This is a genomic window from Clostridium beijerinckii (genome assembly GCF_036699995.1).
In the GTDB taxonomy this organism is placed as follows: Bacteria; Bacillota; Clostridia; order Clostridiales; family Clostridiaceae; genus Clostridium; species Clostridium helianthi.
In genome coordinates this window covers 3,754,043-3,811,713 of the sequence record NZ_CP144906.1, presented here as the reverse complement: position 1 = coordinate 3,811,713, position 57,671 = coordinate 3,754,043, and the positions used below count along the sequence as shown (strand labels likewise).

Below are 57,671 nucleotides of genomic sequence, written 5' to 3'. Positions count from 1 at the left end.
AAAAAAATGCTGGAACAAGGAGTTACTCCAATAGAAGTAGCATTCAAAACAGGATTCACAGACCAAAGTCATTTTACAAACTTTTTTAAAAAGTTGATTGGATTAACGCCAAAGCAGTATATGAATATTTTTATTAATAGATGTAGGAGTAAAGAAAATGAGTAATAACAAAGTTAGGGCAGGTCATTTATCAGCAGTTATGACAATATTAATTTGGGGGACAACCTTTATTTCAACTAAAGTATTATTAAAAGATTTTACACCAATTGAAATTTTAATCTTTAGATTTATAATTGGATATCTTACATTGCTTTGCATATGCCCATATCATATAAAAAAGGCTAAATTGAAACAAGAACTTTATTTCGCAGCAGCTGGGTTAGCAGGAGTAACCTTGTATTTCCTTTGTGAAAATATCGCATTGAACTATACCCTTGCAACTAATGTAGGTGTAATTATTTCAATTGCTCCATTTTTTACAGCTGTTTTTGCTAATCTGTTTTTAGATAATGAAAAGTTAACATCATACTTTTTCATTGGACTTACAATAGCAATAATAGGGATACTTCTTATCGAGTTTAACGGAAAATTTGTTTTAAAATTAAATCCATTTGGTGATATATTAGCAATACTTGCTGCTATTTTATGGGCGGTTTATTCTGTTGTCATGAAGAAAATTAGTCAATTTCAATATAATACCATTATCTGTACTCGCAAAGTATTTTTCTATGGATTAATTTTTATGATACCTGCCATATTTATTTGTGATTTTAAGCTTCAATTATATAGATTTACTAACGTATCAAATCTAATGAATATCCTATATTTAGGTTTTGGAGCATCTGCATTATGCTTTGTAACTTGGAATTGGTCAGTTAAGATTTTGGGAGTAGTGAAAACAAGCATATATATTTATATGGTACCTGTAATAACCGCTGCTTCATCTGCTGTTATTTTACATGAGAAAATAACCTTTATTTCAATTATAGGAATTATCTTAACATTATTAGGGCTATTTATTTCTGATGGAAAACAGATTATAAGATTTAGGAGAGAAGTAGAAGATGTAGGAGCAAAATACAAAGAAAATGCACTATAACAATGTTTCTACTTTCAGTGAAGTATTGCATAAGTCTAAGTTAAGAGTTGAGTATCTATATTAAATCATATTAAATTATATTTACATGCTTGTATAATAGTGGTACAATTTAATTCCTTAATATATAGTAATATATTGGAATTTTAAAGAAAGGTTTGGTAATAAAATATGATAGATGCAAAAGTATTGATAGAAAAAGCATTTGAGGCACAAAAGTTTTGTTATACTCCATACTCTAATTTTAATGTAGGTGCGGCTTTACTTTGTGATGATGGAACAATATATCAGGGCTGTAATATAGAAAATGCAGCATTTACACCAACAAACTGTGCAGAAAGAACAGCTTTCTTTAAAGCAATTTCTGAAGGGAAAAAAGAATTTATTGCAATAGCAGTAGTAGGAAATAAAAAAGGGGTAAAACCTGGTGAAGGAGATTTTTGTGCACCTTGTGCAGTATGTAGGCAAGTTATGGCAGAGTTCTGTGATCTAAAGACTTTTAAAATAATTATTGCTAAAAGCACAGAAGAATATTTAGAACATACATTAGAAGAAATTCTACCTTTAGCATTTACTGGTAAAAATTTGAAATAGAATTATTAATATTATATAAGTCCTAAATAATATAGTTCATCCTTTATTTTTAATGAAATATGTATTAGAACTGCAAAATAATTATTTATATATAAAGCTGTACCCAACAGAGAATATAAGTTTTCTGTTGGGTTTATTTTATTGTTCAATATATGCTATTGTCAGGCTATTCTTTGATTATTACAAATTCATTTACTTATTTGTAATAAGTAAATAGATTTATACAACAATTTCAATTTATCATTATTATAGCAAAAGTGGAACAACAATAAATAAGTAATAGATTTATAATATAATTACCACGTGGAATTAAGGGGGGAGAGCATTGAAATATAATGAGGTTATTCTTTTATGTCTTCAATATATTGAAGATAATATTACAGAAAAGCTAACAGTAGAATGCATTTCTAAAAAAATGGGATATTCAACATATCATTTCTCAAGGATATTTAGGGAACAAATGAGTGTATCTCTTATGGAGTATGTAAAGGATAGAAAACTTTTTAGGGCTACTGAAGATATTATGCTAGGAAAAAGAATACTAGATGTTGCAATTGAGTATGGATATGAAACTCATAGTGGATTTACGAAAGCTTTTAGAAGAAAATATGGCTTTTCACCTACATTTATTCATGCTATTTATATTCAAAGATTATTTGAAGGCGGTGATTTTTATATGAAGCAAAATAAAGTATATGAAAGCGCGAATATATATTTAAAAGGGACTGAAAATTATAAAGAACCAAAAGAATTATATAGTTTTTTAATTGAAACTATTAGAAGTAATAAAATATTTGATGATTTCAAAATGTTAGAAAAGGCATATAATTTAGCTTTATCAGCTCATAAAGGTCAAAAGAGAAAATCAGGTGAAGATTATGTCACACATGCTATCAATGTTGCGATCATATTAGCTGAAATGGAGGCTGATGAAGAAACAATTATAGCAGGTTTATTGCATGACATAATTGAAGAAAAAACTGGAGTGACATTAAAAGAAGTAGAAGAAAGTTTCTCAGTAAAAATTGCAAAGATGATAGATGATGTAACTAATTTTAATGACAGATATTCAAAGATAATAAATAAAGAATCCTTTGATGAGCATGCTATTATGATAAAATTAGCAGATCGTCTTCATAATATGAGGACAATAGAATTTATGGATTCACAAAGATGGAATGAAAAGGCTAAAGAAACTATAGAGATATTTTTCCCAATTGCAGCTAAATTTAATAATTCAAAATTGAAAACTGAATTGGATAATTTAGCATTAAAATATGTCTAAAATATAGATCATAAGAAATAGGACAAATTCCAAAATAGTAGAGCCAATTAGTGGAGCTACTATTTTAGAATTTATATAACATGGTATATTTAATAAATGGTTATATCGAACCATTATAAATTAAGCTTTAAATTGTATATTAAATTTATGATTTTGTAATTATTTTTATTATTATGTAAAAAGTGGTATAATACGAAGATGGTCATGCTTATTATGATAAACGGGGGCATATTATGAATATACCAATAATAAAAATAAAAAATTTAGTGAAAAAATATGATGATAGATTAATTTTTGATGATATAAGTTTAGATATAATGAAAGGCGAAAGTATTGCTTTAACGGGGCATAATGGTATGGGGAAAAGCACGTTAATAAAGATTTTGTGCGGTCTTACAAGTATAACTTCTGGTGAGGTTATTCGAGACAAAAATCTTAAATTTAATTATATTCCGGAGAATTTTTCGCAGCTTAATATAAAAGCAGGTGAATATATTAAGCTAATAGGGGAAATAGAAGGAATATCAAAAGATGATTTTTTGAAGAAAACTAATTACTTATATAAGGAGTTTAACTTAGAAAATATGATAAACACTTCTATGAAAAACTTATCTAAAGGAACCCTGCAGAAGATTTCGGTAGTTCAGGCACTTTTGTCAAAACCAGATATTTTGTTATTAGATGAACCACTATCTGGACAGGACAGTGATTCACAAAAAACGTTTATTAGAATGGTAAGAGAGCTTATAAAAGATGGCGTTACAGTAATAATGTCATGTCACGAAGTATTTTTAATAGATCAATTATCTAGTAGAATATTACAGGTTAAAGATTCTAAAATATTCGAAATCAAAAGGACAGATATTAGCTCTGATAAATATGCTTCAATGACTTTTTACAGAAAAGAAGCAGATAAATCCTTTGTAACTCAAAATATTGAGGGTATCTACGATTATCATGAAAATGAAGATTATATAGAATTTAAAACAAAAGTAAGTGAAAGCAATAGGGTTTTAACAGAAATGATCAATAGTGGCTATACTTTAAAGTATTTTGAAAGGTAAAGGGAACGTAACTTATGTTAATATCAGTATTAAAATATAATTTTAAAATGTACATGAAGTCTCATAAATATATAATGCCTTTTTTTATTTTTATAATATATATGGCAATTTCTTATTCCGTAGCATTCCTTGATATTGTAGGCAGCATGGTATCTTCAGCAGCCTTTCTCTTTGCTTTAATGACATGGATTGGTTTTACTTATTGCAGCAATATAGAATTAATTGCGGAAGAAGTTTTAATATTAAAGTTAAAGAGTCATACACGCTACTGGATATCTAAAATTATTTTTATGGGTGTAGTAGGATTATTTTTTTCTACACTGTCTATTGGAATTCCTACTATTTGTAGTGTTTTTAAATATCCTGTTACATTCAGCGATATATTTGTTTCATTTATTATCCACATGTTTTTATCAATAATAGGAGCATTAATTGGAATGCTATTGCAACCAAGAATAATATCAAATAGAAAAATGGCCATACTAGGTGCAATCTTTATTGTATTAATGAGTATAATTAAAGGACCAGTAATTAATGAGGTTCCATATTCAAAATATGTGATGTGGATTTTTCCTCCTATAAATGAAGTTTCAACAGCATATTTAGATCTTATGCATTTTAATATAGCTAATTTAATTATGCCATTAATTATTATGATAATTTATATTTTTATAGAGAGTTTTATATTAATAAAGAGAATGAAAAAAGTATTATTTTAAGATGAGGTGAAAAATATGCTAATAAATACAGAGAGATTAATTATTCGTGATTTTCAACATAAAGATAAAGAAAATTTAATGAAAATCATATGGCAAAAAGATGTAATAAGGTTTATGAAAGACTGGTCTGAAAATAGCACTGTTAAAGGAAGGCTTTCAGGCTACATTGATTGGCTTAAGACACAAAAGGATTCAAAGGATATTTATGAAAATAAAAGATATGCTGTGACATTAAAGGAAACAGATGAGTTAATTGGCATGGTTGGAATGGGATTAGAAGATACACTAAATGAAGTTGAAATGGCATATTTTATAGATGAAGATCATGCTGGAAATGGATATGCAACAGAAGCACTAAGAGCATTGTATGAATGGTGCATAAGCGTATCAGACATTCCATATATGATTCTTACTATCGATTGTGAAAATATTGCGTCATGTAAAGTGGCCGAAAAAGCGCAATTTAAATTGTTTGAGAAAAGAACTCCAATTGGTCACAAACAACCTAATATGGAGAGTGATAGTTACTTCTATTATCGCAAATATCGTTAAATTTCAATCTAAAAGTTATTTACAGATTTATCATTATATACAAAGATTTAAATATAGGAGGGAGAGAATAAATGAAGAAAATTGATTTATATGAAATATCAGTAATTATATTTTTTATACTTCTACCTGTAATTGCGTCTACAGTTAATATTCTAATTAATAAATCTGAAATTGGTCCTTTTAGCTTGATTTTTAAATGGTTTGTTTTCTCTGGAGTTGGATTAAGATTACTTACAGCAGGATTAAAGCAATCAATAAATCCTTCATTTACAGCAAAAGAAATATTTAAAGTAAATGAAGAGAACAGTTTTCGCATTGTTAGGGAAGTTGGGTTTGCGAATATAAGTTTAGGCATGATTGGAATATTATCACTTCCGTTTCCAGAATTTCAATTAACAGCAGCTGTAGCAGGTGGAATATATTTTGGACTAGCAGGTTGCTTACATCTTTTTAGTAAGATGAGAAGAAAAGATGAGATGTTTGCAATGGTTTCTGATTATTTTATATTTTTTATTTTGATGATTCTTATTGTAATTAATTATTTTAAATTTGTATAGAAAGATAGTTAGAATGGTTATGAAACAAATATACAATTCTATAATATTATTGAAAATTTAAAATTAATATATAGAGAAGTTGTATTATTATTGAATAAATATGATTTCTACATAAAGATATGTGTTTATATGTAAAAATATCATTAAAGGGGTAAAATTAAAATGGCAGGAAAAGTAGAGGGATCCTTAGATAATCTAGAAATTAAAAATGTTAATAGAGAGAAAGATTATAAACTAAATTTAAGAAAAGAAACTCAAAATTTCATAATTTGTTATACTCAATTTGATAAAGAATGTATAGATAAAGTCTCTAATGTCCTTGAAGATAACTATAATAGGATTACTAATAACTTAAATATGCAACTTAACGAAAAATTAACTATAGAAATACACCCAGACCATAATGAACTTCATATTGCATTAGGATTTCCAAATGCGCCTGACTGGGTGAGAGGCGGAATTGGGGTGGGGAAAATTGTAATAGCATCACCTTTAAATCCACCACCAGGTTCTGATTTTTATAACGTATTAAATACAGCAGTTCACGAATTTGTACACATGATAGTAAATAAGATAAATGATAATACACCTAGATGGCTAAATGAAGGAATAGCATGTTATGAAGCAAAAGACAATAATGAAAACTGGATAATAAAAACTGTCAAAAATGGATTAGAAAATAATATTATTCCTACATTTAAAGAACTAGATACAGGAGCGGATTTTGAAACTTTTTTTGCACGTAATGGATATCAATACTCATATACCATAGTAGAATCAATAATTAAACTATTTGGGTATGAAAAGTTGCGAAACTTAATAAAGACACCCAATAGTATTGTGGAGATTTTTGGAATGACAGAAGAGGAGCTTCAAGATAAATGGATTGATTATATAAAAGTGAATTACCTGCAAAGGTAGTATAAATAAGAATTTATTTTTAGGAGATACAATGAAAATAAGAGAAGAATATACGTGTCCTTTAGAACTAGTACACGATATGATTAAAGGAAAATGGAAATCTATTATATTATGGCGATTGCGATTAGGTCCTACATCATTAGCTAAGTTAGAAAGAGATATTGATGGGATTAATCAAAAAATGCTATTAGAGCAATTAAAAGAATTAATTGATTATGGATTTGTGGAAAAGAGATCATTTGATGGCTACCCTCTTCGTGTGGAATACTCTTTAACAATAGATATGGGAATAAAGATTATAGATGCCCTAAAAATCATGCAATCCATTGGGATTGATTACTTAAAGGAACATGGTATGGAAAAGACATTGATTGAAAAAAAGGTTATTCCAGAGTAATACCCACAAAAAAGTTAGTAATTTACGTTATAAAAGCTCTTTGCTATAATTTGCCTATAAATAATAGCTTTGGAGGTAATATATATGATAGCAACAAGTGCAGGTATTATAAATGGGATTATTCAAGATAAATATGGCAGTCGTGGAGAACATTTTAATGAGAATGGAGTTCCAACTTTTTCTCTTCCATTAAAAATTGAAAATGCTCCAGTAAATACTGCGTCATTTGCAATAATATTAGAAGATAAAGATGCCTATCCAGTAACAGGAGGTTTTGCTTGGATACATTGGCTTGCAGCCAATATTACAAGGAGTGAATTGAAAGATAATGAGAGCCAGACAACAGAGGATTTTATACAAGGCACAAATAGCTGGACTAGCTTGCAGGGTAATCAGCAATCAAAAGAACTTTCTTGTTATTATGGTGGTATGACACCACCAGACAAAGCACATGTTTATGAGCTTCATGTTTTTGCTTTAGATAAACTGCTAAATCTAAAAAAAGGATTTTTATTAAATGAATTATATCATGAAATGGATGGACATATTTGGGAGCAATATACTCTAAAGGGAATTTATAAGAATTAGTAAGTATGGAAATATAAGTCATATTTATTTGCTGAAGTGAATATGCAATTTAGACAAAATATTGGAGGATAAATTAGAAATGAGAATATTAGAGAGTAATAGATTGGTTTTAAGACCGTGGAAAATTTCTGATTTAGATAACTTACATGAATTTATGTCAAATGAAAAAGTTGCGAATTTAGCAGGCTTTAGTGTGAAGAATAACAAAGAAGAGAGCTTAAAGATATTGAAGCAATTTATCATAGATTCTTCTGATTCATTATGGGCAGTTGAATTAAAAAATACTAATAAAGTAATTGGATGGATTGAATTACACAAATATTCAGAAGGAATAGATATAAATTCAAAAGAAATAGGATGTGTTTTATCACAAAAATATTGGGGACAGGGTTTAATGCCAGAAGCGTTTAAACAAGTTCTTGATTATGCTTTTAATGAAGAAGAGCTTGATTCTATTGTATGTTCTCACTTTGTAAACAATAATCAGTCTAAAAGAGTAATTGAGAAATCTGGATTTAAGTATGATAAAGCGAATGATGATAAGGTTTATTACTGTTTGAATAAAAGCGATTTTTAAGTACACTCTATATTTCCAAAGTCATTAAGTATTAAGAATATATAATATATTGCCACAATATGATAAAATATTAGAGAATTTTGTTACTTGAGGTGATTTGATGGTAAAATGGAAAGCGGATTATGAAATTGGGGTAAAACGAATTGATGAGCAGCATGAAAAATTATTTGAAATAGCAGATCGTGCTTATAAACTATTAACAAATGATTTTATACTTGATAAGTATGATAGAATTACTGAAATACTTGGGGAATTAAAAGAGTATACTATATTTCATTTTAAATCTGAAGAGGAATATATGTTGAGTATAGGATATAAAAAATTCTTATCACATAAAGTAATACATGAAGATTTTATAAAATCCATTGATAATATTGATTTATACGAAATAGATCTAAATCAAGATGAGTCAGTAAAGAAGATATTAGAATTTGTTGTAGATTGGATAGACAAGCATATTTTAAATGAAGATAAATTTATAGTAGAGAATTAATAAGAATATTTTAGCTGTTAAGCTAGTGTTCAGAAAAACATATTATAATAAATCTTGTGAAAAATTTTTCATTAGTATACCTTAATTAATTGTGCAACCACTAGTTGGCTGTATTTTTTTGTCGTAATTTTTGTTACGAAAAAGTAAAAGTAATTATATAAATTTACGAATATAGCCATATAGATAATTTGAAATAAAATTTATCAGGTGGTTTATATGGAAATAAAATTAAATGAGATTGAAATGTTAACAATATTACAGGCATTAGAAGTTCTACATGATCAAGCTACAGAATATAAAGACCTTATATATGAGGATAATAAAGATTTTCTAGTGGATATAAATAAAACTAGAATGATACATAATAAATTATTAGTTCAAGCTAAAAATGAAGGGATAATTAAGAAAAAAGTCAGCTTGATTTAAAAGAAGAGATGAAGGCAGGTTAAATAGAGGTGTTTAATCTGCCTTTCATTATATTAATTAAAATAAAAGTATTTTAGGCTAAATAATTTCTATTTATAGTGAGATATATCTCCGTATAATAGTATTTTGAAGACTCCATTTTCTAAGTGTATTTTTGAAAGGCTAGCCGATTCTATATCTGGATTTCTACAAATATCACATATATTTTGATTTATGAAATGTGACATGATAACTTTTAAGGTAATTCTATGTGTAACAATAACAATACTTTTGCCTTGATTTAAATTAATAATTTCTTCAATTGATGGGATGACCCTAGCTTTTAATTCTTCATAAGATTCTCCTTCATCAGTTGGAACATATACAGAAGGGTTATTCCAAAAATTTTCCCAAGTTTCAGGATATTTATTAATAATATCTGTTTGATTCATGCCCTCCCATTTTCCCATATGGATTTCTTTTAATTCTTTCTTTATGTTTATAGGAATGTTTCGATTATGCTGAATGATTTTAGCTGTATCATAAGCACGTTTGCTTTCACTAGAGTATATTAAATCAATTTTTTCATTAATAAGTCTATCACGCAATTTTTGAGCTTGAGATATGCCAAATTCAGTTAAAGGGGAATCTTTATGGCCTTGCATTCGTTTTTCTAGATTCCATTTTGTTTGTCCATGTCTAATTAAATATAAAATAGTTTGTCCCATAGTTCGCTCCTAAATATTTTAGTATAAAAAATGCCGGCAATAATTTATAAAGAGAGTATATCAAAACAAAATCTATATGTATAATATATGTTATTATTATATTCATAAATAAGATGTATGAATGGAGAAAGTATGAATTTACATGGATTAAGATTGTTTTATATGGTAGCTAAAGCTGGAAGTGTAACAGTTGCATCAGAGCAATTAAAAATTAGTCAGCCAGCAATCACATCACAAATTAAAAAGTTTGAAAGAGAAAATGATATTACATTATTCTTACCACGGGGCAGAGGCATTTGTTTAAGTGAAATAGGTGAACAATTGGTAAAAGAAGCAGATGCAGTTTTTAAAATAGAGAATAGAATGGAATCATTAATAGATAATTATAAAAAAGGTAAAAATGGTACATTAAAAATAGCAGGAAATTATCTTTCAACAAATTTTCTAATACCAATGTGGGCGGCTAAATTAAAGAAAGAGAATAAAGATATAAATGTTGAGATTAATACATTAAATACTGAAGAAGCCATTGATCATCTTATCTCATATAAAGTAGATGTTGCAGTTCTAGGGAGTGGAGCAATGAAATATACGGATAGAATTGATACCATTAAAATAATGGATGATGATTTATGGTTTGTAGCTTCACCAAATCATAAATATGCAAACAAAAAGGTTAGTCTAGATAATATTATGTTAGAACCATTTATAATGCGGGAAAAAGGAAGTTATGCTAGGGTGCTTTTGGAATCACTTTGCCACATTAGTAGTAGTAAAGTACCTGACATAGCCCTTGAATTTAATGGGCTACATGAAACTCTTATGGCATCTACTTCTGGATATGGTGTGAGTTTTTGTTCATCAATTGCTGCTAAAGAATTTATTGATATGGGGAAGTTGACCAGAATTTATGTAGATAATGCTAATATAAAAAATGAGATTGTTATTTGTACACGTAAGAATGAAAAGATATCTAATTTAACTGATAAGTTTATTTCTACCATTAATAATTAAATGCTTAATAAAAATTAAACTATATTTAAAGTTGAGATTATATATGTTGAAATTCACGATGCACATTTCAAAATGTACAATTATGGCTAAAATTCTCGCAATATTTTTAGAATTATAATGAAGGATTATTTTGGCAATATATATTATAAATTTAATGTATTATTGCTGTGGTATAAGTACCCTAATATTAATTAAGGCAAGTAAACTCCCACTAAATGCCTAGTATAAATCTTTGTAATGAAATATAAAATAAGATATATTTGATTATGTGATTTAAATCTTCAAATGAATATATTAAATTTATATGTTATTCAGATAAAGAATTATACGGAGGATAAAAATGAAAAGATTTAATGTGATATTACATAATATAATTATTACATTTATGATAACAATTATAATGTTATCTTGTACTAGAGAAATAGCTAATGCGAGCCAAATTTTCAGTAAAGACAGACCAATTAATGTTGCAGTATTATTATATAGCTTTGATGATATTTATATATCATTAATACGTCAAAACTTAGAAAAAATTCAAAAGGAGAATGAAGGGAAAATAAAATTTACTTTTTATGATGGCAAAAATGATCAATCAGTGCAAAATTCAAGCATAGATGAATTAATTAAAAAAAGAGGTGTTGATCTATTCTTAGTGAATTTAGTTACAACGCATAGCACACAAGAAGTTGTCGAGAAGGTTAAAAGAGTAAATATTCCAATAATTTTATTTAGTAAAGAACCTGCTGCTATTGAGGCTATAAAGTCTTATAACAAGTGTTGCTATGTTGGAACTAGGGTAGAAGAAGCAGGGTTATTGCAGGGAGGAATCATTACTAATTTATGGAATGAGAAAAAATCAGTTATGGATAAAAATAAAGATAATGTACTACAATATATTATGCTAATGGGACAGGAAAATAACTTAGATGCAGTTAAGGAAACAGAGTATCCTATTCTAAAGGTTAATAATTCTAAAATAAAAACTCAAGAGCTCGCAGTAAGAGCTTGTAATTGGAATGAAGATGAGGCTAAAGAAGTTATTAAAGCATTATTTCTACAATATGGAAATAGGATCGAAGCAATATTTGCAAATAATGATCCTATGGCTATAGGCGCTATTAAAGCATTACAAGAATATGGTTATAATAAAGGCGAGAATACGCCAACAATACCGGTAGTTGGAATTGAGGCAATACCAGAAGCCAGAGAATTAATTGATGCTGGCATGATGACTGGTTCCGTATTTCAAGACCCATCAGAGGTTGCTAAAGTTCTTTACAATGTTGGAATGAACTATGTGTATAATAGAAATCCATTATATAGTACAAATTACGAATTTGATGAAACAGGAATTTCAGTCCGTCTTCCCTATCAGGAATATTTGGGTAAGTAATAATGATACGTATTATGCAAAACCTGTATGATTTTCAGGTAAATCAGTTATAATAACCGTGGATAAATTAAACATATTAAAAATTACTAAAGGTAGATTGGGTAGGAATACTTAATCTATTTTTTGTTTTTAATAATTGGAGAAAAGCAGTAGATAAAAAACTACTGCTATTATTATATTTAAACTAACTGCAGAAAGTAGTAGAAGGTACCATGATCAGATTGCAAATTAAATATGAGAAATATTCTCTATATTATATACTATATAAAATTACGAGAAAATAGTTACTTCAGATAGCAATAAAAATAAAAAGATTTAATGTAATATTACATAAGATAATTATTATACTATTAGAAATATTTGAATAAGTGGTGATAATGTTATTATTATAATTATTTAGTGATGATTAAATAGTAGCATGTTTATTAGCTATGTTATAATAAGTGTAGAAGAGTAGTTGGTTAAATAATTATGTGTATTATATGAAAGGAATGATAAGAATGACAAAAGTAGCGATGTGTCAGAGTTGTGGGTTACCGTTTAATGAAGAGCATGCACATTTTATAGCAAAAGAGCAAGATGGAAGTGAGAGTATTTATTGTACAAATTGCTATAAAGACGGAAAATTTATTGATCCCAATATGTCCATGAAAGAAATGGTGGAGCTAATTGTACCGATTTTGGGAAAAGTAATAGGGGAAGAAGAAGCAAGAAAAGAAATGACAACATTATTACCAACTCTTAAACGTTGGAGATAATAATGATTTGAGTTAAATTTAATAAACAATATGTGTATAGTCATAAATTACTAGAAAACAATAGTAAGTTGTAAAATTGTATTATTGAAGAAATTTAATTCATTATTTTTTATGTATAATACAAAAAAGACTCATTTGCAATATAACAACATAAAATTAGTTTTACATAAAAATAAAGATTGATTAGAGTAAGATATCTGATTCATCTTTATTTTTTTACGCAAAAATAGAGATAGCGAAAAATCAGGTGGATGATAATAAAAGCTATCTCTTTTTTATTTTAATATGAAGTTATGTTTTAATTATTGACACAGTTTATGGAAACTATACAACAAAATAAATAAACAATATATGTTATAATTGATTTAATTATGGAAGACAATTATGCGGTGAATTCATTAGTAAATCATAGTATTTCAAAAAAGGTTATAATGGAAGAAGGATTTTATAATGTATAATTGTGCTTTGTGTTCTATCCATGCTTGTAATAAAAAAGAACTTGATAAAGCTCCTAAAAAGTAGCCCAAGTTTTGATGAAAAAATAGAAGAAATTAATGAAGTCTACAAAGAAAAAGATAATCTTTATATAACTGTAATTTAATATAATTGCTTAGATAGAGGTGGATAATGAAAACAGTAGTAATCTATAAATCTAAAACAGGCTTTACAAAAAAATATGCGGAGTGGATTGCAGAAGAGTTATCAGCGGATATTTTTAATGCATCAAAGGTGAATGTTAATACGTTGAATAAGTATGATACTATAATTTATGGTGGAAGTTTGTATGCAGTAGGCATTATTGGGGTAGGATTAATCAAAAAGAATATTAACAAGCTTAAAGATAAGAGGTTAGTAGTGTTTGCAACAGGAGCATCACCTTTAAGAGATAATGTTATAAACGAAGTAATAAATAAAAACTTTACAGTAGATGAACAAAAATATATCAAATTCTTTTATCTAAGAGGTGGATTCAATTATAATAAACTAAGTTCTTTTGATAAATTTCTAATGACATTACTAAAATTGAAAATAAAAAATAAGAAGCAGGAAGATTTATCAGCAGATGAAAAAGGAATGCTTGCTATTTATGATAAACCAGTAGATTTTACAGATAAGAAGGATATAGGGAAAATAATAACGTATGTTAATTCGTGAGAGTAAATAAATATAAGTAACTGTAGATTTATGATTCAAGTAAAAGTATTAAATTTAGGAGATTAGTATGGATGTAATAAGAGCAATAGAAGAGCGTAGAAGTATACGAAAGTTTAAAGATAAGGTAGTACCAAAAGAGATAATAGAAAAGGTCTTAGAATTAGCAACTAAAGCACCGTCAGGAAAGAATCGTCAACCATGGAAGTTTGTTGTTGCACAGGATAGCACAAAAGATGAGATGGTAAGAATTATGGAGAATTCACTACATCAGAATAAAAAAGAGAATAAATCTACTGGTAGCTTGAAGTTAAGTATGAATTCAATTAATGAAGCATCGGCAGTAATCTTAGTATTTAATACTTTTTCTAATTTTGAAGAAGATTATAATCATCATAGATTACTTACTGATACTCAATCAATTGGAGCTGCGATACAAACACTACTTTTAGCAGCACAGGATTTTAAATTAGGAACTCTTTGGATTTGCGACATATTTTATTGTGACAGAGAAATATGCTCATGGTTAAATTGCAAAGATGAACTTGTAGCAGCAATAGCAATTGGATATTCAGATCAATCACCATATCCAAGGCCACGAAAGCCATTAGAAGAGGTTGCAAGATGGATATAAATTTTATGGGTCTAAGTAATAAGTGATTCTGCGGTTATCTATTATTTCAGCTTTTATAGGTCATAAATACATAGAAAATTATGGAGCAAAGGTTGGAAGAAACATATCTGTATTTTTTATAATTTTAATGGCAGTTTTAACTATAAAAAGTTTATAATCTACTTAAATTAGCATTTTATAAAAATGGATTTTATTCTGAATAATAGACTGATGAAAATATATAAAATAATTGATAAGCGAGTATATAATAAAGAAAAAATTATATAGATATTGAAACATATTGGAGGGAGAAGATGATTAAATACGAAATTCCTGAGAATTTAAAAGCACATGAAAATATAATAAAAAGAACTTTTAGGTATAGTAACGAGATAACTTTTAAATGTGAAGAAACAAAACCGTGGGAGAGTAAACTAGGAGGATGTCCTTATCTTAAAAATATTGAAGAGTACCCATTAGATGAAGATGGAGAACCTATGATATTTTTAGCACAGCTAAATCTATCAGAAATTAAAAATTTGAATGATTTACCAGAGAAAGGACTATTGCAGTTTTTTGTTGTAAATGATGATATGTTTGGATTAGAAAGCCCTATTGTCGTAAGGTATATAGAAAATTATGAAGAAGATGAAACGCAATTAATAAAGGAAAATCCTTATGAAAATAGTGAAGAATATAAAGAAGGTCTTCCTTTTTTAAATAATGGAAAAATGTATTTTGAAATAAGAGAGATGCCTATGTCTTCTTCGCTAGAGCTGTTTGAAACGACTTATAAGAATGAACTTTCAGAAGAAGAGTATGAGAAGCTGAGTGACGATTGCTATAGCTGTGACAGCAGAGTTGGAGGTTATCCATATTTTGTACAAAATGATTACCTAGGTTTTAGTGATGAGGATTTTCTTTTATTGCAGTTAGATATAGATGATGAGTGTGGAATTATGTTTGGAGATTCTGGAAATTGTGTTTTTTCTATTCCTAAGAATGCTTTGAAGGACAAGGATTTTTCGAAAGTAGTATATGATTGGCAATGTTGCTAGGATATAAAAGATATATAAATAATGTTTTTACAAACTAGCTAATGATATAAGCAGCAGCAACAATATCTATAATATTTCATATAAATTTCACAGAGAATGTATATTATTTAGTTGTATTTTAAAATTTAAACAGAAATGTATTTTTCCACAGCAGGGAAGTGTATTCACGCTAAAAAATAGTGATGGTTATGAATTTAATAATGTACTATGTCCCGATGGAACAGATAATTTTCTTTCGTTAGAAGGAGATAAGACCACGAATATTCAGCTTGCCAATACAGATACTTCTAACGCAAAACAAGCTGTTATCTTAGGCAATGGAGTTAATGGGTATGCTGTCAAAATTGAATAGCATTATTCATTGACTTACAACAAATTTTTATATATAATTTATTTAAAAAATAAATAAGAGCTTATACTTTCATCACCGGATGATTGTATTATAAGGCATACAAAAGCCAGCCGTAGGTACGGTGTGTTTTCACACTATAAGGTTAGCTTTTGGATGCCTTTTGTTTTGAAGGGGAGGTCATAAAATGATAATTAAAGAGTATAACTATTTACCAGAAGAGGCTAAAAAAATAAGAGTAGAAGTGTTTGTAAAAGAGCAGGGCTTCGTTGAAGAGTTTGATGAAATTGATGGAATTGCTAAGCACATGGTTATGTATGAAGGAGAACAGCCAATTTCAACCTGTAGAATCTATTTTGATATTAAGAAAGAGTCATTCATCATAGGAAGAGTAGCTGTTTTAAAGGAATGGCGAGGGAAAAATATTGGAGCCAAAATGCTTAATGTTGCAGAAGATAGTATTACTCGAGAAGGTGGAAAAAGCGTAATGTTGTCAGGACAGGCACGAGTTGCAGAATTTTATGAAAAACAAGGGTATGAAAAGCAGGGAGAAGCTTATTTAGAGGAAGATTGTCTGCATATATTGATGAAAAAGAATCTGGGGTGATATAGGTAAATAAATTTAACTCATATTATGCCATTTTCAATGAGAATATAGTAAAAATGCCCCAATAAAGGGACATTTTTATGTATGTGATAATTAATATTTGTGGGGGATTTATACCATGCCTAATATATCTTAAATAATGCACAATGTAAATATCACATATTTAAAATTAAATAGATCAAAAATGGAGCACTGATTTGATTATGAAGACATTTTAGTTTGCGAATATTTCATAAAATTATTCATGGAAGAAATAATAAAAGCCCCTAAAATAAGGGGCTCAAAAGTGAATGGATTAAAACAAAAAGTAGCTATGAATGAAGGGTAACCAAGAGAACAAAAAAATAACACTCAAGAGGTTTCCTTTAATTATATGAAGGATAAGTTTAAATAATTCTAATTTCTGATAAATAATTCTTTCCATAAAAAAGACTCCAATTGAGGAGTCAAAATGGATTCCATAAATAATAACATAATGAGAAGCAATCATATTATATGCGAGTTAAAAATAATTATTCATATGAGCGGACCATTAGGCGAGCTATTTAACAGAATCTACTTTTTACATATTGGTTTTTCCCACCATCCAAATGCCACTACTACTTTATCAATTGTTAAATTTGATGATTTTATAATTAGAGTATAGTTTCCACCTGGAGATTCTATAAACTTTCCATCTTCCTCACCTACTAATGTTGTATTAGGAGGTACTATTCTTTCATATACATTAACTCCATCTTTAGGAACAATTCTAGTAGATTCAATAAATCTAATATCTACCTTGTTTTTTGGTATTGGCTTTAACGCAGTGTTGGTTGGAGAGGTCTTACGGGATACACAAGCTTTTTCAGGAAAACTAGTATTTAACCATATTTGGGCAGTTAAATAGTCATTAGATAAATTTGAAATAGTAAATACATTTGCATATAAATTGACATCTGAATTACGTGGATTTACTAAACCAGCCCAGGCATTTGAACCATTACCAACCCATAAAGTTTCTGTCTGGCCTACAAAGTATCTTCCTCTCATTGATTTATATAAAGAAATAGGAATACTAACTACTTCTTGTAATTTACCACTTTTATTATCTAGGATATAATTACTATTATTTTCTAACATAAATTACATCTCCTACGGATTAATTTTTATAAATATTACTATAGAGTTTCTTTATATATATAATATTCCGTAAATATATAAAATGCTCATGTTATTAATAAAAGCAAGCTATAGCGCCGTAGATATAGTATATATTTTATAATTACTTTACCTGTTGCAATATTTATTTCTATATTCAGATGGAGAGCACTTCCTGTATTTTTTAAATACTTTTCCAAAGTAACTTATGCCATTAAAACCTACATCAAGAGAAATATTAGAAATGGAATCCTTATTTTTTAGAAGTAGCTCTGCTGCTTTTGAAACTCTGTATTCCATTAGATATTCAAAAGGAGTTACTTTCAAAATTCTTTTAAAACTTCGACAGCACTCACTTTTACTGATATTTGCAGCCCTTGCGATACTAGCTAGATCAATATTATCTGCATAATGATTTTGAATATATTGCATTGCCATTTTTACACGTTCATCATCATTTGATTCCGAAGGTACAGTTCTTTTAATATCTTCTTTTATTTCTTTCATTAAGTTTAGCCAAACAATACTTAGATAATTTTTCATTTCTAATTCATATCCATATGCTTTTTCATGAGATAATATAAAAACTTGCTCCAGATGAGCTAATATTCTCTTTTGCCATGGAACGTCAAGTTTTAAAGATATAAACTTCAAATTATTGCTCTCAATAATTGGTGATAAGTACTTCTTTTCGATAAGTGATTCTTCACTTCCTCCAATTAAAGTTGAATCAAAATCAATAGAAAACATCATACAATTGCTATTATCGTATGGTTTAATTTGATGAAGTACATTTGAATTTATCATAATTCCTTCTCCTGGAGATAAGATTATTTCTTCATCTTCTATATATACAACTACTTTATCATATAGTGAATATGAAAATTGTACTTCCCTATGCCAATGCCATCTTATATACCCATCTTCAAATAGATCAAATTTGTCAGTGTAAATTGCTAATGGAAAATCATGAGAACCATGTTTTATTGTTTCTTGCAAATCATCATTTACTTCTATTCTTGTTGCCTGCATTCTTATCATCTCGCTAATATAGTTTTAATTTCTGATAATATATTAATTGTTTAATGCCAGAAATAATAATAAAATTATTACATATTTGTTTGATTAAATCAATATAATTGCAACTTGCTGCAATAGATAGTGCAAATCATAATATATATGTTGAAATTCATAATGCATATTTAACAATGCACAATTAGGGCTAAGATTCTTGCAATATTTTTAGAATTATGATGAAGGATTATTTTTGCAATGTATATAGATTAATTAAGAATAAATACAAAAAGGAGGAAGCATAGTGAACTTTCAGCCAAGGATAAAAGGAATAATACTGGTAATCATAGGAGCCATGTTATGGGGAATATCAGGTACTGCTGCTCAATACTTATTTCAGAAAAAAGGATTTAGTCCAGAGTGGCTTGTTGTAATACGTTTATTATCATCGGGAATAATCTTATTATTATATACTTTTATGAAAGGTGAGCAAAATATATGGGAAGTATGGAAAAGTAAGAATGATGCACTAAGTCTTATATTTTTTAGCGTTTTAGGTATGCTAGGAGTACAATATACATATTTTGCGGCAATTAAATATGGGAATGCAGCAACAGCAACAATACTTCAATATTCATCACCAGTAATAATTACTTGTTATTTAGCCATTCGTAATAAAAAAATTCCTAAGCTTAAAGAAATTATTGCTATTGGACTAGCAATGCTAGGGACATTTTTTATCATTACAAAGGGGAATATTCATAGTATATCTATTTCAAGGTTAGTATTGTTTTGGGGGATTGCATCAGCATTTGCAGCAGCCTTTTATACTTTACAACCTCGCTTGCTTCTTAGAAAATGGGGATCCATATTAGTAGTTGGGTGGGGGATGTTAATAGGAGGAATAGCCTTCAGCTTTATTGAGCAGCCATGGAATTGCACTGGAATTTGGTCTACTAATTCAATATTAGCTATTATATTTGTAGTATTATTTGGAACTTTAATTGCTTTTACTTGCTTCTTAGAAAGTTTAAATTATATAAAGCCGACAGAGTCAAGCATATTATCATCAGCTGAACCTTTATCGGCTGCTATATTGTCTGTATTATGGTTACATGAGGAGCTTGGAATATCACAATGGATTGGAACGGCATGTATTATAACTACAATTATAATTTTGTCTCGTATAAAGCAATAAAAAGTTGTTTTAATATAGAATGAAAATTAGTTCAATATATCATTATATTAATACAAAATGCTTAAGTAGATTAATAGATAGCTGGATGACAATGAGTCAGCAGGTATTGATAAAATCATAAGTATACTCATTAAGAGAATTCTAAATTACCTGCAGTAACTATTATAATTATATCCCCATAATTTAGCGGTTTCATGGTATATTTGCGAGAATTAGGTTCAAAACGAATTAACTCCTGTATTAATTGAGTGCTATCAACTATAAGAAGCATGGCTCTACCAGAAGAATTATTTTGAACATTATAATCAACGCCTGCTGATAATCCTGAGTCCTTTAGAGAATAAAGACCTTGAGTTAAAGTTTTACTAGCGGCAAAAGCGTTTATTGTATTCATGCTAAACAATAAGAATAAAATAATAGAAAATGGGACAATAAATTTTTTCATTATACTCACCACCTTTCATAATTTATAGTATTTGAAAGCGGTGAAATTATATTCAAAATATATTATGGCAAGTTAAGAAAAATAGACTATTACAAAATTCTAAGAACTGATTTAGAAAATTATAGCTTGTCATACAATTGACATATTCATCTAGTATTATAAATTTATAAGATAGTTAATCATTATTTACCCCTTATTAAATAAATGATAACCAGTATTTGGAATGATCTATTACACCCTAGTAGATCATTCTTTTTTTTCGCCTTCATTGACTATGTAATTATAGTAGTGAGCTATAGCCATGTCCACTATAGTACTTACATAGGTATTTAAGTCAGGATGCCTGCTCTTTAATTTATTAACTTTTCTAACAGTAGAAGATCTAAGCATATAAGTTCGTTTAATATCTAGGAATTCACCATCAATAGGTGGAGCCATGCCATTTGCTACTGAAATTTTTCTATTATCTGCAAAAATATTAGAATTAGATGTTTTAACATTTTGGGTAGATGCTGCTTCATCATCAAATGAGATGATTAGAGTAGGATTATTAGATTTAATAGACGATATATTATTACTGTTATAACTACAATTATTATTATTATTATTACTGCTGTTATTGGACATAGCAGTATTTTTTTCATCTTCATCATCATCAAATGAAAAAGATGAAATACACTTGCCAGAAATGACTGGTTCAGGTGTAAAACCAATTATTTCTTCATTCTCATCTGGTGCAAAATCATTTTTTGGTAGTTCATTTTGTTTTCTTTTACTCATAAGTGTTCTCCTTTAATAAATTTTATAAAAATTTTTATACATTTTTTCTATGAATGATCAAAGAAAAGAAATGCATGCTTCTAAATATAAAAGATTAAATGAAAGAGCTCTGTTAATCAGATGCAAAATTTGGATCTTACTTTTTGCAGGATAACTTTTTTGAAGAGATCTTTTGAATTTTCATTTATCTCACTTAGGATATATGCAGAAATAGAGAATATTCTAATATTCTCTAGAATATTAGAATATAAGAATATATATTCTTCAGAATATGCTTGAAAAATGTGGCTTAAGGAGAGGTTAGTATTTAAATTAAAAACTTTTAGGTAGTGTAATATATGATTGAATTTTTTAGAAGGTAATAAAAAATATTTAAGGCAATAACAAATTAATATGAAATAATTATCTATGAAAATAAATTTAGGAGGGGAGTAAATGAAAAAAGTATTAGTTGAACCATTTAGAATTTGGTTAGATAGTGGTACTGTAATTAGATACAGTTTATCGGGATAATACTCTGTAACTATAAATATATATAGCACATATGTTAACATTTTTATTTTATGGTTTAATTTAATAAGACATGGAATAAAAAATAAGAGGCTAATAAATAATTGAGAGTGAATTCTAATTTAATATTAAAATTTAGTTAAATAAAATAATTAAGTTTTAATATTAGATTATTTATTAAGCAGTTTGCTTACTAAAATTTCAAATATAAACTTATTATTGAAAAGCATTATACTCAAAGTGATATAAATTTAAATATATTTATAAATTTATATTAATGCAGTAAATAAAAAAGTCAAAGCCTGTGATACTGCTAGGTGAGAGATATCTAAATAAGGTAAAATTGCGGTAAAAAATACAATATTCAGCACTTTATTTGAAAAAAATTAAATTTTTGTGTTGACAACCTATAATATGTAACATATAATAAACAAGCAGGTTAGTTGCGGGTATCGTATATCGGTAATACTCCAGCCTTCCAAGCTGGAAAGGTGGGTTCGATTCCCACTACCCGCTCCAAAAAAATTAAAGAGTTTGCAACATAATAAATAATATGCGTTTTTAGCTCAGCTGGATAGAGCAACGCCCTTCTAAGGCGTGGGCCAGGGGTTCGAATCCCTTAAAACGCACCATAATGGTGAACGTAGTTCAGTTGGTAGAGCGCCAGTTTGTGGCACTGGTTGTCGTGGGTTCGAGTCCCATCGTTCACCCCATGTAAAAATATTAGTAGGCTACAAGGAAATTGATTTAGCTTAATTATTTGCAAAAGTATCCTATCATAATTATTATTTTGGTTCACTAGCTCAGTCGGTAGAGCACATGACTTTTAATCATGGTGTCCCGGGTTCGATTCCCGGGTGAGCCACCAATTTGTTTAACCTAAAGTAGAAAAGTATAGTTATAAATATACTTTTTACTTTAGGCTTTTTTATTCTTTAGGAATTTATATTCCAGTAAAATAAAAATAACAGCACCAAGGTAAATGTTAACCTTGGTGCTGTTAGATTTTAATAATATACTGGGATGCTATTAAATATTTTTCTTAAAATAGTTTTCTTTTTCAAAACGGCTGTAGAGTAGCACATATCTTTAAAATAGGCATATTCCTTAACAGTATGATTCTTATAAAATACAAAATTTATAAGTTCAATTTCTTCTTCATTTAAAGTTTTAAGAGCTGACTTTAAATCTTCATAATCACAGACTTCACATAATGAAGCCTCGATAGATATTTCTTGTGAGGGGATATCTTCTTCAAAGTTATCATGAAAACTTAAAACATCATTACTGTCAGTGGAACTTCTAAAATTCATTTTCCTAATTAAATCATTTACATTATTCTTTATTGCATTAGTAGCATAAGCAACAAACCTGTGCTTCTCCAAATTGTACATGGAAACAGATTTAAAAAGTGATTTATAACATTCCTGCTGAATATCATAAATGCTGTATCCATCAACAAAAGTTTTCTTTGAGATATTATAGATTAAAGGCTTAAACTCATCAGCTAATTTTTCTTTTGCGACTTCATCATTATTTTTACATCTTCTCACCAGATTTTCAATATAATCAAAATTCATATGAACCTCCTTCCTCGTTTAATGGCTGCAAACTAAATTGATTAATTTACATATGTTGTGTTTAGTGTTAAGTTAATTTCTACATGTAGATATACGGTAGAGAATGTATGCTTTATATAAAAATAGAAAATAATTTATATTAATTTATTGAAGAGTAACCTAAAGTAATATGTTTACTACATATAGAAGTTTTTTGATTTACTCATCTAAATACAATAATGCGTTTATGGAGAGTTTTGTAATATGAATAATTACATGAATGGCTAAAAAATAGAAGGGTAAGTATTATTGCAGAGTAATAATTTATTTATATCAAAAAATAAAAAATGGTCTGGATAATTGGCATACAGAAAAATAGGTAAAATTAAATTTAAAAACCTGCTGATAAAAGTATTTACCTTTATCAGCAGGTTTCAATTTAAAGAGAAGTTTCATAAAAATACATCACAAATAGATATCAGAAAATTCTATCTTGGTATTTTGCACAAGGCGATTATCCAATAAATTTACTGGTTCTTTATCCATATAGTCCTCAATTATAGTTTCACTAGGAAGTAAAATAGTAAAAGCGCTTCCTTTGCCCAACTCACTTTTAACAGATATGCTGCCTCCCAGTGATTCAACAAACTTCTTTACCAGCGACAGACCAATGCCTGCGCCTTCTGCCTGTCTTGATAGAGAACTATCTACCTGTCCAAATCTTTCAAAGATAATGTTCGCCTTATCTTCTGGTATACCTATTCCTTTATCTTTAACTTCAATACATATCTTATCGTTTATAGAACTTAAAGTTACAATAATAGGCTTGCCTTCAGGAGTAAATTTAGTGGCGTTAGAAAGAAGATTTAGAAGTATTCTTTCATATTTCTCATCATCAATTCCTATAATTTTTTTTTCAATTAAAGGTACAAATGTTACATCAATGGACTTTAAAGCTACATATGTACATATTGACTCTATGATAGACTTTGTCAAAAACACAATATCTACATTCTTTTTATTAATTTTAATTCGTCCTGCATTCACTCTTGTGATATCTAGCAAATTATTAACAAGCCTTAGCTGTCTAAAGGTATTTTGTCTTATCATACGTAAGTACTTTTTTGCTTTATCTGACAATTCATTGGAACAAATATAGTTCATGGCTTGAATTGCTGAGCTAATAACATTGAGAGGAGTTCTAAATTCGTGTGATATTAGGGACAAGAACTCGTCCTTCATTTCTAATGTTCTTTCAAGCTCAAGGTTTTTCTTTTTAAGTTCATCTTTTGTTTTTTTTAATGAAATATGTGTTTTTACTCTAGAAACTAATTCTTTTCTATTAAATGGCTTTGTTACATAGTCTACAGCTCCTAAATCAAATGCCTTTACAATGTCATCTTTTTCATCTTTTACAGTTAAAAATATTATGGGTATATCTTTATACTTTGAACTTTTTTTTAGGGTACTGCACACCTCAAAACCATCAATTTCTGGCATATCAACATCCAGCAAAATAAGTTCTGGAATGTTTTCTTCAAGAAATTTATATGCTTCATTAGCATTCATTGCAATCCCCAGTTCATATTCATTTTCAGACATGATTGTAGCTACTACCTGTATATTATTTGGATTGTCATCTACTATCAATATCAAGTCTCTATTAATGTTACTCATACAGTCCATCCTCCAAGGTTAGTCTTTTTATTTTACTTAAGCTTGATTTAATTTTAATTATATTGTAACTTTCTGCACTTCTAATCAGTTCCTCACCCTCATCAGATATAGACTTCAAATCATGCTGTTCCCCAAATGAAATTAATATTTGGGCCAAATCTTTTACATTACCTATAATCATTGAATTTTCTAATTTTTTTATTAATGGTGTAACCTTATTCTTCAAATCAATAAGTTTATCAGACTCAATTATAATTGATATCGTGTTTTCACTGTTGGTTTTAGGGTAAACATGCATATCTTTTTCAGCCTTATTTCTAATATACTTAGATATTTTACTAAATATCCGGTCAGCGCTAACAGGCTTCATCAAATAATCATCAAATTTGCATCCATTAGGTATGTCTTGTGCAGTAGATGCACTTAGTGCAATAATCGGAATGTCGCAAAATTCTGGATTTTCTTTAAGTATTGATGACAACTTGGTACCGTCCATTTCTGGCATAATCAAGTCTATAATTGCCAAGTCTGGTTTGTCTTGCTCAAATATTTTTATTGCTTCAAAGCCGTTTTCTGCGGTTATAACTTTAAGACCAGCCTTTGAAAGCAATTCCTCCAATAAAAAGCGGTTAGTTTCTATGTCATCTACAACAAGTATCTTTTCATTAGAAAAGTTGTACTTATTAAAATAAGCAGTACTTGTATCTTCAGGAAGTTCTTCAGTCGCAGCTATTGGAACATTATAAAATTCAACATAGAAAGTGCTTCCTTTTCCTTCAGTGCTTTCAACAAAGATTTTCCCCTGCATCATTTCTGTAAGCTTTTTAGTAATGGAGAGCCCAAGACCTGTGCCGCCAAATTTCTTTATGCTTTGTCCTGATGCTTGCTTGAAAGCATCAAATATTTTCGCTCTTTCACATTCAGCAATACCAATGCCTGTATCCTCAATCGAAATTCTAAAGTCCACACTACTCTTGTTTTTGGAAGTAGTTCCTTTTAGTGAAAGCTTCACATATCCATTATCAGTAAACTTTACAGCGTTTCCTACTAGGTTTAATAGTATCTGTCTAACTCTCACTTCATCAAGAAGAATACTCTCGTCAAAGTCCTCCTGAATATCGAGTAAAAATTCAATATTTTTGCTCTTAGCCTTTTGTCTAAACATGTTTTTAATTTCTCTAAAGATATTGCTAAGCTTTAGAGGCTTGTACTGCAGCTCTATTCTCCCAGCCTCTATCTTTGACAGATCGAGAATATCGTTAATTATAGTGAGCAGACTGTTTCCTGCAACATTTATAGTCTCAATATAACTTTTGTGCTTTTCATCCTTTATTGTATTTTTCAGCAACTCACTAAAACCAATAACAGCATTTAATGGAGTACGAATTTCATGGCTCATATTGGCAAGAAACTCGCTTTTAGCCTCATTAGCTTTTTCTGCTTCTATTTTTGCGTACTTAAGTTCAGTATTTGTTTTTTCTAATTTCATAGTTCTTTCTTCAACTTTTTCTTCAAGATTGTCTATAAGGATATGTAATTCTTCTGCCATCTTATTAAAAGCACTAGATAACTTTCCAATTTCGTCGTTTTTAAAGATTTTTGCTCTTTGATGCAAGTCTCCTTTTGAAAACTTTTCCGAAATATTTATCAAATGATTAATTGGCCTTAGTATAACCTCAGTGCTCTTTAAATAAATAATCAAAGATAGAAGAAGTGCAATAATTGAGAAAAATATTGCAGTCTGAATATTGTTATTTATTTCAGATGTAAACAGACTTTCAGGTATAGCTGTTATAATTAGCCAATCTAAACCTTCTCTTTTGTACTCAGTTAGCTTCACATGAAGTTTATCTCCACCTGATTTTATGACAAAGTTAGTGTTTGATGTCTTATTATAATTTTCATAAGCTTCAGCAATAGGTTTGTTTTCGGTTTCATCGATTTTGATTCTTCTTATATCGCTTCCTGAAATGGTTTCAAAGTTAGGCTTATCAAGAGAATTAGCCACTAGAGCCCCTGAGTTTTTTTCAACAATATAGGCAATTCCGTTATTATCTTTAACAATATCCTTCAAGTATTGATTTAGACTTGAAAGAATGATATGAGTACCCAATACTCCTTGAAGAGCACCATCTTTAATATAAATAGGATAAGCTGCAGAAAGCGCTAAATCATCCTTTACAAAGTGCTTATAAAGAGGTGAAAATATGGGCATCTTTTTTTCTTTTGCAATTTCATACCAGTCTCTTGTACGAGGGTCAAAAGCTCCGAAATCTTCTACAAAATTTCCTTCATGCAAATCATTAGTTACAGAATAGTAAAGAGAATGTCCATTTGTTTGTGGAGTACTCCTATATATTTCTATGTTGTTATCTTTATTTCTTCGAGCCCCATAATAACTGCCATCTTCCATTCCGTAACTAAAGCTATAAATTTCTTCTCTGCTTGATTTCACTACTCCAGCAAAGAATGCATCACGTTTTTCTTTATTAGACATATCTATGGTATCATTTTCAATTAAATTATGATTTAGTTCATTTGTATTCAACGGAATTCCAACAAGTGCCTCAATTTTATTTAATATATTATTGCTAGCTTCATTCTCCAATTTTTTTATAATATTATCTGACGAGGTTTTCCAATTAGAAAATATAATGTAGCCTACAGTAGTAAGTGTACCTACCATAAGTATAATAAATAATGCACTGATTGTAATTTTAATAGAACTTTGTTTTTTAGTCATTTTCCGGTACTCCATTTCTAGTAAAATAAAAAGAAAAAGTCATAAAATATTTTGTCTAGACATATAAGTACTACTTAAAGCTTTCATTTGCCAAATTAATGCAAGAGACATTAGTTGCCCTATCATTATACATGATGAAATTTGGAACTGGCAAACGTACAGGAATTTCATTTACAGGATTCTAAGACTTTAAATGTATGTCATAATAGAAGAATACATTCTCATAAAGTTTTTCAAGTAATTTTAGAGTATGGTAAAATATAAGTTAATTGATTTTTAGGTCGAATTATTAAAGAAGTAGTTAAAATTAGTTAGTATATATGTCAATTATTAATAATAAATTCTAGTTTGTTTAATAGATTCATAATAAATCAAAAATCTCTTTTAATAGTTACGCGAGATAATATTTGTTTATTTGTCTAAAATGGAGTTTGTAATAAAAGTATATAGATTTAGATAAGCTAATAGATTATAGAAAATGAGGTGTTAAGCGATGATAAGTAATAAAGATATGAGAATTAGTAAGTTTATAAGCCTTATACTAAGGCATAAGCCAGAGGAAATTGGACTGACTTTAGATGAATATGGATATATTAGTACTTCTGATTTAATTAATGGACTAAATAAAAAAGGATATAAGGTAACAATTTCAGATATTGAAAGAATTGTTGCAGAAGATGGTAAACAAAGATATTCATTTAATAATGATAAAACTAAAATTAAAGCGAATCAAGGCCATTCAATAAAAGTTAATCTTGAATTGCAAGCTATTAAGCCGCCTAAAGTATTATATCATGGAACTGCAACTAGGTTTATGGATAGCATATGCAGAGAAGGTATCAAAAAACAGAATAGACAATACGTTCACTTATCAGCTGATATAGAAACAGCCACAAAAGTAGGCAAAAGACATGGAGAATTAGTTATATTTAAAATTAACAGTGAGCAGATGAATAAAGATGGATATAAATTCTTCTTATCTGAAAACAAAGTGTGGTTAACTGATTATGTTCCAGCAAAATATTTTGAGATTTTTAGAACTAATTAGAGCCAATAATATAAAGGTGAATCGGTATATTTTGAAAATTATAATCTTTATAGGAAGATTTTTTGAGATAATAAAATATTTAGAGCCAATTTTAATATTAGAAAGCTTAATTTATATCTAACTTTATTGAATCTAATAACTTAATATCATCTCAAATTTGGGTATTTTGATGGTTTCTTAAATCTATGTAATTCCATAAATGACCAGAGTTAGTTACCACAAATCATAAACAATAACTAAAGTTAAAGAAAATTTAAATTTAATTAGATAAAAGGAGATCACAAAGTCGTACAATATACCAAGATTATATTAGAATTAGAGAATTATATGATAGAAGTGGAAATCAAATTTCTGATGATACTTATGGTATGTTCATAGATTGCAGGATAAGATATAATTCTGGTAATACTCCTGTTTATGGAAATTGGAATTAACAAGATATTTTACTAATTTAAAATAGAGGACTGTAGTAGGCTTGCTATTATGCAAATCTTACTACAGTCCTTCTTTATTGTTCTGTAATTTCTTTCATATAATCTATTCCAACGATAGTATTATTCTTGGAATTTGGGGTGAAACCAGGATTATGAGATTCGTCATAATCATATGCAAGACCTAATACAAAATTACCTTGATTAGAGGAATAAACTATGTAAGTTTTTCCAGTGGAATTATCATATTTATTTCTTATTTCTTTTATATCATTAGGCAACACGCTTTTAGCAAGTTTTATTGAATCTTCGTAGGTTATTTTTGTTGGATTTACTTCACTTGCATAGGTATAGTCAGTTAATATATCTTTGTATTTTTTATTATCTACATTAGGTATTCCAGCTTCACTGCCAACAAAGCTATTTTCAGTTTCATAGTATGTAAGAGAAGAATTAGTTTTATCATAATTCAGTTTAGATTTATCCACTTCTTTATATCTCTTATCTATTTCAGCATTATCTCTTTCTTCGTTTTCTTCAAAAATTGCCTGATCTCTTGGAGAGTTTCCGCGAGTTTCAGAATTATCATTTTTATCTGTATCTTTACTTGATTCTTCAGTTTTATTTTCAACTGTAGTTTGGTTTTTATCAGCAGTTTCATTTTTGCCTATTGAGTTGCAGCTGATAGCTGTAAAAGATACTGCAATTAATGTTGCTAGTATTATGTAATTAAGTTTTTTCAATATATGTCCTCCTTATATAGCTTTAAAAAATAGTAATAAGAGATTCAAATATTAATAGTCAAGCATTTAACATGATATTAAAGTTTTATCATGTTAAGCTTTAAAGTAAAAATTTGTATAACAAAATGTTAACATATAATAATAATTGAAACAAGGATAGAAGGAAAGAGTTACGGAAATAGAAAAGGATATATCCATTGCTATTAAGTTTAAAAACCTCATTAAATAAAAATTATAAGAAAATTATAGGTAAACTAGAGAAAGTGTGTAAGAAATTAAAAAAAAGAAGGCTTATAATAGTAAGTGGGAACAGAAGATAAGTTCCCTCTCATAAACATTAAATCTCCTATATAAAAAGTATCTAGCTTGTTAATTTCAGGCTGGGTACTTTTTTGTAATGGAAGTACTTTATGAAAAGGTGGTGAGTGCTTGGCAATGAAATTTTAAAAAGCAAGCAGAAAACAAAATAGGGATTACAGGAGGAGGTTCATGATTAATGAATTAATTAATTCAATTAATGAAATGTTAGTTGAAAAATTCCCAAATACAAAGATATATACATCAAAGTTAGAGAAGGAAATAGTAAGACCTTCTTTTTTTATTCGCTACGTTACCAGCAGGCAAGCAGACTTAAATAGAAATAGTTATATGAATACCATAACTATGAAGATTATTTACTTTGGTCCGCTAGATGAGCTTATGAATGTTGATTTAATATCTCAAAATGAAGTTTGGGATACAATGAGGGAAATATTTAGTGATGGATATATAAAGGTACTAGGGAGAACTGCAAAGATAAGAAAGTTGAGAGGTAGAGCAAAAATGTCAGAAATACACTTGAAACTCAAGATAGATCTTGCACAAGACAGAAACTTTAATGCACCTCAAAGCCCTAAAGCAGGCACATTTAATTTTAAAATTTAAGGAGGAATAAAAATGGGAGAACCATCAGTAGACATTATTTTTAAAGAAGCAGGAATAACTGCAGCAAAGAGAGGAACAAGAGGCGTAGTTGCACTTATATTAAAGGATACAATGCCGGCAAACTATAGTAACCCAATAAAAATGGATACTATAGATGAAATTCCAGAAGCTTTATCAGATTTTAATAAGGAACAAATAAAACTTGCCATGATAGGATATCAAAATCCACCAAAACAAGTGATTGCTTATATAGAAGCACCAGATGCAGCTAATTATTCAGAAGCTCAAAATTATTTAGAAACTATTAAATGGGATTATGTAGTAGTTCCAAGCATTGGTCAGACTGCAGATGGAAAGGCTGATACAGAGGCAAATATTACTTCAAGAGCAACAGATTTTGCTACATGGATTAAACAATTAAGAAGTGCTAAGGATATTAGAGTTAAAGCAGTACTTCCACATTGTCCAGCTGATAGTGAAGGAGTAATTAACTTTGATACAGACGACATAAAAACAGCAGCTAGAACTTATACTGCTGCAGAATACTGTTCAAGAATTGCAGGAATGCTAGCAGGAACTTCGCTAAATATTAGTGCTACTTATGCACCACTTGCAGAAGTAGTAGATGTTCCGCATCTAAAGAAAGAAGAAAGAGATGCAGCAATTGATGCAGGAAAATTAATTTTAATTAACGATGGAAAGAAAGTTAAAATTGATAGAGCTGTAAATAGCTTTGTAACTACTATTGAAAATAAAGGCGAGGATTTTAAAAAGATTAAGATAGTAGATATTATGGATTTAATACATGATGATATTAAATCAACAGCTGAAGATAATTATATTGGAAAATATCCAAATGATTATGATCATAAGTGCTTGCTCATTGCAGCTATTAATGGTTATTTTGAAGGGCTAGAGCTTGAAGGATTGCTTGATAGCAGTATTGAAGGGCAAAATAGAGCAGAAATTGATTTGGATGCACAAAAAGCGTACTTAAAGAGCCAAGGTATAGATATTTCAACTATGAAAGATCAAGAAATAAAAGAAAGTAACACTGGTTCACAAGTTTTTGTTAAAGGACAAGTTGTTATTTTAGATGCAATAGAAGATATTAAATTTCAAATATATATTTAGGAGGTAATTATTATGCCACAAGCAAAGGATATTATAAATGGTACTTGGGGAGAAGTTTGGATTAATGGAGAATATGTTTCAGAGGTGTCAGCTCTTCAAGCAAAAGTAACTTTAACAAAGGTAGATGTCAATTTTACAAGGGATCTATGGAAGAGAAGTAAAGTAACAGGTATAGAAGGAAAGGGAACATTGAAATTACATCATATATCATCAAGAATGGCAATTTTAATGAAAGATAACATCAAACAAGGAAAGCAAACTGTATGTACTATAATTTCTAAATTAGCTGATCCAGATTCAGTAGGCGCTGAAAGAGTAGTACTTAAAGATGTTACTTTTGATGAATTAACATTGGCAGACTGGGAAGTTAAAAAGAATGTTGAAGATACAATTGCATTTACTTTCTCAGGCTATGATTTCTTAGACTTAATAGAACCACAATAAAACTTAGGGTTAAGCAATGACTAACCGAAATTAGATACGTGTGTGTTTCATAGGACTATGAAAATTTCGCTGAAAGCACCAAATGAAAGGTTGCATCCACTTTAGCTTGCTCCAACTATTCAGTTTGACAAGCTAAAGTGGAACAAACTTTCATTAAGTGCTTTTTGCAGCTTATTTTCAGATGCCTATTGCACACACAAGCATCTAATTTCTTTGTTGGTTCAGATGCTTGAGTAAATATTAAATAAAAAATTACTGAATTATAGATATGCAATTTAATAACTAGACTTATAGTTAGAAGAACTAAGAAAAATATTAACCGAATTTTAAGAAATTGCTGAAGTAAAAATAAGCGACATATTGTGTGAAGTGTTTCATTGGAATACAATAGTTACTTACTTCGAGTATCTATTGCATAAGCCTAGATTAAACATTGTTTATCTATAATTTTATTAAATTTGAAATGGAGATGAAAGTTATGAATTTAGTTGAACAATTATTAAAAATAGATGCTGGTAAAATTGAGGTGCCTTCTAAGGAGGTAAAACTTAAGCTTGCTAAACTTGGAAATATGGAGATTACATTCACATGTAATGCTATTTCTATGGAGAGATACAATGAAATTCAAGAAAGAGTACTTCAAGTAGATAAGAAAGGAAATATTCAAGGATTTGCAACAGCACAGGCAAAAATAGAAACTGTTCTTGCAGGAGTGCCAGAGCTTAGATCAGAAGAGCTTATGAAACATTTCAAAGCTCCAACACCAAAGGAACTTATGAATAAGATATTCTTACCTGGTGAAGTTGATATTTTAGCAGATACTGTAACTGAAATTTCAGGAGTAGAATCTACTAACAAAAAAGAAGATATAAAAAACTCATAAGCACTGATGAAACTGTTAACCTCTTATATTACTGCTGGAAACTTCATGGTAAGTGGCCAGCAGAAACAATTAATAGGGGATTTGGAGAAAAGATTATCATCAGTGCTTTTATTGAACAAGAAGTTGAAGATAAAATGAAACAAATGGAAGCCTTGTATTCAGGAGGTGATGATTAATGCCGTTTGAACTAGATTCAGCATTATTAAAAGTTATTGATGGGGCTCAAAAATCTCAAAAGGCAATTGATAGTCTATCACCAGTAGCTTCAAAGGCATCTGAAAGTGTGAAAGCAATATCTAAAGCATCAGAATCAGTAGATAAACTCGAAAGTAGCTTTAAAAATACAAGAGATGCAGTAGGAAATACAAGATCAGCTGTTTTCGATTTGATACAAGCATTTACAGATAATACTGGGGAAAGATCTATTGAAAATATTGGAGAGAAAGCTAGAGGAGTAGTTCAATCAATATCTAATGTATCAAAAGCAGCTGAAGACATGAGAACTAGTTTTAAGAATACAAAGGATGAGATTGAAAATGTAAAAAACACTGCATCGAATTTGTATAAGGCTTTTGCAGGTACTGACTTGGGTAAAAAATCTATTAATTTTATAGGAAAACAGGCTTCAAAAGTATCTCAGAAATTTCCTAAATCCAATGGGGGGAAAGCCTCAGGAGTCTTGAATAAAGGCGGACAAGTAATAGGAAAGGCTGTTGATGGAGTTCAGAAAGCTAAAAAGGCAGTAGAAGGTCTAGCACCAGTGGCTTCAAAAGCAACAGAAAGCGTACAAGCAATATCTAAAGCATCAGAATCAGTAGGTAAAGTTAAAAACAGCTTTAATGATACAAAAGATGCAGTAGGAAATGTAAGAACGTCTGTTTCGGATTTAATACAAGCCTTTACAAATAACACTGGGGAAAGATCTATTGAAAATATTGGACAGAAAGCTAAAGAGGTAGTTAAATCAATATCTAATGCATCAAAAACAGTTGAAGACTTGGCAACTAATTTTATAAATGCGAAAGATGAGATTAAAAATGTAAAAAGTACTGTATCTGATTTCTTTAAAACCTTTAAAGATAATGATTTGGTCAAAAAAGCTACTGACGGTATAGGAAAACGGGCTTCAAAAGTAGCTCAAAAAATTCCTAAATTAAATAGTGCTAAAGTATCAAGGACTGTAAAATCAGCTGGAATTGGAAGTAAGGGATCTAATGTCTTAAATATAGCTAAACAATCAATGGGAAAAGTTGGTGCGTTAACTCCTTCTCTATCAGCACCATTGCAGGGACTAGCTGGAAGTTTTGAAAAGATTAAAGGTGTAGTTTCAAAGAGCTTTTCATCTATATTTGGAATTTTTACTAAATTGCCATTACCTCTTCAAATAATAATTGGAGTAGTTGGATTACTCGCAGTTGCTTTTGCTACAAATTTTGGTGGAATAAGAGATATAGTTATGGGAGTATTTAATAAGATTTCAGGTGCTGCAAAAGCTGCAATAGACACCTTCAAGAAAACAGGAAGTGCAGCTCAAGGAATAGGAGCTTTATTTACTAATTTATTTGGACCTAAGGTTGGAAATATTGTGACACAGACAATTAATAAAATAATAACAGTAGTTAAATCAATAGTAACCTTTATTCAAGCTAATATGCCTAAAATAAAGAGTATAATTCAAAATGTATTTAAAGGAATTCAATCAGTTTGGAACTCTATATTAAAACCAGTATTAACATTTGCAATTCAAATTTTTAGTAAATTAATAAGCTTTGTAATGTCTAACTGGCCACGTATAAAACAAACTATTACGACTGTTATGACAGCCATTAAAACTGTTATAAGCACTGCTTTAAATATGATAATGGCCTTTTGGAATGTTCATGGGCAGACTATAAAAGCAGTAGTGTCTTCAGCATTTAACATAATTAAAACAGTAATCATGACTGTACTTAACGTAATAACAGGAGTGATTAAAACTGTAATGCAAGTTATAAATGGAGATTGGTCAGGTGCATGGAATACTATAAAAAGTACTGTGGGAACAGTATTTAATGGTGCCATAGATATTATAAGAAATATATTAAATGCAATAGGTTCAATATTTAAAGACATGGCTAAAACTGCTATTAGTTGGGGTAAAGATATGATAATGGGAATTGTAGATGGTATAAAAGGAGCAGTAGGTTATATTGAAGATGCTATTTCAGGTGTAGCCGATAGGATAAGATCATTTCTTCATTTCTCAGTTCCAGATAAAGGTCCTCTTACAGATTACGAAACATGGATGCCGGACTTTTTAAAAGGTATGGGTCGTGGTATTAAAGTTAATACTCATTTAGTAACTGAACCAATTAAAGATCTTGCAGTAGGAATAAAAACTGGTGTAAATAAAAATTTATCATCAGGAAGCAAGACTAGTAGCCAAGGATTTAAAGGTGCTTCTGGATTAACTAAAGATGATAGCTCACAAAATGGATTTGCAATAACAATAGCAAAGCTTGCAGATTCTATAATAATCAGAGAAGAAAGCGATATAGATAAAATTGCAACAGCTCTAGCCAATAAATTGAGTCAAACAGCTCTTGGAATGAGTTAGGAGGTATTTTAAAATGATAGAATTTTGGTTTAATCAAGACGATACATGGTTACAACTTCCTGTACCACCTTCTAGTTATTCACTTAAATTAGCTAACAACAATTCAGTAGTTAGTGTAGAATCAATTGGAGAAATAAATATATTAGGAGATTCAAAGCTTTCAGAAATATCTTTTGAGAGCTTTTTTCCTGCTCATAAATATAAATTTTGTGCATATTCAGATATTCCTAAACCATTTGAGTGTGTTGCACAAATAGAAGCTTGGAGAAAAAGTAAAAAGCCAATAAGAGTGATACTTACAAACACAGATATCAATGATCTATTCTCTATAGAAACTTTTGAGTATGGAGAAAATGATGGAACTGGGGATATAAACTTTACTTTAGCATTAAAGCAGTATAAGGCATTAAAGTTAAATGAAAAAATTGTAGGTCAGTGGGGGGCAAGCTTTAGTTTAACTGATGTAAATAATATATTGGGTGGTAATATATGATTAAAATATACAGCTTATATGAAGGTTGGCTTTTAACAGATATAACTCCAGTTTGCAAAAGTATTGAATTATCAGCATCAATAGATCAGCCTGCAAGAAAATGCTCATTTAGCATGTTATATTCCTTATCAGATATAAATCAGCCTAGAGTTCAAATATGTCCAGGGACGCTAATAAAGATTGTAGATGAAACTTATGGAGAAATTTTTAGAGGTGAAGTTGTAGATAGGACTTTAGGAAGTTCAAATCAGGAGGAAACTTTTACTTGCTATGATTATATGAGGTTTATCATGAGTTCATCAACAAGCATGAATATTAAGAATATGTCTCCAGAAAGTGTTGTATATAAGGCTTGTGAAGAATTAAACATCAAAGTTGGTAATGTAGTGGAAACTGGAATGCCGATAGGTAGACTATGTGTAGATAAGAGTTATTATAGCATAATAATGCAGTGCTATAGTGAAGTTAGCAAGCAAAATGGAAAACAATATGTTCCTATTATGAAAGCTGATACGTTCAATGTAATTGAGAAGGGGCAAATAATATCAGATTATTTGCTTCAATCTGCTAATGTGGATTTGTACAATAACAACATAATAGATATGAGTTACAAAGATTCTTTAGAAAATATGATAAACAGAGTGAAAATTTTTGACGTTAACAATAACTACGTAGATCAAGTGGAAAATTCAGAGCTTGTAAAAAGATATGGTGTTTTCCAGACATCGTACACAGTGGAAGATGATAACAACACATATGAAGTAGCACAAAATAAGTTATATGGCTTCAGTGAAGAAATAGAAATTGAAGCTATTGGTAATTATAGCTGCTTAACGGGGTATGCTGTTAAGGCAAAAATATGGTATTTAGACATATTGAAAGATGCAACTCTTTATGTTAATGCTGATACTCACACCTGGGAATGTGGAACAGGAAAATATACAATGAAGCTTACAGTAAGCTTAAGTAACAAAATGGATTTACAGGAGGTTGATAGCTAATGGATCCATATGTAAAAATGTTAAATTTAATGAAAAGAAAAGGTGCAGAAAGTAATCCTCTTTCCATATGCATTGCTAAGGTTAATTCTCCACCTCCTGAAATAATAATTCAAACAAATGATTTGCAGCTATATAAGGAGGATCTTTATATAGCTGATTACTTATTATCAGGATATTCAAGACAAGCATCAGTAACAAATACTGATGGTACTGCAGTAAGCTTTCTAGATACAATTAAAATTGGCGATGAGCTAGCAGTCTTACCTACTAAAGATAATCAAACATGGATAATACTTTGTAAGGTGGTGAAATGTAGTGGCTAGTATATTACCTGAAACAAACTTAAACATGGCAAATAAACTTGCGGCATTTTCACAAGAAGAGAAAGTTACAGATATTCCTAAAGAATATGCCTGGGATTTTGAAAAAAATGATTTTAAACTTAAGGATGGAAAATTTCAAATTGTAGAAGGAATAGAAGCACTAAAAATATGGATATGGAAATCTCTTAAAACAAGCAAAGGAAAGTATCCAATTTACAGTGGTGCATATGGAAATGAATTTGAAAAAATAATTGGTAAAGGGTTCAGTAAAAGTTTAATTGAAAGTGAGGCTAAAAGGTTAACTTTAGAATGCTTAAAGGAAAATCAGCACATATTAGGCGTAAAAAACTTTGAGGTGGATAAAAACAATGATATTTTAACCATAACTTTTACAGCAATAACTGAATGTGGGGAGGTGACAATTGATGTATGAAAATAATACTGAAGAAAATTTAAGATCACAAATGCTAGATAGTATTGATTCTGGAATATCAAAAAGTGAAGGATATTTTGTATATGATGCGATTGCTCCATCTGCTAAAACCATAGCAGATTATTATAAGGCTCTAGATACAATTTTGAAATTAGTATTTGGTGAGGAAGCTCCAGAGGTTCCTCAAGATGAATATGATAAATTTATAGATAAAGATGCAGCAAGACATGGCTTAGAGAGGAAGCAAGGTTTATATTCAGTGGGGCAAGTGACTTTTTTAGGGTTAGAAAATTCTATAATATATGAGAACAGCATAGTTCAAACTGTTGAAGGCTTAAAATATAAGGTGACATCTCAAGGAAAAATTAAAAATGGAAAATGCATACTAGGAATTAAAGCAATAGAAATAGGTTCTAAATATAATGTTCCAGCTAATGCTATAGTTGAAATACCTATTAAAATAAATGGGATAACTAATGTGAAAAATGAAAGTGCAACTACCAGTGGAACTGATACTGAAACTAGTGAAAATTTATTAGAAAGAATCATATCTAAAGAGAGAGAAGAGAGCAGCAGTGGAAATATATATGATTATGAAAAATGGGCTCTTCAGATATCTGGTGTTGAATATGTGAAAGTAAAACCTCTTTGGGATAAAAGTAATGGAATGAATGGAAATGGAACTGTAAAGGTAATAGTTGCAGGAAATAATGGAATGCAGTTAGATGATACTATAGTACAAAAAGTTAAACAATATATAGATCCAGTAGATGGTCAAGGAAGTGGTAAGGCGCCAATAGGGGCTACAGTAACTGTAGTGTCAGTCAATCCATTAAAAATTGATGTTAATATACTTGGTCTTACTGCATTAGATGGATTTGATATAAAGGATGTTAAAGACAATATAAAAGAGTCTCTTGATAATTATTTTAAAACAATTCCAGTAGGCGGCGTTGTAAAAATAAATACTGTTGAGGCAAAGGTAGTAATGACAGCTGGAGTTAATGATATATCTTCAGTAAAAATAAACAATGATACTAAAAATATAATTACGGCTGATGAAGATAAGGCATCTTTGGGAGGGATAATTTATGAATAATGCAGCTGATTTAGAAGGATTTGAAAATATTAAGATTGCAAGTACTTCAAGTGAAAATAGTGCAAATGAGTCAAAAGATAAGCTAGAAAGCTATGTTATTGATGAAATGAAAAATAGCTATATTTTCCAGGAAATATTTAATGCTTACGGAAATCTCTTCGATAAATTAGGCTTGGATATTTCGGATTTATTCCTGCAAATTTTGCCTCAAACTGCAACTGAATGGGGCTTGAAACTATGGGAAAAACGAGTTGGAATAACTACAAATAATGCTAAATCAATTGAAGAAAGAAGAGCAAGGGTATTAGCAAAGCTTAACTCTAAAGGTACAACAACAGTTGAAGTAATAAAGCAGATTTGTAAAAGCTTTGTTTCAGAAGCTGAAATAATTCAGAATAATCCAGAATACTATTTCCAAGTAAATTTAATAAGTGATACAGGCTTTCCTTATGCTTTAGATAGTTTGTACGATTCAATAGAAATAGCTAAGCCAGCACATTTAGGCGTTAAGTATAAACTAATATCCATGAACCAATCAGAAATGTACTATGGTTTAGCATCAATTATGGGAGAAACTATGACAGTTTATCCATGGGGAGCTAAAAATATTGAATTCAGCGGAAAAATGGAAAGTAGTATCAGCCAATGTACAGGTTCAGAAAGCATAACAATATATCCCAGTAAGGAGATGAGTTAATTTGGCAGAAAAATTTTATACAATGTTAACAAAATTAGGAAGAAAGAAATTATCAGCTTCAGCAGTTTCAGGCAGTAAAGTAAATTTTAAAACCCTAAAAGTCGGAGATGGAAACGGCTCATATTATGAACCTTCAGAAGATCAAACCTCAATTGTAAAAGAAGTTTGGTCAGGCAATATAAGTGCAATTTCAGTCGATGAATCAAATGCAAATTGGATAGTTGCAGAAACAGTAATACCAGCAGCTGATGGAGGCTTTTTCATCAGAGAAGCTGGTATTTTTGATGACGCTGGAGATATGATTGCCATCACCAAATTATCAGAGACCTATAAACCAACAATTTTAGAAGGAAGCACAAAAGATTTAGTCATAAAAATCGTACTAGAAGTCAGCAATGCAAGCAGCATAGATCTTAAGATAGATCCAAATTTAGTAGTCGCAACTAAAGGAGATATACAAATACTACAGTCAAAATTTCAAGAAGTCAGTGCTAAGTTATCAGGAAAAATGCAATTGTATATTAATGAGACATTGCCAGCTATAGCTGATAGAACAAGTGATACTTTGTATTTTAAAATAACAGATAAAATAACCAATGGCTTTGCAGACAATGTAAAGGTAAGTCCCAATATGGGTATTAAAATAGTTCAATAGGAAGCTAAAAATAATGTATATAGTGAAATAATAAATTTACATTTGAATCGCTAGTAAGCCAAGCAGTCAATTAATTGTGTAATGTAGAAACTTAATTGCGATATATATTAAAAATTAAATATTCATGTAAATGATGATTAAAACAGTCAATAAGAAAGGATGATCATATAATGGCAAATTTAGATAAAGTAAGGGTTCAATTATTAGATGAAAGTACAGGTGCAGTATTAAAGGAAGTAAATGTATTAACAAGCGCAGATGCAGTTACATTTGCTGATGGACAAACATTTCAACAAAAGTTAGATGGAGGATTATTGAAAGGCCCTCAAGGGGTTCAAGGTATACAAGGTGTGCAAGGACCAGCTGGAGATCCTTTTACAATCGCAAAAGTGTATAGTTCAGTTTCAGCTATGAATACAGGATTTGCTACAGATGGACTAAAAATAGGGAGCTTTGTGTTAATAGACACTGGAAATGTTAATGATGCTGATAATGCAAAATTATATGTTAAGGGCTCAACAGCATACACATATATAACAGATCTTAGCGGAGCAACAGGTATGCAGGGGCCACAAGGAATCCAAGGTATACAAGGCCAACAAGGAGCAGCTGGGATTAGAGGATCTCAATGGTATAGTGGAACCACAATAACAGGAACTAGCACATCAGCAACAGTTTTTACTGGAAGTGGTATAATTTCAGCTTTAGTAAACGATCAATATTTTAATACAAGCACAGGAAATGTATATGTATGTACAGCTTCAGGAGACGCAAGTACAGCAAAATGGGTATATTCAATATGTTTAAAAGGAGCAACAGGCGCAACAGGTGCTGCTGGACCAACTGGTGCAACTGGCCCACAAGGGCCGGCAGGAGCAGACGGAGCAAGTATTAAAGTTGGTACTGATTATGCAAGTGGAACACAAGTCAAATTATTTCTAAAGACTATGTAAGGAGGAAAACAAATGGCAACAAAAAACATAGAAATACAAGATAGTACAGGAAATATATATTACCCACATACTGATGCATCAATTGTTAAATTTGGAGATTCAAATGTTAATGCAACATTGTCTGATATGACGCAAGATAGAATTTATTATTGTGGAACCACAAGTGGAACTAATACTTATACAGCAACTAATAGTAAAATTACAGCATATGCAGATGGTTTAACAGTCAGAGTGAAAATAGGAACAGCTAGTACAGGAGCAAGTACACTAAATATTAATGGGCTTGGAGCTAAAACAATTTTAGACAGTTCGGGTAATGCAATTGTTAGTGGAGGATTAAAGGCGGGATTTCCATATCAATTATGCTACAATGGTACAAATTTTATTGTATTGGGTAAAGGAGGTGGAGGAACAGCAACCGCTCCCCAAATATTAAGCGGTCAAACAGCAACAGTCGATAGTGGACAAGTTACAGGAACTATGCCTAATAATGGAGCATTAGGAACTACTTTAGCTATTAATGGTTCTTATACGATTCCAGCAGGATATACAACTGGCGGAACAGTAACTCAAAGTATAACAACAAAAGGAACAGCTACTATTACACCAGGAACAGCTAATCAAACAATAGCAGCTAATCAATATCTTGCAGGTACTCAAACTATATTAGGAGATGCAAATTTAGTTACTGGAAATATTAAATTAGGATCTACAATATTTGGAGTAAATGGAAAAATCAGTGTAGTAGATACTTCAGATGCAAATGCTACTGCTGCTCAAATATTAGCTTCACGAACTGCTTATGTAAATGGAAGCAAATTAACTGGAACGATGGCTACACACGAACAGGAAGCATGCATAAGCACAGGTTTAAATGCTGCTGGCACACTATATTTAAAACCTGCACAGGGATATTGGAGTGGCGATGCAAACTGCTGGGTATACGCATATGATGCTGACTTTACTGCAGAAAATATATTAAGTGGGAAAAATATATTTGGAATAAATGGAACTGCTACAATTCAAAATTTAGGTGGATATAAATATGCAACTGGAACTACTGTTTCAAATTCAGGCTCAGATTCAACTAAATGGCATTGGTTTTACTCATTTCAACCATATGGTAACCATAGGCCTTTTATAGAAGTAACAGGATTAAATTTCACTCCTTTATATATAGTTTTAATATGCAATAATGGTACTACTATATATAAAACAGAATATGAAAACACATTATATGCTAATTATGGTAATAGTAACGTCCCAACTATAAGTATGACAGAGGGATATGTAGGTTCGGACACAACTGGAGGATGTCTATTAAAAGGTGATTACTATTCGACTGTAGATGTAGCTCAAATACCATGTGCTAGTTATGGTAATTTTTGTTTACCTGCAGGTTGCGGGTCTGCAACTTATAAGTGGATTGCAATAGGATAATAGAAAGGAGTGAATTTAAATGAATCAAATACAATCAAAAATTTATTATGATATAAATACAGGACAAGTATTAGTAATAACCCCTGAAATGCAAGGCTCTGTAGAAAAAACAACTAAAGAACAGGATATTGAGATGTATCCACAATTAAAAGACAAATCTATAGATGAAATAGATTTCATAGAGTTAGAATATGGTACTTTAGATGAAACATTTAAGAATATAAAATCATATTCAGTAGATGTGGAAAATAAGAAATTCAATCCTATATATTTAACACAAGAAGAATTAGATGCAATTCAACAACAATTTCAAGAAGAACAAGAATTAAGTTCTAGAGCTTCTGATATATCTACTTATTTATTAAATGTAGATTCAACTACTATTGCAGATATAGAAAATTCTATATTAGAAATAGAAAAAAATAAAGTTATAAATGGAGGAATTTAAATGACAAAGATGCAAGAATTATTAGGAAGAATACTAAATAATAGGATTAATGCTGAATTAACAAAGGACAAGCAAGGACAAAACTTCGTTAGTATTCAAGAAACAATGGATATATTTTTAGCAGGAGATAAAATTACAGCAGAGCAATATGCGGATTTTACTGCATTAATAGTGCCAGTAGATAATACAGCTACAACTAATAGCTTTGAAACAAATGCTACTACATCATAGGAAAAAATTATGCATGAAATCAAATAAAAATCCAAGTAAAAGATTATCATTTAAGTAAATAATCTTTTTTTATTTTTGTTTAGAAAAATATAAAAAACTTGGATTTTGAAAGCTAGTTATATCAATGCCTAAGTTGAAGTTAGTTTATAAAAATATGATTAAGAGAGAGTGTGGCTTAACCACTTCTGTTTTTTACAGTATATCATGGAATGTAATAATGCTAGGAAATATTTTTAGTGTCCTATATATTAGAAAGCTAATACTTATTTTTAATAGAAAGGAAGTAATACATGAATGAGGAATTGATTAAGGATAAAATTGAAACATATGAAAGAAGACTTAATAATCATGGAGAGAGATTAGATAAGCTTGAGCAAGATTCAAGGGAACTTAAGACAGAATTGAAGAATTTATGTGAAAATATTAAATCACTAACAAATATGATGAAGTGGTTTATAACTGCAATAGGAGGAGCTTTAATAAGCTTCCTCTTTTTTGCAATTGAAACCAAGATCTTAAGGTAAAGGAGAGGGATAATAATGAAAGAAATATTAATTAATCAAATTTTACCTATAGTAGATACTTCAGTAGTGGCAATTTTAGCAGTGATAATTAAGCAGGTTGGAAATTCAATAATAGATTTCTTTATTCAGAAGAAAAGTGAAATAAGCCAAAAAATAAAGATAAATGAGCATCAGGAAGAAATAAATACTGCTAAAGAAGTGTGGAATATAGTAGAAGAGAAATTTAGAATCACAGAAAACGCAACTGGGCTTTTAACATCAAAGGCAGATGAATTTGATAAGGTACTTATGGAGCGCATTCCAGGAGTATCTAAAGAAAATTTAGAATTTTTAAGGCAAACTATAGCTGGAGAAGTTAATAAAGGCAGAGATATGTTAACAAAAGATTCGAAAGCACAATAAATCTTATAATAGAATATAGTTACAATTAGTAATACAAAATATTGAATAAATATGGCTTTAATAAAAATCATTTATTACTAATTATTTTCAAACCAGACCTAATGTTTATGTATATTATGTAAGCATTAAGCCTGGTCTTTTTTTGTTTGCATTAAATGAAATTTGGAAATTATATATTCATGGATTTTAACCTTTTACTACACTCAATAACTAACAACTACTATTTAATTCTATCACTTGGAATATTTGACAAAGGACAAAAGTAAGATAAAATTATATATGAGTTCTAAAAATTTATCAATCAAAGTTAAACTTTTAAAGCGGAAGTATGAAAAGGAATAACCTTAATGATTAGAAAGATTATTAAATGGAACTTATATATTATAAGAACTTAGGGGGAATAATAATGGTAAAATTAAAAAAATTAATAGCAGGATCACTAATAGCGGTTTCAGTATTAGCGATAACTCCGATAAGCGCGAGTGCAGAATGGAAGAATGATAGCACTGGATGGTGGTATACAGAAGGTGGTTCATATTCTACAGGCTGGAAAAAGATAGAAGGAAAATGGTATTATTTTTATGCTAGCGGTTATATGGCTAAAAACACAGTTATTGATGGATATGTTTTAAGCAATAATGGGGATTGGACAGGTCTAGAAACTAAATCTGATAAGATTTCAGTTTCATATCCTTCAAATTGGACTAAAACGACTTTAAAAGGAGCTGATATTTACTATCTAGATAATCAGGGGACTAATGTGAACTTGGTTATAGATGGCATGGAGGGATATTCAGAAGAGGTTTATTTTAATTCAGCAGAAACTTATATAAAAAATCGCTCAGATATAAATAATTTACAAATTAAAGAGCGTAAATTTAATAATAATAATGTGTTAACGCTAAATTATTCTTATAATTTTAAAGGAATGGATGTACAAGTAGAACAAGCAATAATTTGTAATAGTAACAAAGCATATTTATTTACACTTATGCAACGTGGAAAAATATCAGATGAAAATATGACATCTTTTGAAAGTATGTTAAATACAATAAAATTTGCATATTAGTGCTTTAAGTTAGAGATTGATCTTTAGTGAGGGAGGATATGCTTTAATTTATCTTACCTTCCTAAAGATAGTACATATAATTAATGAATAATAGAAGATTAGTTTGAAATAAATACGGAAATAATTTTGAAGGTTAAAAAATATGCTGCAGTTATAAGAGAACGTGTATATAGTCTTATAGAAAAGGAGAAAAAATGAGTATTACAAACGAGCAGAAAGTATATGAAATATTAGATTTATTATGTATTAAGTACACTAAATATGAGCATAATCCAATATATACAGTTGAAGAAGCCAAAAATTTAGATATCGATATCCCAGGAGGTCATTGTAAAAATCTTTTTATTAGGAATAGAAAAGGAGATACCCATTACTTAGTTGTTTTAGATGAAAATAAGAGAGTTGATTTAAAGGCTTTAGATAAGCAAATTGGCAGTACTCGGTTATCATTTGCATCAGAAGAACGTTTATATAAATATTTAAAGCTAACACCAGGATCCGTTACTCCTTTTGGATTAATAAACGATTCTAATAGAGAGGTTATAGTATTAGTAGATAAAGATTTAGCTAATCAGGATATTGTTAATTTTCATCCTAATGTAAATACAGCGACCATAGGAATTTCTTATAAAGATTTTGAAAAATTTATTTTGTGGCGTAAAAATGAATTTAAATATATAGAGATATAGCTTAAATGGAGGGAAGTTTTATGGAGATATTAGGTAACTTAGGACCAAGCATAGTATTTCTTGTTGTTGGACTTATATTAAAATTGTGGCCTCCCAAAGAGGTAAATAATTTTTATGGATATAGAACTTCTTTTTCAAAGAAAAACAATGATGTATGGAAAGAAGCAAATAGCTATAGTGGAACAATGATGATATTAGGCGCAGTTATATCAATAATTTTTTCCATCACGATAACTTTTTTATATGGGAATAATCCAGGAAGATCAAATATAACATGTGTTATGGGATCTTTAATAATTGTTTTAATATCAATATTTTATACAGAGATCCATTTAAGAAAAGTATTTGATAAAGACGGTAAACGTAAATAAGAGTAATAATTCTACTTTTTAAGTAGTTTTGTAGAAAAATATGTCATATTATGCTAAAATATCCCTATGCGAATATTATAACTAATGATAATTGTTATTAGCAATGGGGGTGTCATAGATGAAAGAAGAAAAGCTTAATGAATATATGAAAAGTTCAATTTTTCTAGTTATAGAAAATGATTTGATTGTTGATGTTAGTACACAGTTTATAGAATTAACAGAGTATAGGTATGAGGAATTATTAAATAGTAGCATAATTAATGTATTTGAAAAATTAAGGGTTGGTCCAAACATTAATACTAGCGATATTGATGAGAAGATCAACTATTTTTTGTTCACGAAATCTTTAGGAGTTAAATTTGTTAATATAAAAGTAATATGTGAGAAAGAAAAAGATATATATATCTTTAGTGAAAAAATGAATTCTAATATTGAAATTAAACATTCATTTTTAAATGAATTAATTTTAAATAATTATTATGGAGTAGGAGTATATAGTCTTCCAGATATGACGCTTCTTAAAACTAATGAGAAGTATGTGAGTTTTATGGATGAGCCTTTTAATAAAATAGAAAATTGTATAGGAAAACATATATCAGAATTCACGACAGGCTTTAAGGGGAGTGCATATGAAAGGCTATGGGATAATTTACTTAGAACAAGGTGTGCATGCAACATAGATGAATATGAGTATGACGGTTTTAGTAGGGGAATTACCTATTGGAGAATATCATTAATACCTATTTTTGAAGATGGTGAAATGAAATATTGCGTTGTAATGCTTACAGAAATAACTGAACAGGTCGTTCATAGAAAAAAAATTGAGGAACAGGCAGAAATAATTAAACAGCAGAATTATACGTTAAAACGACAGGCAGACATGTTGAACTTATCAAGAGAAGCTATTTTCGCTTGGAAATTAAATGGAATTATTACTTATTGGAATAAAGGTGCAGAGCTTATGTATGGCTATACCAGTGATGAGGCTGTTGGCTGCATAAGTCATGATTTATTAAAAACTGTTCATTCAGTAGATATAAAAACTATTAAGGAGAGTATGCTAGAGGACGGGGTATGGAGCGGTGAAATAGAGCATACTAAAAAAGATGGAACAAAACTTATCATTGAAACAAGTCATCAAATTTTTGTCGATGAATATGGACAGTTAGTAGTACTTGAAACTAATCGTGATATAACCGAAAGGAAGAGGTTAGAAGAGGAAATTAAGCATCAAAAAGCTGAATTAGATGAGATTATACAAAGTATAGATGATGCTTTGGTTATTTATGATAGTAATAAAAATTGTTATTTAACTAATAAATCTGCTGAAGAATATTTTAAGATTACTAATCTTAGAAAAATTAGTAATCCCAATCATTATAAGTTTTATAATTTAAATGGAGGCGAGATTCCTAAAGAAGAAATGACTATTTCAAAAGTATTTAGGGGAGAAGTAGTTATAAATGATAGAATGACTCTAAAAAATGCGACTAAAACAAAACATATTAGTTTAAATGGAAGACCTATTTATGATAGCAATGGAAATATAAAATTTGCAGTTATTTGCAGTCGCGATATTACACATGATATTGAAGCGCAGATGCTTATAGAACAACAAAACAAAAAGCTTGAAGCAATTATTAGCAGTGCATCGGATGGAATGTTTTTGTTTAATCCAGATAAAAGTGTAACTTTATTAAATAAAGAATCAGAAAAATTTATATATGATATTAATGGATATAAAAGCGTTGGCGATACGTGCAAAGATACTAAATATTATGATAAAGATGGAAATCTGCTTGAAGTAAATGATCTACCAGGTATTAAGTTAAAGAATGGTGAGAGTATTAAAAACTTCTTTATTACAGCTAAAAGACCAGATAAAACTATTCATTATAGTGTAAGCGCTTGCCCTATATATGATGATAGAAAAAATTTAATTGCAAAATTGATTTCTGCTCATGATATTACGGAGCGTTTCAATAATGAAAGAAAAATATTAGAGCAAAAAGAGCAGTTACAGGCCATTCTTGATAATATGCAAGATTCAATTTATGTTTTTAATAAAGATGGCGAAATTTTCTTGAAAAATAAGATGGCACAAAAAAGAATGAGCTATTATTGGGATTATAATCATCCAAATGATACAAACAAAAAGTTTTTAGATTTAGATGGATATGAGATTATGGTAGAAGATATACCACATTGTAAGATTATACGTGGAGAATACGTTAAAGAATACTTTATGAAGATAAAAATAGGGGAGTGTGAACAATATGTTTCCGTGAGTGGAGCTCCTGTCTTTAATAAAGAAGGAAACTTTGCTTATGGAATTCTTAATAGCAGAGATATATCAGATTTTATGGAAAATCAGAAAGCTTTAGAAGAAACTCAAATCAAGCTTTTGGAAGCTGAACGAGAAAAAAATGAGACTCTTGAAAAAGCATTAGAAATGAAAGATGAGTTTTTATCACTTATATCCCATGAGTTTAGAACACCTCTTAATGTTATAAATTCTGCTATTCAAGCAATAGATTATTTTTGCAGTGAAGAATTATCGGACAGGCTCAAAAAGTACTTAGGGATGATAAGATTAAATTCATTTAGGCAGCTAAGACTAGTAAATAATATATTGGATATTACTAGAGCTAATGCAGGAAGAATAAAAGTTAATAAAAGCAACATAGATATAATATTTATGACTAAGGCTATTGTTGATTCGGTATATACTTATGCTAGTCAAAAGAGTATTGATATAATATTTTCATCATCCGTTAAACAAAAGATTGTTGGAATAGATGATGAAAAGTATGAAAGAATATTACTTAATCTCTTATCAAATGCCATTAAATTTACACCAGAAGGAAAATCAATTAGTGTAAAAATTCTCTCAAGAAGAGATGGGATTTGCATTGAAGTTAAAGATAAAGGTATAGGAATACCTCAGGATAAAGCTGATATAATTTTTGAAAGGTTTGGTCAGGTTGATAGTTCTTTATCAAGACAAGCAGAAGGAACTGGAATAGGTTTATCTTTAGTGAAGAAATTTGTTGAAGCAATTGGCGGAACCATATCTCTTAAAAGTAAGGTTGGAAGAGGAAGTACTTTCTCAATATTTCTTCCTAGTGAAAGCATAGTTCAAGAGAAAGGTGAAAGAGAAGTGGTAGAGTTCTCAGGAAATCGTCTAATACAAACTACACATGTAGAATTTTCAGATATTTATTTATAGAAAATTACCGTAGATCTTTTATTAAATCCACGCTTTTTAAATGCAATTGGTGAAAATATTAAGTCATTAAAAATCACTTATGCAGCCCTGTAAAGCATGATTTTTATATTTTTGTGAATAAATTAGGATTATATATTTTATTTGAAGTTTTATAAAATATATGCTATAATTTTGGAAGATTTAATAGAATATTTTTTTATCGGTTGGACAAGTTTGCACTTGATTCCAAGAAGTTTGTTTCCAGGGTGGGAAACTCTTATTTGAGTTTCCTGCTTTTTTTATATCACTATATCTAGCTAAAGTGCTAAATTAAAATGGTAAGATTAACTTAATATCATTTGTAAATTTATTAACTAGGGTAAAAATCTAACAGGAATTAAGCAGCAATCAAGTTCATTTTATAACGGAAGGGCAGTGTTAGAATTTGTTTTATGTATTAATATTATTATTGACAGTTACATTTGTATTACCAATAGCATCAAAGAAAGTTGAAAATAATCTTGAAATATTTTTATTTATAGTAGGAGTATTATCGTGCATAACTTCAGGAGCTATAAATAAAGAATTATTTTTAGGAATTATTCAAAATAAATTTATGTATACAATAGCTGTTGCAGTACTAATTGGTGGATTTATATTTAAGGCTCTATCAACTCATATAAAAGGAGCACTTACGTATATTCTTAAATACGTACCATTAAAACTTTTTATATTTTTGTTAATAGTTATTATTGGGTTTTTATCAAGCATAATAACTGCCATTATTGCAGCTTTGCTTTTAGTAGAAATAGTTAGCATATTGCCGATAAGCAGAAAAAATAAAATTAATATTGATGTGGTTGCATGTTTTTCAATTGGAATCGGAGCTGTATTAACACCTATAGGAGAGCCATTGTCCACAATGATTGTTTCAAAACTTAATGTGGGTTTTTGGTACCTCTTGGATAAGTATGGAATTTATATAATACCTGCTATATTTATTCTTGGAATTATTGGTGCATTTTACGGTATTCAAGAAAAAATAGAATCAAATAATACAGAAGAAATTATTATAGAAGAAACTAACAAGGAAATATTCATAAGAGCACTTAAAATTATTTTATTTATTATAGCTCTAGAATTACTTGGAGAAGGATTTAAGATATTAATTGATACTTATGTAATAAATCTTCATATTGGCTATTTATATTGGTTTAATATGTCATCAGCTGTTCTTGATAATGCAACATTAGCAGCTGCTGAAGTAAGTGTGAAAATGTCAGAGGCACAAGTTAAAGCTGTGTTAATGGGGTTACTTATTAGTGGAGGAATGATGATTCCAGGGAATATTCCTAATATCATTTCGGCTGGTAAATTAAAAATTAACAGCAAGGAATGGATGAAGCTAGGGATTCCACTTGGGATGACTATCATGATAGTTTATTATATTATTCTATTTAAAATATAGAATTTTTTGAAAAATGTAAAAATATTTTAAATCTATCAATAACGCTGATAATAAGAATTTGAAGCTAAAAAATGGTATTAATTTGCCATAATTTGAAAAAATGAGACTGTAAATAATTTCCGAAATATATTATAGTAGAATTATAATATGTTAAGGGGGAATGTTGATAATGAGAGCAACAGGAATGGTAAGGAAAGTCGATGAACTCGGAAGAGTAGTAATTCCAAAGGAAACAAGGCAATTACTTTCAATTAATGAAAAGGACTCTTTGGAGATTTTTGAAGAAGAAAAGAAAATAATATTAAAAAAATATACTCCTGGATGTATTTTTTGTGGCAATATAAAAAGTGTTACCAAATTTAAAGAAGTTGCTATCTGCGAAGAATGTATAAAAGAATTAAAGAAATTAAATACATAAGAAAATTCAATTACATTTTATGAAGTTTTAAGAAAATTATTAATGATGTAATTCTATTTAATCAAGGCTTAGATTTTTTAGTATAAAACAAAAATCTAAGCTTTAATTTTAATACCATCTATTGATTATAAACTATTCTTAAAAGGAAAAAGTTACAGTAACGAAACTCATAAGTCCTCAAGATTTTATTATAGAAGTAAGTTGATTAGTAATTTTATTTATTAATAGTCTCCTATTTAAATGATAAAAGTGATAAAATTAAAGTATAGTAACCATATTTTTTAATGAGTAATAATATCAATTATGGGTATTATATAATTGTGGTATCTTAGTGAATTTAAGTTAAAATATTTATATAAAAGGAAAGGAAGTGAGTATTTAGGCTAAGGAATTTATAAATTCAGTGCTATGCCTAAAGAAATGATATGAGTTTATTTTTTAATAAAAGATCAATATTGATAATTGTTATGACCTTGTTTATAACCATAATGGCAGGATGCTCGAATTCAAGTAAGCCTTCAGGTGATGCAGCAAATGATGGCAAAAGCAGCAGTGAAACTAGTGAAACCAGTGAAGACAAAAATTCAAAGTCAGATGCTCCTTCAGAAAATAGTAATGCTGGGACGTCAAACACTGAAAATAATGCACAGAAAGCAGTTCTTGATAATATTAAGAAATTATCTGAAGAGGGAAAGATCATTAACTGCGATTTCCCTGTAAAAACTTCAACTCTACAGGATATAGAAAAAAAGTGGGGAAAAGCAGATAAATCAGATTGGGTAGGAGAAGCAAAAGGAAATTATGCTACTTATTCAAGTAAGAATGTTGTATTTGGTACTAATAAAGGTGATCAAGTTTTTGAAGTTAGATCATTTGACAGTCAGCTAAAACAAATTTCACTTTCAGATGTTAAAGACTTTTTTGGGCAGCCAGACCATGATGTTACATCAAATGGAGAAAAGATTATAGGCTATAAATCTGGAAGCGAGTTTAAGATTTTATTTGTTTTTAAGGATTCTGGAAATGATCCTAAATTGGACCATTATTCAGTATTATATCCTAGTGGAACTAAAAATAATATGTCTGGTGATAAGGGCAGGGAATGGTAGTTTAGTAATAAGGATATGCTTTGGAATATTTATTTTGAGGCATATCCTTATTATGTAATAAAAAAATATAAATTAGTAGACATCGCTCCTAAAAACTCTAAGACAAATATCATAATATTTTTGCCTGCCACTAAGGCCATTTAATCCACCATTAACAGCTCTTGTTATAGTTTCAACAGAAGATCTGCTATCGCAAAGTGAATTCATATTATTAGTATACCACCAGAAACCAGCGCTCATCCAAGGATAATTAGCTGCTACGTAGTTAACTCCATCCATAATGTTTCTATCACGCATATAATTTGAAAAGCTTAGATAATTACTTCGACCAGTTATTTGTATATAACCAGCACCTTTAAATTTTGGACCATCTCCAGGATATATATTTCCTAAATCTTCACGACCTTCGTATTTATAACCAGGATCCACTTCTTTAGTGTAAAGTCCACATTCAGATTCATAACTGCATTGGCTTATAAAATGCCTTAGCCTTGGAAAGGTTATTATAGCAAATGTTTTTAAGCAGCTATTTAGCTCGTTGATTTGGTTAAGGGATACATTCTTCCAACCCACTTCATTAAGTTGATTTATTGAAACAATTTGTTCAGATGCTGAAGAAGGCTGTGGACTTGGTGTTTGGGTAACCAAAGCTGCTAATGTACTAGGGCCAACCATTCCATCAGGTGCAAGACCGTTTTCTCTTTGAAATTTTACTACTGTATTATAGGTATTAATGCCGGCAATACCATCGACAGTTAAGACATAGCCTTTGCTATTAAGTTGCTGCTGTATTAATTGAGTATCTATTTTTAAAACATTCCAAGTAGTATCATCAACCACACCATTAGCAGTTAATCCTTTTGAATTTTGGTATTTTATCACTGCATTATATGTTGTAGTTGAGAATTCGCCATTAACTATATCAAAATAGCAACATTTGATTTTTAAGGCATACTGCAGATAAGTAATGTAAGAACCAGTAGAACCTTTTGTCAGTAACATAATCATATCTCCTTTAAAATTGTTAAACTAATCAAAATTTAAAAATACACAATTTTATTTTCATATTCTGCTTCATATAAATTCAAAAACTTAATTTCTACTAAAGATTTCACTTTAGTTAATTAGATAATGTTACTAATAAATATATTATCGATTTAAGGTAGTTATACAAAAATTTTAAGAGTTAACTTATGCTAAATGTTGAATATTTTTTAGGAGAAATTCCAACTGCATTTTTAAAGGTTTTTAGAAAATTAGTATAATCATTAAAACCACATTTCTCACAAACCTCATTAACATTTGTGCCATTAGCTAACAATGACTTGGCTATGGTTATTCTTCGTGCTGAAATATATTTATTTATAGTAGTTCCAGTGGCTGATTTAAATATCCTGCATATATAAGATGGACTTAAATAAAAATGATTCGCTAAATAGTCAATGGTAATAGGTTCAGTAATATTTTCATTTATATATGTTATAATTTCTTGGACTTGTTGGTTGTATTTATAAGAGTGATCATCAATATGTAAGTTATTATTTGCAATATAAATTCCATTTAATAAAGTAATTAGTTCTAAAAAAGATGCATACTCAATTATGTCAGAGCCATATCCATTAGTAGCTATTATTTTATTGATAAAATAAAGAAAGTGCTGTTGCTGTTCTTTATTTAAAGAGATCTTATGATTAAAGTTTTCACTACGATTTGTGAAACAATAACTTAAATCTGTTTTATCACTTGATATAGATTTAAGGAATTCTGGATGAATTGAAATAACAATTCGTTCATGAGCCCTATCAACCTTGGAAACGTGATGACTTTCATATTGATTAATTACAAATAGATCTCCAGGGCTGATATCATATAGCTTATTATGAATAAGTATTTGTTTTCCGCCGGATATAGAGTAATATATTTCATAACAGTCATGTATATGTATGTCCATAGTTTTTTCTTCCTTATATAGGCGTGCAATAGAGAAATAGCGTTGCTCTAAGCAGTTCTTTATGGAAGCTTTACAAGAATTTTCTTCTTTCATAAATAAAACTTCTCCTTTCATTTTTGGTGTACGTTTACTTTAAAAAGGATCATTGCTTAATATCTAATGAGTTATCTAATGCATCCATTATAAATCTATGGTTCAAGATTTGCAATATTTTCGAAAGGATATAACAAGAAATTGATTATATGTAGTGATATACTGTAAATATAAAATGTAACACATAGAGGAGGATTTTAATTATGGGAATTATGGACGGATTTTCATTAAAGGGAAAAATTGCATTAGTAACAGGTGCTTCTTATGGTATAGGGTTTAGTATCGCAAAGTCTTATGCTGAAGCAGGAGCTACTATTGTATTTAACGATATTAATCAAGAATTAGTAGATAAAGGACTAGCTTCTTACGCAGAATTAGGAATAAAAGCTCATGGCTATGTTTGTGATGTAACTGATGAAGATAAAGTAAATGAATTAGTTGAAAAAATTGAAAAAGAAGTAGGAGTAATTGATATTCTTGTAAATAATGCAGGTATAATCAGACGTATTCCAATGCTTGAAATGAAAGCTGAAGACTTCCGTAAGGTTATTGATGTAGATTTAAATGCACCATTTATTGTGTCTAAAGCAGTAATACCAGGAATGATTAAAAAAGGTCATGGAAAGATAATAAACATTTGTTCAATGATGAGTGAGTTAGGTAGAGAGACAGTTTCAGCATATGCAGCAGCAAAAGGTGGATTAAAGATGTTAACAAAGAACATTGCTTCTGAGTATGGTGAATATAATATCCAATGTAATGGTATAGGGCCTGGATATATAGCTACACCACAAACAGCACCACTTAGAGAAGTTCAACCAGATGGTTCAAAACACCCATTTGATCAATTTATAATTGCAAAGACACCAGCAGCACGTTGGGGAACTGCAGAAGATTTGGCAGGACCAGCTGTATTCTTAGCATCTGATGCATCAGACTTTGTTAATGGTCACATTTTATATGTAGATGGTGGTATCTTAGCTTATATAGGAAAGCAACCACAATAGGAGAGGAACGATAGTATGAAAATAGCATTAATAAATGAAAATAGCCAAGCATCAAAAAATTCAATTATATGTGAGTCACTTAAAAAAGTTGTAGAGCCAAAAGGTCATGAAGTATTTAACTATGGAATGTATGGCATAGAAGGTGAAGCACAATTAACTTATGTTCAAAATGGTATTTTAGCTGCAATATTATTAAATTCAGGGGCAGCAGATTATGTAATTACAGGATGCGGAACTGGAGAAGGTGCGATGCTTGCATGTAACGCATTCCCAGGCGTTTTATGCGGCCACATAGTAGATCCATCTGATGCATATATGTTTTCACAAATAAATGATGGAAATGCAATTTCTCTTCCATTTGCAAAAGGCTTTGGATGGGGAGCTGAATTAAATTTAGAATACATCTTTGAAAAATTATTTGAAGGTGAAAGTGGTCAAGGATATCCAAAGGATAGAGTAGTACCAGAACAAAGAAATAAAAAAATACTAGATGAAGTTAAAAAGGTAACACATACAGATATGTTAACAATCTTAAAGAATATAGATCAAGATCTATTAAAAGGTGCTGTAAGTGGAGCTAATTTTAAAGAATATTTCTTTGATAACTGTAAGTGTGATAAGATCAAAGAATATATAAAAAATATATTAGCTTAGTAGATTATAAATATATTTCTGTAATTTATATGTGAGTAATATATTAAAAATAATGAGTATGTTTTGCAAAATGTTCAACTATTTTAAGAATGTAAACAAACATACTCATTGCTTTGCTAATTGAAATAATATGACTGCATAATAATTAAATGGGATTTATCTATAACGCAAGAGAGGATATGTAAAATGTTTTGTTTTAATAAAGATGTTGAATTTGAGATTCTAGATGAAAACACTAAAAGAAAGGTATTAGTACATGATGAAAAGATGATGGCTGTAGAAGTACATTTTAAAAAAGCAACTAATAATGTAGAGACTCATTCTCATGTACATGATCAGCTATCATATGTGTTAAAAGGTTCTTTTAAATTTATAGTTGGAGATAAAAGCGAAATTGTTAGAGAAGGGGATACAATCTTCATGCCATCTAATATTCCCCATGGGTGCATGGTATTAGAAGATAACTCTATTGTTTATGATGTATTTACACCAGAAAGAAAAGATTTTTTAAAAAATAATTAAAATGAGCATTTAAAATTTCTACTATAATAATACTTATAGTAGAAATTTTTTGTTTAAATAAAAAACTCTAGCAGTGCTACTAGAGTTTTTTCGAATAAAAGGGAGTATAAATAAAAGTATAATAGGAATAGCTATGTCTTATTTATTATAATGTTTTAACAGCTATTTTGTTCCATAAATTTAAAACTATTAGGTGTAAAATTTAATAGGGAATAACGAAAGTA

Annotated in this window: 62 protein-coding genes, 4 tRNA genes, 1 pseudogene and 1 other annotated feature (1 of these 68 cut by a window edge); of the genes and pseudogenes, 56 read left to right on the top strand and 11 right to left on the bottom strand. The window is 29.4% G+C overall.

The features are described 5' to 3' along the window. The 14 genes from PZA12_RS17585 to PZA12_RS17520 all read left to right on the top strand — a co-directional run. Nucleotides 1-165, top strand: partial view of a helix-turn-helix domain-containing protein gene (locus PZA12_RS17585; protein WP_078116627.1) — the final stretch only. Its footprint begins 675 nt before the window's first position; 165 of the gene's 840 nt are visible here — the last part of the coding sequence; the start codon falls outside the window, past its left edge; it ends in the stop codon at nt 163-165. Continuing rightward, nucleotides 158-1,099, top strand: a complete 942-nt coding sequence (locus PZA12_RS17580) for a DMT family transporter (RefSeq protein ID WP_078116626.1) — start codon at nt 158-160, stop codon at nt 1,097-1,099. Before PZA12_RS17585 ends, PZA12_RS17580 begins: the two co-directional genes overlap by 8 nt. A 168-nt stretch (nt 1,100-1,267) precedes the next feature. Beyond that, nucleotides 1,268-1,690: a cytidine deaminase gene (locus PZA12_RS17575; RefSeq protein WP_078116625.1), complete on the top strand. Its 423-nt coding sequence runs from the start codon at nt 1,268-1,270 to the stop codon at nt 1,688-1,690. A 325-nt stretch (nt 1,691-2,015) separates the two neighbouring features. After that, nucleotides 2,016-2,975: a helix-turn-helix domain-containing protein gene (locus tag PZA12_RS17570; protein ID WP_103697781.1), complete on the top strand. Its 960-nt coding sequence runs from the start codon at nt 2,016-2,018 to the stop codon at nt 2,973-2,975. A 233-nt stretch (nt 2,976-3,208) separates the two neighbouring features. Then, complete coding sequence (locus PZA12_RS17565; protein WP_078116623.1) at nt 3,209-4,039, top strand: ATP-binding cassette domain-containing protein; 831 nt, start codon at nt 3,209-3,211, stop codon at nt 4,037-4,039. A gap of 14 nt (nt 4,040-4,053) precedes the next feature. Continuing rightward, nucleotides 4,054-4,758 carry a hypothetical protein gene (locus PZA12_RS17560; protein WP_103697780.1) on the top strand — a complete coding sequence of 235 codons (705 nt, stop codon included), beginning with the start codon at nt 4,054-4,056 and terminating at the stop codon, nt 4,756-4,758. Between the two features lie 15 nt (nt 4,759-4,773). Further along, a complete protein-coding gene (locus PZA12_RS17555) occupies nt 4,774-5,310 on the top strand; it encodes a GNAT family N-acetyltransferase (protein ID WP_077869119.1) in 537 nt (178 codons plus the stop codon). Between the two features lie 71 nt (nt 5,311-5,381). Beyond that, on the top strand, nt 5,382-5,867 hold the full coding sequence (locus tag PZA12_RS17550) for a DUF6790 family protein (protein ID WP_103697779.1): 486 nt from the start codon (nt 5,382-5,384) through the stop codon (nt 5,865-5,867). 162 nt (nt 5,868-6,029) lie between these two features. Beyond that, a complete protein-coding gene (locus tag PZA12_RS17545) occupies nt 6,030-6,788 on the top strand; it encodes a peptidase MA family metallohydrolase (RefSeq protein ID WP_103697778.1) in 759 nt (252 codons plus the stop codon). A 31-nt stretch (nt 6,789-6,819) separates the two neighbouring features. Further along, a complete protein-coding gene (locus PZA12_RS17540) occupies nt 6,820-7,185 on the top strand; it encodes a winged helix-turn-helix transcriptional regulator (RefSeq protein ID WP_103697777.1) in 366 nt (121 codons plus the stop codon). 84 nt (nt 7,186-7,269) lie between these two features. Beyond that, a complete protein-coding gene (locus tag PZA12_RS17535; RefSeq protein WP_103697776.1) occupies nt 7,270-7,773 on the top strand; it encodes a YbhB/YbcL family Raf kinase inhibitor-like protein in 504 nt (167 codons plus the stop codon). 79 nt (nt 7,774-7,852) lie between these two features. Further along, nucleotides 7,853-8,350, top strand: coding sequence for a GNAT family N-acetyltransferase (locus PZA12_RS17530; RefSeq protein ID WP_103697775.1), 498 nt, complete (start codon nt 7,853-7,855; stop codon nt 8,348-8,350). Between the two features lie 100 nt (nt 8,351-8,450). After that, a complete protein-coding gene (locus PZA12_RS17525; protein WP_103697774.1) occupies nt 8,451-8,843 on the top strand; it encodes a bacteriohemerythrin in 393 nt (130 codons plus the stop codon). Nucleotides 8,844-9,059: 216 nt separating this feature from the next. Then, on the top strand, nt 9,060-9,269 hold the full coding sequence (locus tag PZA12_RS17520) for a hypothetical protein (protein ID WP_103697773.1): 210 nt from the start codon (nt 9,060-9,062) through the stop codon (nt 9,267-9,269). Between the two features lie 89 nt (nt 9,270-9,358). Here the strand turns inward: PZA12_RS17520 and PZA12_RS17515 are convergent, their stop codons facing one another. Beyond that, nucleotides 9,359-9,976 (bottom strand): histidine phosphatase family protein, encoded by a 618-nt coding sequence (locus PZA12_RS17515; RefSeq protein WP_078116616.1) that lies wholly within the window; start codon nt 9,974-9,976, stop codon nt 9,359-9,361. 132 nt (nt 9,977-10,108) lie between these two features. Between PZA12_RS17515 and PZA12_RS17510 the strand changes: the two genes are divergently transcribed. From PZA12_RS17510 to PZA12_RS17480, 7 genes are all read left to right on the top strand, one after another. Then, the gene (locus PZA12_RS17510) at nt 10,109-10,990 is read left to right on the top strand and encodes a LysR family transcriptional regulator (RefSeq protein WP_078116615.1); all 882 of its coding nucleotides are present in this window, start codon (nt 10,109-10,111) and stop codon (nt 10,988-10,990) included. 340 nt (nt 10,991-11,330) lie between these two features. Further along, nucleotides 11,331-12,383, top strand: coding sequence for a galactose ABC transporter substrate-binding protein (locus tag PZA12_RS17505; protein ID WP_078116614.1), 1,053 nt, complete (start codon nt 11,331-11,333; stop codon nt 12,381-12,383). Between the two features lie 500 nt (nt 12,384-12,883). Then, nucleotides 12,884-13,141 (top strand): zinc ribbon domain-containing protein, encoded by a 258-nt coding sequence (locus PZA12_RS17500; RefSeq protein WP_077839901.1) that lies wholly within the window; start codon nt 12,884-12,886, stop codon nt 13,139-13,141. Between the two features lie 627 nt (nt 13,142-13,768). Further along, nucleotides 13,769-14,296 carry a flavodoxin domain-containing protein gene (locus PZA12_RS17495; RefSeq protein ID WP_103697772.1) on the top strand — a complete coding sequence of 176 codons (528 nt, stop codon included), beginning with the start codon at nt 13,769-13,771 and terminating at the stop codon, nt 14,294-14,296. Nucleotides 14,297-14,363: 67 nt separating this feature from the next. Then, entirely contained in the window at nt 14,364-14,927 is a 564-nt protein-coding gene (locus tag PZA12_RS17490; protein ID WP_103697771.1) for a nitroreductase family protein, read from the top strand. Nucleotides 14,928-15,220: 293 nt separating this feature from the next. After that, a complete protein-coding gene (locus PZA12_RS17485; protein ID WP_103697770.1) occupies nt 15,221-15,964 on the top strand; it encodes a YwqG family protein in 744 nt (247 codons plus the stop codon). 536 nt (nt 15,965-16,500) lie between these two features. Continuing rightward, the gene (locus PZA12_RS17480) at nt 16,501-16,920 is read left to right on the top strand and encodes a GNAT family N-acetyltransferase (protein WP_103697769.1); all 420 of its coding nucleotides are present in this window, start codon (nt 16,501-16,503) and stop codon (nt 16,918-16,920) included. 555 nt (nt 16,921-17,475) lie between these two features. On the opposite strand, the gene PZA12_RS17475 is transcribed toward PZA12_RS17480, so the two are convergent. Both PZA12_RS17475 and PZA12_RS17470 read right to left on the bottom strand, forming a co-directional pair. Beyond that, nucleotides 17,476-18,042 carry a DUF6143 family protein gene (locus PZA12_RS17475; RefSeq protein ID WP_103697768.1) on the bottom strand — a complete coding sequence of 189 codons (567 nt, stop codon included), beginning with the start codon at nt 18,040-18,042 and terminating at the stop codon, nt 17,476-17,478. 147 nt (nt 18,043-18,189) lie between these two features. After that, nucleotides 18,190-19,092: an AraC family transcriptional regulator gene (locus tag PZA12_RS17470; RefSeq protein WP_103697767.1), complete on the bottom strand. Its 903-nt coding sequence runs from the start codon at nt 19,090-19,092 to the stop codon at nt 18,190-18,192. Nucleotides 19,093-19,378: 286 nt separating this feature from the next. On the opposite strand from PZA12_RS17470, the gene PZA12_RS17465 reads away from it, so the two are divergent. After that, nucleotides 19,379-20,272, top strand: coding sequence for a DMT family transporter (locus PZA12_RS17465; protein WP_103697766.1), 894 nt, complete (start codon nt 19,379-19,381; stop codon nt 20,270-20,272). Nucleotides 20,273-20,402: 130 nt separating this feature from the next. On the opposite strand, the gene PZA12_RS17460 is transcribed toward PZA12_RS17465, so the two are convergent. Further along, nucleotides 20,403-20,717 (bottom strand): hypothetical protein, encoded by a 315-nt coding sequence (locus PZA12_RS17460; RefSeq protein WP_078116606.1) that lies wholly within the window; start codon nt 20,715-20,717, stop codon nt 20,403-20,405. A 246-nt stretch (nt 20,718-20,963) separates the two neighbouring features. Further along, on the bottom strand, nt 20,964-21,497 hold the full coding sequence (locus PZA12_RS17455; protein WP_103697765.1) for a hypothetical protein: 534 nt from the start codon (nt 21,495-21,497) through the stop codon (nt 20,964-20,966). A 955-nt stretch (nt 21,498-22,452) separates the two neighbouring features. On the opposite strand from PZA12_RS17455, the gene PZA12_RS17450 reads away from it, so the two are divergent. The 4 genes from PZA12_RS17450 to PZA12_RS17435 all read left to right on the top strand — a co-directional run bounded on the left by PZA12_RS17450 (nt 22,453) and on the right by PZA12_RS17435 (nt 22,875). Continuing rightward, nucleotides 22,453-22,526 (top strand) — tRNA-Gly (locus PZA12_RS17450). A gap of 36 nt (nt 22,527-22,562) precedes the next feature. Next, nucleotides 22,563-22,639, top strand: a tRNA-Arg gene (locus PZA12_RS17445). A 5-nt stretch (nt 22,640-22,644) separates the two neighbouring features. Further along, nucleotides 22,645-22,720, top strand: a tRNA-His gene (locus PZA12_RS17440). A gap of 79 nt (nt 22,721-22,799) precedes the next feature. Next, nucleotides 22,800-22,875: transfer RNA gene (locus tag PZA12_RS17435), tRNA-Lys, on the top strand. A gap of 139 nt (nt 22,876-23,014) precedes the next feature. Here the strand turns inward: PZA12_RS17435 and PZA12_RS17430 are convergent. The 3 genes from PZA12_RS17430 to PZA12_RS17420 all read right to left on the bottom strand — a co-directional run bounded on the left by PZA12_RS17430 (nt 23,015) and on the right by PZA12_RS17420 (nt 27,986). Then, complete coding sequence (locus PZA12_RS17430; RefSeq protein WP_103697764.1) at nt 23,015-23,587, bottom strand: sigma-70 family RNA polymerase sigma factor; 573 nt, start codon at nt 23,585-23,587, stop codon at nt 23,015-23,017. 444 nt (nt 23,588-24,031) lie between these two features. Continuing rightward, nucleotides 24,032-25,243, bottom strand: a complete 1,212-nt coding sequence (locus PZA12_RS17425) for a hybrid sensor histidine kinase/response regulator (protein WP_242984794.1) — start codon at nt 25,241-25,243, stop codon at nt 24,032-24,034. After that, nucleotides 25,236-27,986 carry an ATP-binding protein gene (locus PZA12_RS17420; RefSeq protein ID WP_161223336.1) on the bottom strand — a complete coding sequence of 917 codons (2,751 nt, stop codon included), beginning with the start codon at nt 27,984-27,986 and terminating at the stop codon, nt 25,236-25,238. The genes PZA12_RS17425 and PZA12_RS17420 overlap by 8 nt, the downstream gene beginning before the upstream one ends. 86 nt (nt 27,987-28,072) lie before the next feature. Here PZA12_RS17420 and PZA12_RS24980 point away from each other — a divergent pair. After that, nucleotides 28,073-28,244 (top strand): annotated as a pseudogene (locus PZA12_RS24980) (transposase); the annotation flags it as partial. A gap of 235 nt (nt 28,245-28,479) precedes the next feature. Further along, a complete protein-coding gene (locus tag PZA12_RS17415) occupies nt 28,480-29,034 on the top strand; it encodes an RNA 2'-phosphotransferase (RefSeq protein WP_103697761.1) in 555 nt (184 codons plus the stop codon). Nucleotides 29,035-29,542: 508 nt separating this feature from the next. On the opposite strand, the gene PZA12_RS17410 is transcribed toward PZA12_RS17415, so the two are convergent. Then, nucleotides 29,543-30,208 (bottom strand): hypothetical protein, encoded by a 666-nt coding sequence (locus PZA12_RS17410; protein ID WP_103697760.1) that lies wholly within the window; start codon nt 30,206-30,208, stop codon nt 29,543-29,545. A gap of 489 nt (nt 30,209-30,697) precedes the next feature. On the opposite strand from PZA12_RS17410, the gene PZA12_RS17405 reads away from it, so the two are divergent. The 25 genes from PZA12_RS17405 to PZA12_RS17285 all read left to right on the top strand — a co-directional run bounded on the left by PZA12_RS17405 (nt 30,698) and on the right by PZA12_RS17285 (nt 53,220). Next, entirely contained in the window at nt 30,698-31,132 is a 435-nt protein-coding gene (locus PZA12_RS17405; protein WP_103697759.1) for a phage tail terminator family protein, read from the top strand. Nucleotides 31,133-31,144: 12 nt separating this feature from the next. Then, a complete protein-coding gene (locus PZA12_RS17400) occupies nt 31,145-32,266 on the top strand; it encodes a phage tail sheath subtilisin-like domain-containing protein (RefSeq protein ID WP_103697758.1) in 1,122 nt (373 codons plus the stop codon). A gap of 12 nt (nt 32,267-32,278) precedes the next feature. Next, on the top strand, nt 32,279-32,710 hold the full coding sequence (locus PZA12_RS17395) for a phage tail tube protein (protein ID WP_012059574.1): 432 nt from the start codon (nt 32,279-32,281) through the stop codon (nt 32,708-32,710). Nucleotides 32,711-33,188: 478 nt separating this feature from the next. Further along, nucleotides 33,189-33,593, top strand: a complete 405-nt coding sequence (locus PZA12_RS17390) for a phage tail assembly chaperone (RefSeq protein WP_065416066.1) — start codon at nt 33,189-33,191, stop codon at nt 33,591-33,593. Between the two features lie 175 nt (nt 33,594-33,768). Further along, complete coding sequence (locus PZA12_RS17385; protein WP_103697757.1) at nt 33,769-36,189, top strand: phage tail protein; 2,421 nt, start codon at nt 33,769-33,771, stop codon at nt 36,187-36,189. A 13-nt stretch (nt 36,190-36,202) separates the two neighbouring features. Then, nucleotides 36,203-36,682, top strand: coding sequence for a hypothetical protein (locus PZA12_RS17380; RefSeq protein ID WP_012059571.1), 480 nt, complete (start codon nt 36,203-36,205; stop codon nt 36,680-36,682). Next, entirely contained in the window at nt 36,679-37,683 is a 1,005-nt protein-coding gene (locus PZA12_RS17375; protein ID WP_103697756.1) for an XkdQ/YqbQ family protein, read from the top strand. The genes PZA12_RS17380 and PZA12_RS17375 overlap by 4 nt, the downstream gene beginning before the upstream one ends. Further along, on the top strand, nt 37,683-38,006 hold the full coding sequence (locus PZA12_RS17370) for a DUF2577 domain-containing protein (protein WP_017210964.1): 324 nt from the start codon (nt 37,683-37,685) through the stop codon (nt 38,004-38,006). The genes PZA12_RS17375 and PZA12_RS17370 overlap by 1 nt, the downstream gene beginning before the upstream one ends. Then, nucleotides 37,999-38,439 carry a DUF2634 domain-containing protein gene (locus tag PZA12_RS17365; protein ID WP_103697755.1) on the top strand — a complete coding sequence of 147 codons (441 nt, stop codon included), beginning with the start codon at nt 37,999-38,001 and terminating at the stop codon, nt 38,437-38,439. Before PZA12_RS17370 ends, PZA12_RS17365 begins: the two co-directional genes overlap by 8 nt. Continuing rightward, complete coding sequence (locus PZA12_RS17360; protein ID WP_103697754.1) at nt 38,432-39,538, top strand: baseplate J/gp47 family protein; 1,107 nt, start codon at nt 38,432-38,434, stop codon at nt 39,536-39,538. The genes PZA12_RS17365 and PZA12_RS17360 overlap by 8 nt, the downstream gene beginning before the upstream one ends. After that, nucleotides 39,531-40,235, top strand: coding sequence for a putative phage tail protein (locus PZA12_RS17355; RefSeq protein ID WP_103697753.1), 705 nt, complete (start codon nt 39,531-39,533; stop codon nt 40,233-40,235). The genes PZA12_RS17360 and PZA12_RS17355 overlap by 8 nt, the downstream gene beginning before the upstream one ends. Nucleotide 40,236: 1 nt before the next feature. Then, entirely contained in the window at nt 40,237-40,890 is a 654-nt protein-coding gene (locus tag PZA12_RS17350) for a phage tail protein (RefSeq protein ID WP_103697752.1), read from the top strand. A 170-nt stretch (nt 40,891-41,060) separates the two neighbouring features. Further along, nucleotides 41,061-41,843, top strand: a complete 783-nt coding sequence (locus PZA12_RS17345) for a hypothetical protein (RefSeq protein ID WP_103697751.1) — start codon at nt 41,061-41,063, stop codon at nt 41,841-41,843. 12 nt (nt 41,844-41,855) lie between these two features. Then, nucleotides 41,856-43,283 (top strand): hypothetical protein, encoded by a 1,428-nt coding sequence (locus tag PZA12_RS17340; RefSeq protein ID WP_103697750.1) that lies wholly within the window; start codon nt 41,856-41,858, stop codon nt 43,281-43,283. 19 nt (nt 43,284-43,302) lie between these two features. Next, entirely contained in the window at nt 43,303-43,731 is a 429-nt protein-coding gene (locus tag PZA12_RS17335; RefSeq protein ID WP_103697749.1) for a hypothetical protein, read from the top strand. Beyond that, nucleotides 43,732-43,962, top strand: coding sequence for a hypothetical protein (locus PZA12_RS17330; RefSeq protein ID WP_103697748.1), 231 nt, complete (start codon nt 43,732-43,734; stop codon nt 43,960-43,962). Between the two features lie 290 nt (nt 43,963-44,252). Then, nucleotides 44,253-44,486 carry a hemolysin XhlA family protein gene (locus tag PZA12_RS17325; RefSeq protein ID WP_103697747.1) on the top strand — a complete coding sequence of 78 codons (234 nt, stop codon included), beginning with the start codon at nt 44,253-44,255 and terminating at the stop codon, nt 44,484-44,486. Between the two features lie 15 nt (nt 44,487-44,501). Beyond that, nucleotides 44,502-44,888 carry a cobalt ABC transporter permease gene (locus tag PZA12_RS17320; protein ID WP_103697746.1) on the top strand — a complete coding sequence of 129 codons (387 nt, stop codon included), beginning with the start codon at nt 44,502-44,504 and terminating at the stop codon, nt 44,886-44,888. 406 nt (nt 44,889-45,294) lie between these two features. Continuing rightward, the gene (locus PZA12_RS17315) at nt 45,295-45,957 is read left to right on the top strand and encodes a PsbP-related protein (RefSeq protein WP_103697745.1); all 663 of its coding nucleotides are present in this window, start codon (nt 45,295-45,297) and stop codon (nt 45,955-45,957) included. A gap of 194 nt (nt 45,958-46,151) precedes the next feature. Then, nucleotides 46,152-46,646 carry a prolyl-tRNA synthetase associated domain-containing protein gene (locus tag PZA12_RS17310; RefSeq protein WP_103697744.1) on the top strand — a complete coding sequence of 165 codons (495 nt, stop codon included), beginning with the start codon at nt 46,152-46,154 and terminating at the stop codon, nt 46,644-46,646. Nucleotides 46,647-46,666: 20 nt separating this feature from the next. After that, nucleotides 46,667-47,017 (top strand): SdpI family protein, encoded by a 351-nt coding sequence (locus PZA12_RS17305; protein WP_103697743.1) that lies wholly within the window; start codon nt 46,667-46,669, stop codon nt 47,015-47,017. A gap of 118 nt (nt 47,018-47,135) precedes the next feature. Next, entirely contained in the window at nt 47,136-50,246 is a 3,111-nt protein-coding gene (locus tag PZA12_RS17300) for a PAS domain S-box protein (RefSeq protein ID WP_103697742.1), read from the top strand. Nucleotides 50,247-50,447: 201 nt separating this feature from the next. Next, nucleotides 50,448-50,501, top strand: a sequence feature (sodium ion sensor (DUF1646 type); this cis-regulatory element may regulate processes involved in with the transportation of sodium ions). Nucleotides 50,502-50,670: 169 nt separating this feature from the next. After that, nucleotides 50,671-51,693, top strand: a complete 1,023-nt coding sequence (locus PZA12_RS17295) for a DUF1646 family protein (protein ID WP_103697741.1) — start codon at nt 50,671-50,673, stop codon at nt 51,691-51,693. 169 nt (nt 51,694-51,862) lie between these two features. Continuing rightward, entirely contained in the window at nt 51,863-52,111 is a 249-nt protein-coding gene (locus PZA12_RS17290; RefSeq protein WP_078117416.1) for an AbrB/MazE/SpoVT family DNA-binding domain-containing protein, read from the top strand. Nucleotides 52,112-52,536: 425 nt separating this feature from the next. Next, the gene (locus PZA12_RS17285; RefSeq protein WP_077837697.1) at nt 52,537-53,220 is read left to right on the top strand and encodes a YjgB family protein; all 684 of its coding nucleotides are present in this window, start codon (nt 52,537-52,539) and stop codon (nt 53,218-53,220) included. Nucleotides 53,221-53,292: 72 nt separating this feature from the next. Here PZA12_RS17285 and PZA12_RS17280 read toward each other — a convergent pair whose 3' ends face one another. Further along, nucleotides 53,293-54,222, bottom strand: a complete 930-nt coding sequence (locus PZA12_RS17280) for a peptidoglycan-binding protein (protein WP_103697740.1) — start codon at nt 54,220-54,222, stop codon at nt 53,293-53,295. A gap of 184 nt (nt 54,223-54,406) precedes the next feature. Beyond that, entirely contained in the window at nt 54,407-55,264 is an 858-nt protein-coding gene (locus PZA12_RS17275; protein WP_077837695.1) for an AraC family transcriptional regulator, read from the bottom strand. Nucleotides 55,265-55,467: 203 nt separating this feature from the next. Here PZA12_RS17275 and PZA12_RS17270 point away from each other — a divergent pair, with 203 nt between their 5' ends. The 3 genes from PZA12_RS17270 (at nt 55,468) to PZA12_RS17260 (ending at nt 57,447) form a co-directional block, all read left to right on the top strand. Continuing rightward, nucleotides 55,468-56,271: a gluconate 5-dehydrogenase gene (locus PZA12_RS17270; RefSeq protein WP_077841847.1), complete on the top strand. Its 804-nt coding sequence runs from the start codon at nt 55,468-55,470 to the stop codon at nt 56,269-56,271. 15 nt (nt 56,272-56,286) lie between these two features. Continuing rightward, the gene (locus PZA12_RS17265; RefSeq protein ID WP_103697739.1) at nt 56,287-56,925 is read left to right on the top strand and encodes an RpiB/LacA/LacB family sugar-phosphate isomerase; all 639 of its coding nucleotides are present in this window, start codon (nt 56,287-56,289) and stop codon (nt 56,923-56,925) included. Between the two features lie 186 nt (nt 56,926-57,111). Further along, nucleotides 57,112-57,447, top strand: a complete 336-nt coding sequence (locus tag PZA12_RS17260; protein WP_078117419.1) for a cupin domain-containing protein — start codon at nt 57,112-57,114, stop codon at nt 57,445-57,447. Nucleotides 57,448-57,671: the final 224 nt, after the last annotated feature.

What these genes read in the sequence shown, in the direction of transcription:
- PZA12_RS17340 (WP_103697750.1), top strand. Translation starts at nt 41,856, where the DNA reads ATGGCAACAAAAAACATAGAAATACAAGATAGTACAGGAAATATATAT.
- PZA12_RS17505 (WP_078116614.1), top strand. Translation starts at nt 11,331, where the DNA reads ATGAAAAGATTTAATGTGATATTACATAATATAATTATTACATTTATG.
- PZA12_RS17430 (WP_103697764.1), bottom strand. Translation starts at nt 23,587, where the DNA reads ATGAATTTTGATTATATTGAAAATCTGGTGAGAAGATGTAAAAATAAT.
- PZA12_RS17345 (WP_103697751.1), top strand. Translation starts at nt 41,061, where the DNA reads ATGGCAAATTTAGATAAAGTAAGGGTTCAATTATTAGATGAAAGTACA.
- PZA12_RS17265 (WP_103697739.1), top strand. Translation starts at nt 56,287, where the DNA reads ATGAAAATAGCATTAATAAATGAAAATAGCCAAGCATCAAAAAATTCA.
- PZA12_RS17260 (WP_078117419.1), top strand. Translation starts at nt 57,112, where the DNA reads ATGTTTTGTTTTAATAAAGATGTTGAATTTGAGATTCTAGATGAAAAC.
- PZA12_RS17290 (WP_078117416.1), top strand. Translation starts at nt 51,863, where the DNA reads ATGAGAGCAACAGGAATGGTAAGGAAAGTCGATGAACTCGGAAGAGTA.
- PZA12_RS17540 (WP_103697777.1), top strand. Translation starts at nt 6,820, where the DNA reads ATGAAAATAAGAGAAGAATATACGTGTCCTTTAGAACTAGTACACGAT.
- PZA12_RS17395 (WP_012059574.1), top strand. Translation starts at nt 32,279, where the DNA reads ATGCCACAAGCAAAGGATATTATAAATGGTACTTGGGGAGAAGTTTGG.
- PZA12_RS17310 (WP_103697744.1), top strand. Translation starts at nt 46,152, where the DNA reads ATGAGTATTACAAACGAGCAGAAAGTATATGAAATATTAGATTTATTA.
- PZA12_RS17275 (WP_077837695.1), bottom strand. Translation starts at nt 55,264, where the DNA reads ATGAAAGAAGAAAATTCTTGTAAAGCTTCCATAAAGAACTGCTTAGAG.
- PZA12_RS17545 (WP_103697778.1), top strand. Translation starts at nt 6,030, where the DNA reads ATGGCAGGAAAAGTAGAGGGATCCTTAGATAATCTAGAAATTAAAAAT.
- PZA12_RS17560 (WP_103697780.1), top strand. Translation starts at nt 4,054, where the DNA reads ATGTTAATATCAGTATTAAAATATAATTTTAAAATGTACATGAAGTCT.
- PZA12_RS17495 (WP_103697772.1), top strand. Translation starts at nt 13,769, where the DNA reads ATGAAAACAGTAGTAATCTATAAATCTAAAACAGGCTTTACAAAAAAA.
- PZA12_RS17380 (WP_012059571.1), top strand. Translation starts at nt 36,203, where the DNA reads ATGATAGAATTTTGGTTTAATCAAGACGATACATGGTTACAACTTCCT.
- PZA12_RS17320 (WP_103697746.1), top strand. Translation starts at nt 44,502, where the DNA reads ATGAAAGAAATATTAATTAATCAAATTTTACCTATAGTAGATACTTCA.
- PZA12_RS17555 (WP_077869119.1), top strand. Translation starts at nt 4,774, where the DNA reads ATGCTAATAAATACAGAGAGATTAATTATTCGTGATTTTCAACATAAA.
- PZA12_RS17405 (WP_103697759.1), top strand. Translation starts at nt 30,698, where the DNA reads ATGATTAATGAATTAATTAATTCAATTAATGAAATGTTAGTTGAAAAA.
- PZA12_RS17460 (WP_078116606.1), bottom strand. Translation starts at nt 20,717, where the DNA reads ATGAAAAAATTTATTGTCCCATTTTCTATTATTTTATTCTTATTGTTT.
- PZA12_RS17485 (WP_103697770.1), top strand. Translation starts at nt 15,221, where the DNA reads ATGATTAAATACGAAATTCCTGAGAATTTAAAAGCACATGAAAATATA.
- PZA12_RS17360 (WP_103697754.1), top strand. Translation starts at nt 38,432, where the DNA reads ATGTATGAAAATAATACTGAAGAAAATTTAAGATCACAAATGCTAGAT.
- PZA12_RS17535 (WP_103697776.1), top strand. Translation starts at nt 7,270, where the DNA reads ATGATAGCAACAAGTGCAGGTATTATAAATGGGATTATTCAAGATAAA.
- PZA12_RS17285 (WP_077837697.1), top strand. Translation starts at nt 52,537, where the DNA reads ATGAGTTTATTTTTTAATAAAAGATCAATATTGATAATTGTTATGACC.
- PZA12_RS17550 (WP_103697779.1), top strand. Translation starts at nt 5,382, where the DNA reads ATGAAGAAAATTGATTTATATGAAATATCAGTAATTATATTTTTTATA.
- PZA12_RS17280 (WP_103697740.1), bottom strand. Translation starts at nt 54,222, where the DNA reads ATGTTACTGACAAAAGGTTCTACTGGTTCTTACATTACTTATCTGCAG.
- PZA12_RS17525 (WP_103697774.1), top strand. Translation starts at nt 8,451, where the DNA reads ATGGTAAAATGGAAAGCGGATTATGAAATTGGGGTAAAACGAATTGAT.
- PZA12_RS17335 (WP_103697749.1), top strand. Translation starts at nt 43,303, where the DNA reads ATGAATCAAATACAATCAAAAATTTATTATGATATAAATACAGGACAA.
- PZA12_RS17530 (WP_103697775.1), top strand. Translation starts at nt 7,853, where the DNA reads ATGAGAATATTAGAGAGTAATAGATTGGTTTTAAGACCGTGGAAAATT.
- PZA12_RS17520 (WP_103697773.1), top strand. Translation starts at nt 9,060, where the DNA reads ATGGAAATAAAATTAAATGAGATTGAAATGTTAACAATATTACAGGCA.
- PZA12_RS17370 (WP_017210964.1), top strand. Translation starts at nt 37,683, where the DNA reads ATGGATCCATATGTAAAAATGTTAAATTTAATGAAAAGAAAAGGTGCA.
- PZA12_RS17515 (WP_078116616.1), bottom strand. Translation starts at nt 9,976, where the DNA reads ATGGGACAAACTATTTTATATTTAATTAGACATGGACAAACAAAATGG.
- PZA12_RS17510 (WP_078116615.1), top strand. Translation starts at nt 10,109, where the DNA reads ATGAATTTACATGGATTAAGATTGTTTTATATGGTAGCTAAAGCTGGA.
- PZA12_RS17355 (WP_103697753.1), top strand. Translation starts at nt 39,531, where the DNA reads ATGAATAATGCAGCTGATTTAGAAGGATTTGAAAATATTAAGATTGCA.
- PZA12_RS17315 (WP_103697745.1), top strand. Translation starts at nt 45,295, where the DNA reads ATGGTAAAATTAAAAAAATTAATAGCAGGATCACTAATAGCGGTTTCA.
- PZA12_RS17270 (WP_077841847.1), top strand. Translation starts at nt 55,468, where the DNA reads ATGGGAATTATGGACGGATTTTCATTAAAGGGAAAAATTGCATTAGTA.
- PZA12_RS17375 (WP_103697756.1), top strand. Translation starts at nt 36,679, where the DNA reads ATGATTAAAATATACAGCTTATATGAAGGTTGGCTTTTAACAGATATA.
- PZA12_RS17300 (WP_103697742.1), top strand. Translation starts at nt 47,136, where the DNA reads ATGAAAGAAGAAAAGCTTAATGAATATATGAAAAGTTCAATTTTTCTA.
- PZA12_RS17480 (WP_103697769.1), top strand. Translation starts at nt 16,501, where the DNA reads ATGATAATTAAAGAGTATAACTATTTACCAGAAGAGGCTAAAAAAATA.
- PZA12_RS17425 (WP_242984794.1), bottom strand. Translation starts at nt 25,243, where the DNA reads ATGAGTAACATTAATAGAGACTTGATATTGATAGTAGATGACAATCCA.
- PZA12_RS17420 (WP_161223336.1), bottom strand. Translation starts at nt 27,986, where the DNA reads ATGACTAAAAAACAAAGTTCTATTAAAATTACAATCAGTGCATTATTT.
- PZA12_RS17415 (WP_103697761.1), top strand. Translation starts at nt 28,480, where the DNA reads ATGATAAGTAATAAAGATATGAGAATTAGTAAGTTTATAAGCCTTATA.
- PZA12_RS17575 (WP_078116625.1), top strand. Translation starts at nt 1,268, where the DNA reads ATGATAGATGCAAAAGTATTGATAGAAAAAGCATTTGAGGCACAAAAG.
- PZA12_RS17580 (WP_078116626.1), top strand. Translation starts at nt 158, where the DNA reads ATGAGTAATAACAAAGTTAGGGCAGGTCATTTATCAGCAGTTATGACA.
- PZA12_RS17400 (WP_103697758.1), top strand. Translation starts at nt 31,145, where the DNA reads ATGGGAGAACCATCAGTAGACATTATTTTTAAAGAAGCAGGAATAACT.
- PZA12_RS17385 (WP_103697757.1), top strand. Translation starts at nt 33,769, where the DNA reads ATGCCGTTTGAACTAGATTCAGCATTATTAAAAGTTATTGATGGGGCT.
- PZA12_RS17330 (WP_103697748.1), top strand. Translation starts at nt 43,732, where the DNA reads ATGACAAAGATGCAAGAATTATTAGGAAGAATACTAAATAATAGGATT.
- PZA12_RS17305 (WP_103697743.1), top strand. Translation starts at nt 46,667, where the DNA reads ATGGAGATATTAGGTAACTTAGGACCAAGCATAGTATTTCTTGTTGTT.
- PZA12_RS17470 (WP_103697767.1), bottom strand. Translation starts at nt 19,092, where the DNA reads ATGCAGGCAACAAGAATAGAAGTAAATGATGATTTGCAAGAAACAATA.
- PZA12_RS17325 (WP_103697747.1), top strand. Translation starts at nt 44,253, where the DNA reads ATGAATGAGGAATTGATTAAGGATAAAATTGAAACATATGAAAGAAGA.
- PZA12_RS17565 (WP_078116623.1), top strand. Translation starts at nt 3,209, where the DNA reads ATGAATATACCAATAATAAAAATAAAAAATTTAGTGAAAAAATATGAT.
- PZA12_RS17455 (WP_103697765.1), bottom strand. Translation starts at nt 21,497, where the DNA reads ATGAGTAAAAGAAAACAAAATGAACTACCAAAAAATGATTTTGCACCA.
- PZA12_RS17490 (WP_103697771.1), top strand. Translation starts at nt 14,364, where the DNA reads ATGGATGTAATAAGAGCAATAGAAGAGCGTAGAAGTATACGAAAGTTT.
- PZA12_RS17500 (WP_077839901.1), top strand. Translation starts at nt 12,884, where the DNA reads ATGACAAAAGTAGCGATGTGTCAGAGTTGTGGGTTACCGTTTAATGAA.
- PZA12_RS17475 (WP_103697768.1), bottom strand. Translation starts at nt 18,042, where the DNA reads ATGTTAGAAAATAATAGTAATTATATCCTAGATAATAAAAGTGGTAAA.
- PZA12_RS17390 (WP_065416066.1), top strand. Translation starts at nt 33,189, where the DNA reads ATGAATTTAGTTGAACAATTATTAAAAATAGATGCTGGTAAAATTGAG.